The 43,542-nt window shown below is 61.6% G+C and carries 40 protein-coding genes, 4 tRNA genes and 2 pseudogenes; 27 read left to right on the top strand and 19 right to left on the bottom strand.

The window, feature by feature from the left end:
• From tsaA to rimO, 5 genes are all read right to left on the bottom strand, one after another.
• On the bottom strand, positions 1-682 hold a 682-nt coding region (tsaA, locus tag ACF8Q6_RS13660), incomplete at its 3' end, for a tRNA (N6-threonylcarbamoyladenosine(37)-N6)-methyltransferase TrmO (protein WP_392498947.1).
• A 6-nt stretch (positions 683-688) separates the two neighbouring features.
• Complete coding sequence (locus ACF8Q6_RS13655) at positions 689-1,150, bottom strand: DUF1456 family protein (protein WP_392491383.1); 462 nt, start codon at positions 1,148-1,150, stop codon at positions 689-691.
• A 49-nt stretch (positions 1,151-1,199) separates the two neighbouring features.
• A complete protein-coding gene (locus ACF8Q6_RS13650; RefSeq protein WP_010952344.1) occupies positions 1,200-1,910 on the bottom strand; it encodes an rRNA pseudouridine synthase in 711 nt (236 codons plus the stop codon).
• A 119-nt stretch (positions 1,911-2,029) separates the two neighbouring features.
• Positions 2,030-2,485, bottom strand: a complete 456-nt coding sequence (locus ACF8Q6_RS13645; RefSeq protein ID WP_014755577.1) for a GNAT family N-acetyltransferase — start codon at positions 2,483-2,485, stop codon at positions 2,030-2,032.
• Between the two features lie 153 nt (positions 2,486-2,638).
• Positions 2,639-3,970, bottom strand: coding sequence for a 30S ribosomal protein S12 methylthiotransferase RimO (rimO, locus tag ACF8Q6_RS13640; RefSeq protein WP_004576169.1), 1,332 nt, complete (start codon positions 3,968-3,970; stop codon positions 2,639-2,641).
• Positions 3,971-4,205: 235 nt separating this feature from the next.
• Here rimO and ACF8Q6_RS13635 point away from each other — a divergent pair, with 235 nt between their 5' ends.
• Entirely contained in the window at positions 4,206-6,116 is a 1,911-nt protein-coding gene (locus tag ACF8Q6_RS13635) for a potassium transporter Kup (RefSeq protein WP_392491382.1), read from the top strand.
• A gap of 48 nt (positions 6,117-6,164) precedes the next feature.
• Here the strand turns inward: ACF8Q6_RS13635 and ACF8Q6_RS13630 are convergent, their stop codons facing one another.
• The 5 genes from ACF8Q6_RS13630 to ACF8Q6_RS13610 all read right to left on the bottom strand — a co-directional run bounded on the left by ACF8Q6_RS13630 (position 6,165) and on the right by ACF8Q6_RS13610 (position 10,859).
• Positions 6,165-7,457: a virulence factor family protein gene (locus ACF8Q6_RS13630; RefSeq protein WP_392491381.1), complete on the bottom strand. Its 1,293-nt coding sequence runs from the start codon at positions 7,455-7,457 to the stop codon at positions 6,165-6,167.
• Positions 7,457-10,099: a bifunctional lysylphosphatidylglycerol flippase/synthetase MprF gene (gene mprF, locus ACF8Q6_RS13625; RefSeq protein ID WP_392491380.1), complete on the bottom strand. Its 2,643-nt coding sequence runs from the start codon at positions 10,097-10,099 to the stop codon at positions 7,457-7,459. Before mprF ends, ACF8Q6_RS13630 begins: the two co-directional genes overlap by 1 nt.
• Before the next feature lie 261 nt (positions 10,100-10,360).
• A tRNA-Met gene (locus tag ACF8Q6_RS13620) sits at positions 10,361-10,437 on the bottom strand.
• A 134-nt stretch (positions 10,438-10,571) separates the two neighbouring features.
• Positions 10,572-10,648, bottom strand: a tRNA-Met gene (locus ACF8Q6_RS13615).
• 134 nt (positions 10,649-10,782) lie between these two features.
• Positions 10,783-10,859: transfer RNA gene (locus ACF8Q6_RS13610), tRNA-Met, on the bottom strand.
• A gap of 221 nt (positions 10,860-11,080) precedes the next feature.
• Between ACF8Q6_RS13610 and dinB the strand changes: the two genes are divergently transcribed.
• Positions 11,081-12,139, top strand: a complete 1,059-nt coding sequence (gene dinB, locus ACF8Q6_RS13605; RefSeq protein WP_162490561.1) for a DNA polymerase IV — start codon at positions 11,081-11,083, stop codon at positions 12,137-12,139.
• 26 nt (positions 12,140-12,165) lie between these two features.
• On the opposite strand, the gene ACF8Q6_RS13600 is transcribed toward dinB, so the two are convergent.
• The 3 genes from ACF8Q6_RS13600 to ACF8Q6_RS13590 form a co-directional block, all read right to left on the bottom strand.
• The gene (locus ACF8Q6_RS13600) at positions 12,166-13,119 is read right to left on the bottom strand and encodes a hypothetical protein (protein ID WP_392491336.1); all 954 of its coding nucleotides are present in this window, start codon (positions 13,117-13,119) and stop codon (positions 12,166-12,168) included.
• 20 nt (positions 13,120-13,139) lie between these two features.
• Complete coding sequence (locus tag ACF8Q6_RS13595) at positions 13,140-14,855, bottom strand: proline--tRNA ligase (RefSeq protein ID WP_392491337.1); 1,716 nt, start codon at positions 14,853-14,855, stop codon at positions 13,140-13,142.
• A gap of 160 nt (positions 14,856-15,015) precedes the next feature.
• On the bottom strand, positions 15,016-16,281 hold the full coding sequence (locus tag ACF8Q6_RS13590; protein ID WP_012051471.1) for an OprD family porin: 1,266 nt from the start codon (positions 16,279-16,281) through the stop codon (positions 15,016-15,018).
• 691 nt (positions 16,282-16,972) lie between these two features.
• Between ACF8Q6_RS13590 and ACF8Q6_RS13585 the strand changes: the two genes are divergently transcribed.
• Positions 16,973-17,392 (top strand): HIT family protein, encoded by a 420-nt coding sequence (locus ACF8Q6_RS13585; protein ID WP_392491338.1) that lies wholly within the window; start codon positions 16,973-16,975, stop codon positions 17,390-17,392.
• Between the two features lies 1 nt (position 17,393).
• Positions 17,394-17,600 (top strand): SlyX family protein, encoded by a 207-nt coding sequence (locus ACF8Q6_RS13580; RefSeq protein ID WP_012051473.1) that lies wholly within the window; start codon positions 17,394-17,396, stop codon positions 17,598-17,600.
• Between the two features lie 121 nt (positions 17,601-17,721).
• Here ACF8Q6_RS13580 and ACF8Q6_RS13575 read toward each other — a convergent pair whose 3' ends face one another.
• Entirely contained in the window at positions 17,722-18,315 is a 594-nt protein-coding gene (locus tag ACF8Q6_RS13575; RefSeq protein WP_392491339.1) for a cold shock domain-containing protein membrane protein, read from the bottom strand.
• A 280-nt stretch (positions 18,316-18,595) separates the two neighbouring features.
• On the opposite strand from ACF8Q6_RS13575, the gene ACF8Q6_RS13570 reads away from it, so the two are divergent.
• The 19 genes and pseudogenes from ACF8Q6_RS13570 to ACF8Q6_RS13480 all read left to right on the top strand — a co-directional run bounded on the left by ACF8Q6_RS13570 (position 18,596) and on the right by ACF8Q6_RS13480 (position 32,484).
• Entirely contained in the window at positions 18,596-19,069 is a 474-nt protein-coding gene (locus ACF8Q6_RS13570) for a Dps family protein (protein ID WP_012051474.1), read from the top strand.
• A 49-nt stretch (positions 19,070-19,118) separates the two neighbouring features.
• A pseudogene (locus ACF8Q6_RS13565) lies at positions 19,119-19,223 on the top strand (dihydroorotase); the annotation flags it as partial.
• Between the two features lie 234 nt (positions 19,224-19,457).
• Complete coding sequence (locus tag ACF8Q6_RS13560) at positions 19,458-19,787, top strand: ribbon-helix-helix domain-containing protein (RefSeq protein WP_003254778.1); 330 nt, start codon at positions 19,458-19,460, stop codon at positions 19,785-19,787.
• Positions 19,788-19,881: 94 nt separating this feature from the next.
• Complete coding sequence (locus ACF8Q6_RS13555) at positions 19,882-20,103, top strand: FmdB family zinc ribbon protein (RefSeq protein WP_003254776.1); 222 nt, start codon at positions 19,882-19,884, stop codon at positions 20,101-20,103.
• A gap of 93 nt (positions 20,104-20,196) precedes the next feature.
• On the top strand, positions 20,197-21,972 hold the full coding sequence (gene aspS / locus ACF8Q6_RS13550; RefSeq protein WP_392492728.1) for an aspartate--tRNA ligase: 1,776 nt from the start codon (positions 20,197-20,199) through the stop codon (positions 21,970-21,972).
• 114 nt (positions 21,973-22,086) lie between these two features.
• Entirely contained in the window at positions 22,087-22,833 is a 747-nt protein-coding gene (locus tag ACF8Q6_RS13545; protein WP_003254770.1) for a YebC/PmpR family DNA-binding transcriptional regulator, read from the top strand.
• 185 nt (positions 22,834-23,018) lie between these two features.
• Positions 23,019-23,543 carry a crossover junction endodeoxyribonuclease RuvC gene (ruvC, locus tag ACF8Q6_RS13540; protein WP_003254769.1) on the top strand — a complete coding sequence of 175 codons (525 nt, stop codon included), beginning with the start codon at positions 23,019-23,021 and terminating at the stop codon, positions 23,541-23,543.
• Between the two features lie 109 nt (positions 23,544-23,652).
• Positions 23,653-24,270: a Holliday junction branch migration protein RuvA gene (gene ruvA, locus ACF8Q6_RS13535; RefSeq protein ID WP_003254768.1), complete on the top strand. Its 618-nt coding sequence runs from the start codon at positions 23,653-23,655 to the stop codon at positions 24,268-24,270.
• The gene (gene ruvB / locus ACF8Q6_RS13530) at positions 24,267-25,313 is read left to right on the top strand and encodes a Holliday junction branch migration DNA helicase RuvB (RefSeq protein WP_003254766.1); all 1,047 of its coding nucleotides are present in this window, start codon (positions 24,267-24,269) and stop codon (positions 25,311-25,313) included. The genes ruvA and ruvB overlap by 4 nt, the downstream gene beginning before the upstream one ends.
• A gap of 125 nt (positions 25,314-25,438) precedes the next feature.
• A complete protein-coding gene (gene ybgC, locus ACF8Q6_RS13525; protein ID WP_003254764.1) occupies positions 25,439-25,891 on the top strand; it encodes a tol-pal system-associated acyl-CoA thioesterase in 453 nt (150 codons plus the stop codon).
• 2 nt (positions 25,892-25,893) lie between these two features.
• Positions 25,894-26,589, top strand: a complete 696-nt coding sequence (gene tolQ, locus ACF8Q6_RS13520) for a protein TolQ (protein ID WP_010952367.1) — start codon at positions 25,894-25,896, stop codon at positions 26,587-26,589.
• Between the two features lie 14 nt (positions 26,590-26,603).
• Complete coding sequence (gene tolR / locus ACF8Q6_RS13515; protein ID WP_003254760.1) at positions 26,604-27,056, top strand: protein TolR; 453 nt, start codon at positions 26,604-26,606, stop codon at positions 27,054-27,056.
• Entirely contained in the window at positions 27,056-28,174 is a 1,119-nt protein-coding gene (tolA, locus tag ACF8Q6_RS13510; protein WP_392489691.1) for a cell envelope integrity protein TolA, read from the top strand. Before tolR ends, tolA begins: the two co-directional genes overlap by 1 nt.
• A gap of 26 nt (positions 28,175-28,200) precedes the next feature.
• Positions 28,201-29,472, top strand: coding sequence for a Tol-Pal system beta propeller repeat protein TolB (gene tolB, locus ACF8Q6_RS13505; RefSeq protein ID WP_012051477.1), 1,272 nt, complete (start codon positions 28,201-28,203; stop codon positions 29,470-29,472).
• 54 nt (positions 29,473-29,526) lie between these two features.
• Positions 29,527-30,027: a peptidoglycan-associated lipoprotein Pal gene (gene pal / locus ACF8Q6_RS13500; protein ID WP_003254755.1), complete on the top strand. Its 501-nt coding sequence runs from the start codon at positions 29,527-29,529 to the stop codon at positions 30,025-30,027.
• A gap of 6 nt (positions 30,028-30,033) precedes the next feature.
• Positions 30,034-30,840, top strand: coding sequence for a tol-pal system protein YbgF (ybgF, locus tag ACF8Q6_RS13495; protein ID WP_003254754.1), 807 nt, complete (start codon positions 30,034-30,036; stop codon positions 30,838-30,840).
• Between the two features lie 168 nt (positions 30,841-31,008).
• Positions 31,009-31,656, top strand: a complete 648-nt coding sequence (gene queE / locus ACF8Q6_RS13490) for a 7-carboxy-7-deazaguanine synthase QueE (protein WP_003254753.1) — start codon at positions 31,009-31,011, stop codon at positions 31,654-31,656.
• Positions 31,656-32,348, top strand: coding sequence for a 7-cyano-7-deazaguanine synthase QueC (gene queC / locus ACF8Q6_RS13485; protein ID WP_076403786.1), 693 nt, complete (start codon positions 31,656-31,658; stop codon positions 32,346-32,348). The genes queE and queC overlap by 1 nt, the downstream gene beginning before the upstream one ends.
• A gap of 60 nt (positions 32,349-32,408) precedes the next feature.
• Positions 32,409-32,484, top strand: a tRNA-Lys gene (locus tag ACF8Q6_RS13480).
• Between the two features lie 93 nt (positions 32,485-32,577).
• Here ACF8Q6_RS13480 and ACF8Q6_RS13475 read toward each other — a convergent pair.
• The 4 genes and pseudogenes from ACF8Q6_RS13475 to ACF8Q6_RS13460 all read right to left on the bottom strand — a co-directional run bounded on the left by ACF8Q6_RS13475 (position 32,578) and on the right by ACF8Q6_RS13460 (position 37,165).
• The gene (locus ACF8Q6_RS13475) at positions 32,578-33,537 is read right to left on the bottom strand and encodes a cation diffusion facilitator family transporter (protein ID WP_014589999.1); all 960 of its coding nucleotides are present in this window, start codon (positions 33,535-33,537) and stop codon (positions 32,578-32,580) included.
• 142 nt (positions 33,538-33,679) lie between these two features.
• Positions 33,680-34,435 carry a methyl-accepting chemotaxis protein gene (locus tag ACF8Q6_RS13470; RefSeq protein ID WP_370688784.1) on the bottom strand — a complete coding sequence of 252 codons (756 nt, stop codon included), beginning with the start codon at positions 34,433-34,435 and terminating at the stop codon, positions 33,680-33,682.
• A gap of 102 nt (positions 34,436-34,537) precedes the next feature.
• Positions 34,538-35,527, bottom strand: a pseudogene (gene mcpU, locus ACF8Q6_RS13465) (methyl-accepting chemotaxis protein McpU); the annotation flags it as partial.
• Between the two features lie 285 nt (positions 35,528-35,812).
• Positions 35,813-37,165 carry an APC family permease gene (locus tag ACF8Q6_RS13460; protein ID WP_010952372.1) on the bottom strand — a complete coding sequence of 451 codons (1,353 nt, stop codon included), beginning with the start codon at positions 37,163-37,165 and terminating at the stop codon, positions 35,813-35,815.
• A 445-nt stretch (positions 37,166-37,610) separates the two neighbouring features.
• On the opposite strand from ACF8Q6_RS13460, the gene ACF8Q6_RS13455 reads away from it, so the two are divergent.
• Positions 37,611-39,119, top strand: coding sequence for a YdgA family protein (locus tag ACF8Q6_RS13455; protein WP_392491640.1), 1,509 nt, complete (start codon positions 37,611-37,613; stop codon positions 39,117-39,119).
• A gap of 274 nt (positions 39,120-39,393) precedes the next feature.
• On the top strand, positions 39,394-40,452 hold the full coding sequence (gene nadA / locus ACF8Q6_RS13450; RefSeq protein ID WP_003254747.1) for a quinolinate synthase NadA: 1,059 nt from the start codon (positions 39,394-39,396) through the stop codon (positions 40,450-40,452).
• Positions 40,453-40,623: 171 nt separating this feature from the next.
• On the opposite strand, the gene ACF8Q6_RS13445 is transcribed toward nadA, so the two are convergent.
• A complete protein-coding gene (locus ACF8Q6_RS13445) occupies positions 40,624-42,060 on the bottom strand; it encodes a M48 family metalloprotease (RefSeq protein ID WP_014590004.1) in 1,437 nt (478 codons plus the stop codon).
• 122 nt (positions 42,061-42,182) lie between these two features.
• Between ACF8Q6_RS13445 and ACF8Q6_RS13440 the strand changes: the two genes are divergently transcribed.
• Together ACF8Q6_RS13440 and ACF8Q6_RS13435 are read left to right on the top strand one after the other, a co-directional pair.
• On the top strand, positions 42,183-42,422 hold the full coding sequence (locus ACF8Q6_RS13440) for a sulfurtransferase TusA family protein (RefSeq protein WP_003254745.1): 240 nt from the start codon (positions 42,183-42,185) through the stop codon (positions 42,420-42,422).
• A gap of 20 nt (positions 42,423-42,442) precedes the next feature.
• Positions 42,443-43,513, top strand: coding sequence for an AI-2E family transporter (locus ACF8Q6_RS13435; protein ID WP_003254744.1), 1,071 nt, complete (start codon positions 42,443-42,445; stop codon positions 43,511-43,513).
• Positions 43,514-43,542 lie beyond the last annotated feature (29 nt).

Below are 43,542 nucleotides of genomic sequence, written 5' to 3'. Positions count from 1 at the left end.
CCACCTCCATCACCCGGATGACGTCCGGCTGTGGGTAATGCCACCTTACTTGCACATCCCAGAACTTCACCCCGTACACCCGCTCGGACGGTGGTATCTGGTAGGCCGGCCGTGGGTCCTGCGCCAGGCATTGCTCGATCAGCTCCACCAGCGGCTCGCTCAGACGCTGCGCATGCTCGCGGGCCTGGAGCAGAGCGTTGTCCGCCCACTGCACGGCAATTGCCACAGGCGCTGCATTGGCCATCTGGTTGCTGGCGCCAGCGACGCTGTCGGCATACGGCACATACGGCTTGATGTCCAGCACCGGCGTGCCGTCGAGCAGGTCGATCCCGGACAGCAGCAGACGCCCGGGCTCCACGCCCTCCAGGCGTACCACCGACTGGCCGATGCCGTTGGGCCGGTGGGTGGCGCGGGTGGCGAACACCCCCATGCTCTTGTTGCCGCCAAGACGCGGAGGCCGCACTTTCAGACGCGGCTTTTCTTCCAGGGCCTGGTGGAACAGGAACAGCAGCCAGACATGGCTGACCTGCTCCAGGCCCTCGACCGCGTCACCTTGATCGAACGGCGGCAACAGTTCGAGTACGCCACGGGCGGCAGGTGCCAGCTGTGGCTGGCGCGGAATGGCAAACTTTTCCTTGAAGCAGGAGTGGACGATGCCGACCGGGACAACCGTATGCTGCATGGCCACTCAGCCGCGCACGCGCAGGGTCAGGCCCTTGAGGAAGTTGCGCATCAACTGGTCGCCACACGGGCGGTAGTTGTCGTGGCCAGCCTTGCGGAACAGCGCGCTGAGCTCAGGTTTGCTGACCGGGAAGTTGACCGACTTGAGAATCGCGTGCAGGTCGTCTTCCTTGAGCTCAAAGGCCACCCGCAGCTTCTTGAGGATCAGGTTGTTGGTTACCGGCAGCTCGATCGGCTGCTGCGGGCGGCTATCGTCTTTGCCTCGGCGGTAGATCACCAGGCCGTCAAGGAAGTTCGCCATCACCCGTTCCGGGCAGCGCACGAAGCCTTCCTCTTCTTCTTTTTTCAGGTAGGTGGCCAGCACCAGAGGATGCACTTCGAGGCCAGAGAGCCCGATGATTTCGGCCATCTTGGCGTCGTTCACCTTGAGCATGTAGCGCAGGCTGCGCAGGACGTCGTTGTGGTTCATTGCAGCAGAATCCTGTTCAGGTGCCGCGCGTTCCAGCGCGGCGTATTGCTTAGAAACGTTCGGAGGTAGCCAGGTAGCGCCATTGGCCCAAGGGCAGCTTGCCCATCGACACACCACCCAGGCGAATGCGTCGCATGCCTAAAAGCTCCAGGCGCAGGTAGGCGCATAGCTCGGAAATCTGCCCTGGTTGTGGGTTTTTCAACACCATGCGCAGGTGTGTCTCGTTCTGCCAGCTGGCCTTGGCCTTGGGCAACTCGCGGTCATTGCGCATGGCCCCACGCGCCAGGCGTTCCAGCGCCTGTGGGGTGGTTTCGCCGCGCACTTCAATGATGAACTCCTGCTCCAGGCGACGCAGGTCGGCCTCGATCTTGCGGGATACCCGCCAGTCCTGGGTAAACACCTGCAGGCCGCTGGCGCCACGCTCCAGCGGTGCCACGCAGGCCTGCCGGGCAAAATGCCCGTGCAGGGCGCGCACGCCTTCGCGGTGGGCCTCGCTAAGGCTGCCCATGTTCATGCTGGCGCGGGCGTCTTCACTGTCCATGCCGGCTGGCTGGTTCAGCAGCAGGGTCACCGGCTCCAGGGTTTCGGCACGGGCGCCCGGCAGCAGCTCGACGCGCTGCTGCTCAACCTTGAACTGCGGCTGCTCGACCACCACGCCATCGACCGTTACCCAGCCTCCTTCAATGTACTGCTCGGCCTCGCGGCGGGAGCAGCCGAGCTGCTCGATGAGGCGTTTGGACAGGCGGACGGGTTCGGACATGGGGCAATTCGCAAGGCAGGGAAAGACCTCCATTGTACCTGCCTGCAAGCAGTAGATGATGGGAATCTGTGTCAGATGCGTCGTTTTGGACACACAGCGCGGCACATTCAGGCGCCGCCTCAAGGCACTGTGCGCATCAGCCTCATGTGCAGCAGAGGATAGGGCTGGCCCAGGCCGTCGGTTTCCGAACGGCCGATGACCTCGAAACCTTCATGCAGGTAGAAGCCCAGCGCTTTCGGGTTCTGTTCGTTGACGTCAAGGTACTCGGCATTCAGCTCACTGATGGCATAGCGCAGCAGGCGCTTGCCTACCCCTTGGCCACGGTAGCCAGGTGCGACGAACAGCATGTCCACCCGCCCATTGGCGACACCGGCGAAACCACAGATGCGCTGGCGGTCCTTGCAGCAGATCAGCATCACTGCGTCGAGGTAGCGGCGCAGCACATGTTCGCGCAGTAGCAGGATATAGCCCTCTGGCAGAAAGTCGTGGGTGGCGCGTACCGAATCCTCCCACACCTGTACCAGCTCGCTGTAGTCGCACAAGCGCGGGGTTTGCAGCGTCAGTAGCGCAGCCATGCCGGTGTTCCTCTGGGGCGATAGGGAAAACATAGCAGGCCACTCGTCGAGGGGCGTCCTGATGCTGTTTCAAGGGTTCTGACAAAAAAGCCCCTGCGCCGGTCATTCCCTATGGAGAACGCCGGGGCAGGGGCTTTGCAGGCCTCAGCCGTTTTAGATGGGTTCAGCCCACATGTCGTACTCGTCGGCATCCACCACACGGCAACGCACTTTGTCGCCTGGCTTGAAACCATGGTCGCCATCGATGAACACGCTGCCATCGATTTCCGGTGCATCGAAGAAGCTGCGGCCAACCGAACCTTGTTCCTCGACTTCGTCGATCAGCACGTCGATTTCCTTGCCGATGCGCAATTGCAGGCGGGCAGCACTGATGGCCTGCTGGTGGGCCATGAAGCGGTCCCAGCGCTCTTGCTTGACGTCGTCCGGTACTTCGGCCAGGCCCAGGTCGTTGGCCGGGGCGCCTTCCACCGGCGAGTACTGGAAGCAGCCCACGCGGTCGAGCTGGGCTTCGGTCAGCCAGTCCAGCAGGTACTGGAAGTCTTCCTCGGTCTCGCCCGGGAAGCCGACGATGAAGGTGGAGCGGATCACCAGCTCAGGGCACTGCTCGCGCCAGTTCTTGATGCGCGCCAGGGTGCGGTCTTCGAAGGCCGGGCGCTTCATCGACTTGAGCACTTTCGGGCTGGCGTGCTGGAACGGGATGTCCAGGTACGGCAGGATCTTGCCGGCAGCCATCAGCGGGATCACGTCGTCAACGTTCGGGTAAGGGTACACATAGTGCAGGCGTACCCAGGCGCCCAGGCTGCTCAGTGCTTCGCACAGCTCGAGCATGCGGGTCTTCACCGGGCGGCCGTTCCAGAAGTCGGTCTTGTACTTGACGTCGACGCCGTAGGCGCTGGTGTCCTGGGAAATCACCAGGATTTCCTTCACCCCGGCCTTGACCAGGCGCTCGGCCTCGCTCAGCACTTCACCCACCGGGCGGCTGACCAGCTTGCCGCGCATCGACGGGATGATGCAGAAGCTGCAGCTGTGGTTGCAGCCTTCGGAGATCTTCAGGTAGGCATAGTGGCGCGGGGTCAGCTTGACGCCCTGTGGCGGCACCAGGTCGATCAGCGGGTTGTGGTCCTGACGCGGCGGCACCACTTCGTGAACGGCGTTGACTACCTGCTCGTACTGCTGCGGGCCAGTGACCGACAGCACGCTTGGGTGCACGTCACGGATGCTGCCTTCTTCGACGCCCATGCAGCCGGTGACGATCACCTTGCCGTTTTCCTTGATCGCTTCGCCGATCACTTCCAGCGATTCGGCCTTGGCGCTGTCGATGAAGCCGCAGGTGTTGACCACCACCACGTCGGCGTCCTCGTAGGTGGGTACGACTTCATAGCCTTCCATGCGCAGCTGGGTCAGGATGCGCTCGGAGTCGACCAGGGCTTTTGGGCAACCCAGGCTTACGAAACCTACCTTGGGGGTGGCGGGCGTGGTGGACATGACTAACCTCGGTATTGAATACAGGTCGCCCGGCCGGAATCGGGGGCGAACTTGACGGGCGCTTTTGGCGCCTCTGATCAAAAAGTGCGCAATTCTAGCGAGCGCAAGGGCGCTTGACCAGCAGAAATACGACGAACGCTGCGCTATGCTTCGCGCCGTTGCGCCGGGGTACCTTCCAGGGCCTGGTGGCAGATTGATTACCAAGGGTCGTGATGGCCGTTTGCGGGAGTGGTCGATGGTTCAGGCAAGCAGTCACGCTGAGGGCGGGCACGAGGGGAAGCAGGGTGCGTCACGGTCGGTGGGCCTGCTCGTGGCGGCGGTAGGGGTGGTTTATGGCGATATCGGCACCAGCCCGTTGTATACCCTCAAGGAAGTCTTTACCGGCGGCTACGGGGTGTCGGTCAACCATGATGGCGTGCTGGGGATCCTGTCGCTGATCCTTTGGTCGTTGTTGTGGGTGGTCTCGTTCAAGTACGTGATGTTCATCTTGCGCGCCGATAACCAGGGGGAGGGCGGCACGATGGCGTTGACCGCACTGGCGCGGCGGGCCACGGCGGCGTACCCGCGGCTGCGCACACTGATGGTGATCTGTGGCTTGATCGGCGCTTCGCTGTTTTATGGCGACAGCATGATCACCCCGGCGGTGTCGGTGCTGTCGGCGGTGGAGGGCATGGGCCTGGCCTTCGATGGCATCGACCACTGGGTGGTGCCAATTTCGCTGGTGGTGCTGGTGGCGCTGTTCCTGGTGCAGCAACATGGCACTGAGAAGATCGGCAGGCTGTTTGGTCCGATCATGGTGACCTGGTTCGTGGCGCTGGGCGCGCTGGGTGTACATGGCATCTCGCAGAGCCCGGAAGTACTCAAGGCGTTCAACCCGGGCTGGGCAGTCAACTTCTTCGTGGTGCACCCCGGTATTGGCGTGGCCATTCTGGGTGCGGTAGTGCTGGCGCTGACCGGTGCCGAGGCGCTGTACGCCGACATGGGGCACTTTGGCCGCAAGCCGATTGCCCGGGCCTGGTTCATCCTGGTGCTCCCGGCGCTGGTGCTCAATTATTTTGGCCAGGGTGCACTGCTGCTGCAAAACCCGGAGGCCGCGCGCAACCCGTTCTACCTGCTGGCGCCGGGCTGGGCGCTGCTGCCCTTGGTCGGGCTGGCCACCATGGCCACGGTTATCGCTTCGCAGGCGGTGATTTCCGGGGCCTTCTCTCTGACCCGTCAGGCCATCCAGCTGGGCTACATCCCACGCATGCAGATTCAGCACACCTCAAGCGACGAGCAGGGGCAGATCTACATTGGTGCAGTGAACTGGACGCTGATGGTGGGTGTGGTGCTGCTGGTCATCGGCTTCGGGTCCTCGGGCGCTCTGGCGGCAGCCTACGGGGTTGCGGTCACCGGTACCATGCTGATGACCACCATCCTGGTGTCCGCGGTGATGCTGCTGCTGTGGAAGTGGCCGCCGCTGCTTGCAGTGCCGATTCTGGTCGGCTTCCTGTTTGTCGACGGGCTGTTCTTCGCCGCCAATGTGCCGAAAATCGTCCAGGGTGGTGCCTTCCCCGTGTTGGCCGGTGGTGTGCTCTACCTGCTGATGAGCACCTGGAAGCGCGGCAAGCAGATTCTGGTCGAGCGCATCGATGAAGGTGCCCTGCCATTGCCATTGTTCATCAGCAGCATCCGCATTCAGCCACCGCACCGGGTCGAGGGGACTGCAGTGTTTCTGACGGCACGCTCCGATGCCGTGCCGCATGCGCTGTTGCACAACATGTTGCACAACCAGGTGTTGCACAGCCAGGTGGTGCTGCTGACTGTGGTCAGCGAAGACCGGCCGCGGGTGCCCGAACATGAGCGTTTCGAGGTGGAAGCCTATGGCGACGGATTCTTCCGTGTGCTGCTGCACTTTGGGTTCATGGATGAGCCGGACGTGCCTGCCGCGTTGAAGCTGTGTCATCTGGATGACCTGGACTTCACGCCAATGCGCACCACCTACTTCCTCAGCCGCGAGACGGTGATCGCGTCACGGCTGGAGGGGATGTCGCGCTGGCGGGGCAACCTGTTTGCGTTCTTGCTGAAGAATGCCAACGGCAATCTGCGCTTCTTCAACCTGCCGTTGAACCGGGTGATCGAGCTGGGGACGCAGGTCGAGATCTGAATGGGTTTATACAGCCGGGTCGGGGCCGCAGAGCGGCCCTGACCGTTGTCAGTTCTGCTCAGCTACGCTGGACTTGCCTTGGCGCGTCTCGATCTCGCCAATCAACCGCTTGGCAAGTGCCGGGTAGTTCTCGTCGAAGTGGTGACCACCAGGCAGTTTCAGGCGCTCACCCACTGCCGTCTTTTCCGTGCAACCGCTCTCGTCGGTTTCCTCGACGCCATATACGCACACGACCTTGGACGCTGGCAGCTTGGCCATTTCCGGCCCGGTTGGCGCTTCCTGGCCTTCCTTGCCCAGCCAACCCTCGACCTCGATCTCGAAGCTGCCACTGCGCGCAAAGGCTAGCAGCATCACCGCGTCGATACGCTGTTGGTCCTCGACGGGCAGGCGGTTGTAGATCGCCGGCAGCACGTCGGCGCCGAACGAGTAGCCGGTCAATACGAAGCGCTTGGTACCCCACTTCTGCCGGTAGTGATGCATCAGCTCGGAAAGGTCGGCGGCGCTTTGTTCCGGGGTCTTGTGCTGCCAGTAGTAGCGCAGCGTGTCGATGCCCACCACCGGGTAACCCAGCTTGGCCATTTCCCCGGCCACGTCGCGGTCCAGGTCGCGCCAGCCGCCATCACCAGAGAGGAACAAGGTAACCGTGTCTGTGGTTTGCCCGGCCGGCACTTCGACCACCGGGATGGCCAGTGCGTTACCGTCGCGGCCGACCAGGGCTTGGGTCAGTTGCGCCTTGAGCACTTGTGGCAAGTGGATGTCGTAGTCGCTGATGCTGGTTTCGGCGTTGGCCTGGTCGCGCACGAAGGCGGCACTGGTGTCATCCGGGTTGTCGTTCCAGGCGACGTTCCAGTGGCCATGGGCAGCCGATTTGGGCAGCGGAGCCTGGCAGTCAGGCTGTTCGAGGGTGAAGCCCACGGAAATGGCCCGCGCCTTGTCATCGTTCTGGCTGGCCAGCCAGCGCCAGGCCTGGGCGGCACCGGGACCGATACCGGCGACCAAGGTCGGTTTTTCCTGCAGTTGGGTCAGCGCCTGCTCCATGGCCTGCTGCTGCTTGCTGCAGTCGCCAGGCGGCAGAATCACCTGCACCAGCTGGGCTTCGCCGGCCTGGCTCAGGTCGAGCAGTTGCTTGCCCGTCAGTGCCTGGTCTTGTGGCACGCCGATGGCCACCCGGGCCTTGGGGAGCACGCCAGGGGTAACACGGGTGATGCTGGTGTCATTGATGCTCATTTGCTCCAGGCGCGCCTCGGGGGCCGGGCGCGTCCACAACCAGAAGGCCAGCGCACCACCCAGGGCGGCCAGCAGCAGGGGAACCAGCAGGTACAGCCAAAAGCGTCGGGTCATCAGCGTTTCACCAATCCAGTCAGGCCGCCTGCAATCAGAGCGGCGGTGTCGGCCAGTGCCACCAGCGGGTCGAGCCCGGCTGGCACGGCCATGTAGCGGGGTTCCCAGTCCGGCTGGAACTTGTCCTTGAAGCGTCGAAGCCCCTGGAAGTTGTAAAGCTGTTCACCACGGCGGAACACCAGCGAACCCAAGCGCTGGGTCAAGGGGGCGCCACGCCTGGGTTGCAGGCCGGACAGCGGTACCATGCCCAGGCTGAAACGCCCGTAGTCATGGCTTTTGTAGTGCAGGATCAAGCCGATCATCATGAACTCCATGGTCAGCTTTGGCGCTTCGGGGTGCGCACGCATCAGGTCGAGACTGGCCAGCTCGTTCCCATGGGTCTCCAGCAAGTTGGCGAAGGCTACCGGGCGGCCCTGGAAGCGAATCAGGGCTATGCGGAAGTGCTGCAGGTAGTCTGGGCTGAAGCGCCCCAGCGAAAAGCCTTTCTCGCGCACGTTCTTGCCGCCGAGCCAGGCGTCGGAGATTTCCTTCAGCTCAGCCAGCGGGGCGTGGCCGGGCTCATGGATCTCCAGGCTCAGGCCATCGCGTCCGCCGCGGTTCCAGGTGTAGCGCAGGTCTTTCATCTCCTTGCCTTTGGCTTCAAGGTCAAAGCGGCGCAAGTCGACCCGGGCTTCTTCTCCGAGCTTCAAGGCGGTCAGGCCGATGTCCATGTAGAACGGCAGGTTCTCCGCACGTACCTGGTAGAACACGGGGCGTGCGTGGTGCAGGTCGCACAGGTCGCGGAACTGCCAGATCATCTCGGCGCGTTCCTGGGCCGGGCCTATCGGGTCGTACAGCGCCACCAGGCTGCGGCCGCGACGGGCGTACATGAGGAACGCGTTACCACGCGGGTGAAACAGCAACGCCTTGTCGCCAGTCAGCGCCAGGCCACCGTCGGGCTGGTCGGAGGCCTGCAGGATGCGGTTGGCGCGTTGCAGCTCTTCTTCATCGGGCAGGTGGATCACGGGTGGCGCTGTGCGCAGCAGCCACGTCAGTGCCACGGCAGCCAGCAGCAAGGCACTGCCCATGGCGGCGCGCAGGCCGCGTGGCGCGTCGGCATCGAGGGTGAACTGCCACCACAGCTGATGGCTGTAAGGCACATCCTGGTAAGCGAACAGCAGAAGCCACACTGATGCGCCCACCGTACAGGCGCTGGCCACCAGAAACACCGGCGAGAAGGGCAGCTCCAGCAGTCGGCTGGGGCGATAGAACGAGCGGCGGAACAGCGCGAGCAGGGCGGCGGTAAAGGTCAGCAGGCAAGCCTCTTCCCAGTCAAAGCCCTTCAACAGCGACAGCAGGGCGCCGACCAGCAACAGCACGGTGGTCAGTAGCCAGGCGGCGGACAGGCGCCGGCGCAGGCCTTGGGCCAGCAGCAGGCATAGCACACCGATCAGGCTGGCGCCGAAATGAGAGGCATCGATCAGCCGGTGTGGCACCAGGAAGCCCATATGCTCCAGACGTGTATCTATCTCGGGCGTGGCACCGGAAAACAGCAGCACCACGCCGGACAGGAACACCAGAATCGACAGGATCGGTGCGGCCAGACCTGAAGCGGCCTTGATGGCCTGTTGCGCAAACAGCAGGCGTCGGGCTTCATTGGCCAGCAGCAACACGCAGGCCAGCAGCAGTGGCAGTACCACATAGATCAGCCGGTACAGCAGCAAGGCAGCCGCCAGCGGTGCGGCACCGAGCTGGTCGGCAAAGGCCGCCAGCAGGATCGCTTCGAACACCCCGACGCCGCCCGGTACGTGGCTGAGCACGCCCGCAGCCAAGGCCAGCAGGTACACCAGCACGAACGCGCCGAAAGGAGGGGCTTCGGGCAGCAACAGGTAAAGCACGGTAGCCGCCGCCGCCACATCCAGCGCGGTAATCAGCAATTGCAGGGCCGCCAGGCGTGCATCCGGCAGGCGAAGTGTGCGCCGCCCCAGTTGAACGAGCAGGTTATTGGCCGCCGGTTGCTCGGCCAGGCGTCGGCGGTACAAGCCAATTACCAGTAAGGCAGACACCACCAGCACGGCGCTGGCAACAGCTGCCAGCAGGCCGGGCGCCAACCCGAGCGCTGTCGAGGCCGCCGGCAGGTTGCTCAATGTCGCCAAGGCGGCCAGGGGCGGCAGCGCGCAGCCCAGTGACAGGCTGGCAAACACGGTCATGCGTGCGACTTCGCCAGCACCAAGCCCTTGCCGTGCGTACAGGCGATAGCGAACCGAGCCGCCAGAGAGCATCGACAGGCCGATGGCGTTGCCGATGGCAAAGGCGCTGAAGCCGCCCAGTGCCAAGCTGCGTGCTGGCAGTTTCACGCCCGCATAGCGGCTGGCCGACCACTCGTAGCCCAGCAGGATCACAAAGCCGATCACCGTTGCCAGCAAGGCGCCCAGCAATGACTGGGTGGGCACGCTGAGCATGGCATCGTGCAAGGCATAGATGTCCAGCTCGCTCAGCAGGTGGCGGCAGGCAATCAAGGCCATCGTGAACAGTAACAGGGTCACTATCAGGCCTATGGGCTGGCGGTAGCGACTCAGGCGTTCGAGTAGGGGCAGGCGCTGCACAGCACCGGGTAGCGCCGTAGCGAGTGGCACCGGAGGTTCGGGATTGTGCGAAGTCATGAGTTGCCCCGGGCATGCAGCGCGAGGTGAAGGAAAGGTGCGGCCAAGTGAAAGTCCCTTAGGAAAACGTATCCAATGTTACTCCGGCCTCAGGCGTTTGCAGCGGCTTGGCAGGGTTAAAGATAGTTCATCCTGGGCACGACATCTCAAGCCTGCGGGTGGGCATGAGGGGAGGGAGAATCGAGGCGACGAAAGTCAGGGAGGTACAAAGCAACAAACCCCGCGCTGCTTTTACACAGGCGGGGTTTGTTCTGACGAATATGGTTGCGGGAGCCGGATTTGAACCGACGACCTTCGGGTTATGAGCCCGACGAGCTACCAGGCTGCTCCATCCCGCGTCAGTGGGGCGGATTCTACAGTGTGTGGTTTGTATGTCAAGCGCTAGGCTTTGATTTTTCGACGTTTTTTCGCAAATGCTTATCAGCAGGCAAAGAAAAAGGCCACTGTGTTAACAGTGGCCTTTTCTTGAATCTGGTTGCGGGAGCCGGATTTGAACCGACGACCTTCGGGTTATGAGCCCGACGAGCTACCAGGCTGCTCCATCCCGCGTCAGTGGGGCGGATTCTACAGCGTGTAGTTTATATGTCAAGCGCTAGGCTTTGATTTTTCGAGGCTTTTTCGGAAAAGCTTTTTAACTGGCAAAGAAAAAGGCCGCTGCTTTAACAGTGGCCTTTTCTCGAATCTGGTTGCGGGAGCCGGATTTGAACCGACGACCTTCGGGTTATGAGCCCGACGAGCTACCAGGCTGCTCCATCCCGCGCCTGTGAGATCGAATTCTACGGATTTACGCTTCAATGTCAAGCAATTGTTTTGGAAAAACCTTTTTTGTTCAAACCCTTAGCGCTTCATATCCGTGTACAGCTCAGTCACGGCGGGGCTTTCAGGCCGATTATCGTGTAGCAAAGCAGGTGAGCTGTTTCCGAGGAGGGCGCATGCGATACTATCTGTATGAATTTACAGTGCTGACGGTCGTCCATGTCCTTGCGCAAGATCATCCACGTCGACTGCGATTGTTTCTACGCTGCGATCGAGATGCGTGATGACCCGCGCCTGGCCGGTCGCCCCATGGCGGTGGGGGGCTCGCCCGACCATCGCGGGGTAATCGCCACCTGCAACTATGAAGCGCGTGCCTATGGCGTGCGCTCGGCCATGTCATCGCGGCATGCGCTGAAGCTCTGCCCCGATCTGTTGATCGTCAAGCCGCGCTTCGAGGCCTATCGTGAGGCCTCGCGGGAAATCCACACGATCTTTCGCGACTACACAGAGCTCATCGAGCCTTTGTCCCTGGACGAAGCCTATCTGGATGTCAGCGACAGCCAGTGGTATTCGGGCAGCGCCACACGCATTGCCGAGGATATACGCCGCCGTGTTGCCCGCACCCTGCATATCACCGTGTCGGCTGGCGTGGCGCCTAACAAGTTTCTGGCCAAGATCGCCAGTGACTGGCGCAAACCCAACGGGCTGTTTGTGATTACCCCAAATGAAGTGGAAACGTTCGTTGCAGCCTTGCCGGTGGCCAGGTTGCATGGGGTGGGTAAGGTGACGGCCGACAAACTGACGCGGCTGGGCATCGAAACCTGCCTGCATTTGCGTGAGTGGTCACGGCTGGCATTGGTGCGCGAGTTCGGCAGTTTTGGCGAGCGGTTGTGGGGGCTGGCGCGGGGGATCGATGAGCGTGCGGTGCATAACGACAGCCGGCGCCAGTCGGTGAGTGTGGAAAACACCTACGACACCGACCTGCCAGACCTGGCCAGTTGCCTGGCGCGGCTGCCAGAGCTGCTGGATAGCCTGAACGAACGCATCGCCCGAATGGACAGCAGTTACCGGCCAGACAAACCGTTCGTCAAGGTCAAGTTCCATGACTTCAGCCAGACCACCATGGAGCAGGCCGGAGCCGGCCGGGACCTGGAGAGTTATCGGCAATTGCTGGGGCAGGCGTTCGCCCGTGGCGGCAAGCCGGTACGCTTGCTAGGGGTAGGGGTGAGGTTGCGTGACTTGCGGGGCGCGCATGAACAGCTGGAGCTGTTCCCGCCTAAATGAAAGGGGCTGCAATGCAGCCCCTTCTATTAATGCACGCCTGGATCCGCCACCAACCGGCCAGTGGCCTTGGTCAGCGACTGCAAGAACTCCTGTTGCAGCTCCGGATCGTTGCGGGTCAGCTCGATCAGGCTCTGTTCCATTTCACTGGCTTCCTCTTCAAGGCCCAGTTCGGACAGGCGCTTGACCCGGTGCACCCACTGGCCGACATCATCATCTTCGAGGTCATCGAAGATCAGCTCATGGGCTTCGAGCAGCTTATTGCGCAGGGTAGCGCTGACCAACAGGCTGGCATCGCCTCGTACCGCATTGTCCTCGTCAAGTACTTGCAGGTGCAGGGTGCCGACGTGGTTGAGGTTCTGCTCGGAGAACGGGCTGTCGAGCAGGTTCAGGCGCAGCACGCCGTTGCGGTCGGTGGTCAGCTCGTGGGTCATCTTGCCGGCCTTGACCTCGACCAGGCGCTCGCTCCAGGGCAGGCTGATGGATTCCTCGCGCTTGCCTTTCTGCACTTCGCTGATCCCGGCCAGGTTCTGCTGGGCGCGGCCGTTGGATGGCACGTTCATGAACGGGTTGAGCCCATCCACGCCATAACTGAGCCAGTCGTGGGTGACACTTTGCGGCAGGTTACCCAGGGCGAAGACGTTGACCACATTGGCGCCGACACCCGCCACCACGGCCACTGCACCCAACGGGATCTCGTAGATCTCCCGCCAGGGTTGGTAAGGCGTGTAGCGGTCATAGCGACGGGTCACTTCGAATTCGGTGACTTCGAAGCGCTTTTGCTCATGCACGCGCACACGTCGCTGCGGAAGCTCCATCACCTTCGGCTCGCCGACATCGATCTGCAGGGTATGCTCGAGCAGTTTGCGCTCGACGCGCTCCTCATGGTCGCTGCGCTGGGACATCTGGTTGGCGCAGCCGCTGACGAGCAGGGCGCCGCACAGTGCGGCGCCCCCAAGGGTAAAGGTACTTCGCTTGTACATGATCACTCGTGCATTGGTTATCAGCGGCGAACGCGGGCCTGCAGGAAGGTCAGCACTTCATTGAGCGGCAACGCCTGGGCGTCCTGCTCGGTGCGGTGCTTGTACTCCAGGTTGCCTTCGGCCAGGCCGCGATCGCTGACGACGATGCGGTGCGGGATACCGATCAGCTCCATGTCGGCAAACTTGATGCCTGGGCTGGTCTTCTTGTCGCGGTCGTCCAGCAGCACTTCGAAGCCGGCAGCAGTCAATTCGGCGTACAGCTTGTCGGTTGCCTCACGGACCACCTCGGTTTCATAGCGCAGCGGTACCAGAGCGATCTGGAACGGGGCCAGGGCGTCGTTCCAGATGATGCCCTTGTCGTCATAGCTCTGCTCGATGGCCGCGGCGACCACGCGGGAAACACCGATGCCGTAGCAGCCCATCGACAGAACCACCGGCTTACCGTTCTCGCCCAGTACCTGGCATTTCAATGCCTCGCTGTACTTGGTACCCAGCTGGAAGATGTGGCCCACTTCGATGCCGCGCTTGATCACCAGGGTGCCCTGGCCGTCCGGGCTTGGGTCGCCTTCGACCACGTTACGCAGGTCGGCAACCTGTGGCACCGGCAGGTCGCGTTCCCAGTTGACGCCGAAGTAGTGCTTGTCGTCGATGTTGGCGCCAATGCCGAAGTCGCTCATCAGGGCAACCGAGCGGTCGATGATGACCTCCAGTGGCAGGTTGAGCGGGCCGAGCGAGCCGGCGCCGGCGCCAATGGCGTCGCGCAGTTCTGCTTCGGTGGCCATGACCAGCGGGTCGGCAACCTGTTCCAGCTTGGTGGCCTTGATTTCGTTCAGTTCGTGGTCGCCACGGACGATCAGGGCAATCAGCTTGCCCTCATCGGCACCGCGCACGATCAGGGTCTTGACGGTCTTTTCGATCGGCAGGCCGTGGTTTTCCACCAACTGGGCGATGGTCTTGGCATTCGGGGTGTCGACCAGGCGCAGCTCCTCGGTAGGGGCAGGGCGCACGGTTTCACGCGGGATGGCTTCGGCCTTCTCGATGTTGGCGGCGTAGTCGGAGCTGTCGCTGAAGATCACGTCGTCTTCGCCGGACTCGGCCAGTACGTGGAACTCGTGCGAGTAGCTGCCACCGATCGAGCCGGTATCGGCCTGCACTGGGCGGAAGTCCAGGCCCAGGCGGGTGAACACATTGGTGTACGCCTGGTGCATGCGGTCGTAGGTTTCCTGCAGGGAAGCCTGGTCGGCATGGAACGAGTAGGCGTCCTTCATGATGAACTCGCGGCCACGCATCAGGCCGAAGCGCGGGCGGATTTCGTCACGGAACTTGGTTTGGATCTGGTACAGGTTGAGCGGCAGCTGTTTATAGCTGGACAGCTCGTTACGGGCCAGGTCGGTGATCACTTCTTCGTGGGTAGGGCCAACGCAGAAGTCGCGCTGGTGGCGGTCTTTCAGGCGCAGCAGCTCAGGGCCGTATTGCTCCCAGCGACCGGATTCCTGCCACAGCTCGGCGGGCTGGATGCTCGGCATCAGCACCTCCAGGGCGCCGGCGGCGTTCATTTCCTCGCGCACCACGGCTTCGACCTTGCGCATTACCCGCAAGCCCATTGGCAGCCAGGTGTACAGGCCGGAGGCCAGTTTGCGGATCATGCCGGCACGCAGCATGAGCTGATGGCTGATGACCACTGCGTCGGCAGGGGTTTCTTTCTGGGTGGCGAGCAAATATTGACTGGTGCGCATGGTTAGCCGTGTCGATTGCCTAAGACGTTGAAATAGCCCCGCATTGTACGGGGGGGAAACGAAGGCGTACAGGATGCCCCAGGGCGTGACACTTGTCAGCCAAGAAAAAGCCCGGCGTGATTGCCGGGCTTTTTCAGGTGCGGGGCACTGCAAGCCAGGCTTACAGGATGCTCAGCGGGTACTCCACGATCAGGCGCAGTTCGTCGATCGATGGGGAATCGTAGTAGACACCATCGGAAGAACGGTAGGTGGCCTGACGCACACGGAAGCTCAGGTCTTTCGCCGGGCCTTCCTGCAGCACGTACTTGATGTCGACGTCGCGTTCCCATTCTTTGCCGTTGGTGGTGCCGGCGACGTTGGCGTCGGAACCGCGTACATAACGGGTCATGAAGGTCAGGCCTGGAATGCCGTATTCGGCAAAGTTCAGGTCGTAGCGAGCCTGCCAGGATTTCTCGTCTTCGGCGTTGAAGTCGGAGCGGGCCACGGAGTTGGCCAGGAAGATGGTGCCGCCACCGTCGATACCATAACCATAGTCGCCGTCGCCGGTGACTTTCTGGTAGGCCAGGGTGAAGGTGTGAGCGCCGATGTTGTAGGCGCCCGACAGGCTGAACGCGCGGTTGTCCAGCTTCTCGCCATCGAATGCGCGGTACTCGGCAGAGCCTTCGCTCTTGGTGTCATAGATGTTGAAGTCGAACACCAGGCCTTGATTGTCGGAGATTGGCAGCGCCCAGTTGACGTTGGCGTAGTATTTGCGCCAGTAGTCTTCAACCTTCGAGTAGTACAGGCTGGTGCTGAGGTTATCGGTGAAGGCGTAGGTGCCGCCGACCACGTTGGCTTCCTTCAGGCCGAAGCTGTCGCGGTTGGTTTGTTCCTGGGCAGTCAGGCTGGTGAAGTGACCAGCGTGCAGGGTCAGCCCTTCGATCTCGTTGCTGGTGATCAGGGTGCCCTGGGCGATTTCTGGCAGCAGGCGGCTGTCATCGGTGGCGAAGACCGGCAGCGCGGTGAACTGGTCACCCACTTTCAGTACGGTGTCGGAGATGCGGAATTTGACCGCGCCGCCGCCCTTGGAGTAGTCATCCTGCGAACGGCCGTCGGAACCGGTCGGGAACAGGCCGGTACCGGCACGGCCCTTGCCGCTGTCCAGTTTCAGGCCGAGCATGCCGATGGCGTCGACACCTACACCCACGGTGCCTTGGGTGAAGCCGGACTCGAAGGTGCCGACGAAGCCCAGGCCGGTTTCTTCGCGACGGCTCTGACCGCCTTCGTTGTTGCGGAAGTCACGGCTGAAATACAGCATGCGGGTCTTGACGCTCAGCTTGCTGTCTTCGATGAAACCTTTGGACTCGTCCTGTGCCGAGGCCATTGCCAACTGCGAGGTCCCTGCCGAAACGGCCAGGGCGATCATGCTCCACTTCATCACGCGCATCGTGATTTGCTCCTTTGGTTTTTAGGAAGAGTACCGCTGCGTCCAAGTCTTTTAGTTATATGGGGCAGCTCTTTCTTTTTATGTCGGCGAAAATGTATAGCACGCAGACTGTTGTTGGCGATATGGCTATAAGCACTCTTTGCGGAACTTTTTCACCGTGTCGCTTTTAAGTATTTCCATGTCGCAAATCACGCCCCGGTGCAGGGGCCGTATAACCTCAGCGCTGTTCCTGTCACCGTAATGAATCGGTAACTGCCGATTCCGGTTGAGGAAACTCCCTGGTCACCCATGTCGCTGTTGTTATTTGTCGCGTACACCTGCCACTGCAGATGTCGTGCCGACTTGGCGTGAAGGGAATGCAACAAGCGTGCTCAAAATTCGCAACAGTTCATGAAATTTTCACAAAACCTGTTACCGAGGGTCGGAAAGTGCCGTAAATGCGGGACGAAGGCTGCGTGAGTGATTTTTGGGATCGAGAATCATTAAAATTTAAAAACCTGCCATTAAAGTCAATGTGTTACCGCAACTTGTTCATGCCGCGTCGTTTGTGGGGTGATCAGTGGGGGAGGGGCGGGCAGGTGGCCTCATTTTGGTGCGAAAAGTAGCGCTGTGTTACCGGCAGTGTGCAAGGTATCCTTGCTGGCCTGTTTTCCGCCTGAAGCGGGATGGTATTGCCTGAAGGAGATATGCCGTGTTCGTCCTCGATTCGCGTTTGCAGCAGGATTCGCTGGTGTTGGGAGAGTTTTCGCTGTGCCAGTTGCTGCTGAGCAAGGATGCCAATTACCCATGGTTCATTCTGGTGCCCAAGCGCGCTGGTGTCAGTGAGCTGTTCGAGCTGGATGCGGCAGAGCAACAGCAGTTGTGGCAGGAAACCACCTTGTTGGCAGAAGCGCTGAAGGTCAGCTATGGGGCCGACAAGATGAACGTGGCTACCTTGGGCAACGTGGTCAGCCAGTTGCACATGCATGTGATTGTGCGCCAGCGCGACGACGCCGCGTGGCCGGCACCGGTATGGGGCAAGTGTGCGCCTGTGGACTACACCGATGATCAACTGCAAGCCGTTCGCCAGCGCCTGCGCGGGCTACAACTTGCTGGTTACCAAGAGGCCTGAGATGACACTGGAAATGCGGATGGTCGAACTGGAAACCCGTCAGGCGTTTCAGGATGACGCTATCCAGGCGCTGAATGACGTGGTGGTGGAGCAAGCGCGTGTGATCGAGCGGCTGCAATTGCAGATGGCCGAGCTGATCAAGCGTCATGAAGAGATGGTTGGCCAGTATGGCAGCGAAGGGGAAGAGGCCCCGCCTCCTCATTATTGAGTTGTTCCAGGCTGCTATCGCCGGCAAGCCAGCCGCCACAGGTATGATGCTGCCTTCAGGTGCAGCACGGCCCTTGTGCAGGCGGGCTTGCCGTTGATAGCGTCGGCCGGTCAGCCGTTGGTCAGCGGCGGGTTACTGCAACCACGTCTTCGGCCTGCAGGCCCTTGTCGCGGTGCATCACCGAAAACTCCACGCGCTGGCCTTCGACCAGAATGCGGTGGCCCTCGCCGCGGATGGCCCGAAAGTGCACGAAAATGTCATCACCCGAGTCTCGGGAGATGAAACCAAAGCCTTTCGATGTGTTGAACCATTTGACGGTGCCGGTATCACGGTTGCCGGCATCTTGTGCCACGTGTTGACTGCCGCATGCCTTGCGCGGGCTGCGGGCAAAGCCCACGGCCAGATGCAGGGCCACGGCCAGCGCCGCACACACTAGGGCTGCCAGGTTGCCCATTTCCGGGCGGGCCAGTAGCGTCAGGGTCTGCAGCACGACGGCGACCACCAGCAGGGCGCAGGCCAGGTGCTGCAGTTGTTGTCGCGCGCCGCGATGATACAGTGGCACGACCGGGGCCAGCACCAGGTTGAGCAGGCCGAGCAGGGCCAGGTAGACCGCGTCGGGTTGTTGCAGGAAGGGTGTCGCATCGGTTTTCAGGCTGGGTATGAGCGATAGCAGCAAAGCTGCCACGCCCGTCACCAGATGGACGATCTTGAACATGGGGTTGGCTCACTGTTGATAAGGCCGATCACAGGAAGAGCTGGCAGCACGGTGCGCATGAGATATAGAGCGCGAACACGTGGCAGGCCAGCCTATGCACCCGGCAATGACAGTCCGCACGGGTGGCACAGTGCCTATTTAACAGTAAAGCCGCAGCCTACTCAAACCGCGGGCCGCCCAGTGGCGATGTATTGCGCCATGTCACATGCGGGATGCGACAAGTGTTGCTACAGTGGTCGGCGCCCGCTTGAGTCTCAAGCCTTATGGAAAGGGGAGCTTCATGGCAATCGATATCGGTATCAGTGAAGAAGATCGCAAGTCCATCGTCGATGGGCTGTCCCGCCTGTTGTCGGATACCTACGTGCTGTATCTGAAAACCCATAACTTTCACTGGAACGTCACCGGCCCGTCGTTCCGTACCCTGCACCTGATGTTCGAAGAGCAGTACAACGAACTGGCGCTGGCAGTCGACTCGATCGCCGAGCGCATCCGTGCCTTGGGCTTCCCGGCACCGGGTTCGTATGCATTTTATGCACGGCACTCGTCGATCAAGGAGGAGGAAGGCGTCCCCCCGGCAGACGAGATGATCCGCCAGTTGGTTCAGGGGCAGGAGGCCGTGGTACGCACTGCGCGCAGCATTTTCCCTGTGGTGGACAAGGTCAGTGACGAGCCGACCGCCGACCTGCTGACACAGCGCATGCAGGTGCACGAGAAAACCGCCTGGATGCTGCGGGTACTGCTCGACGGCGAGTAACCGTTGCTCAAGGCGGAAAGCTTGCGCAACCCCTGTGGGTGCGGGCACGCCCGCGAACAACGGCGCAGCCGGTGCCCAACCATTCATCGGCAGCCGCCTGCCAGGTGCAGTGCGTTATACCTTGGTCGACGGGCACATCTGCCACGAGGCCTGAGTAACCCCTGTGGGAGCGGCCTTGTGTCGCGATAGGGCCGCAAAGCGGCCCCAGCAATCTATGCATGCTGCCGAGATCCTGGGGCCGCTGCGCGGCCCTATCGCGACGCAAGGCCGCTCCCACAGGCTCCGCCTGGCAATCCGGTATTTGCGAAGGAACATTTTGCCGCTGCTTTAAGCTCGCCCGTCAGCGCTTCATAGGCCACCTGGTACCTGTGACGAGGAAGTGTGGCGCATGATGCAAGCGAGCAAACGTATGGCTGGACAGGGCAGCTGGCCAGGAAAACAGTGCATCGACCCGTTCAAGGCGGACTTCGACATGTTGCAGACGCAGCCGGTGTCACGTTCCGTGCGGCTTAACGGCTTTTCTACCTGTCTGCGCCTGGAGGCTGTCTACTGGGGTATCCTTGAGCGCATTGCTGCTGCCAACCGTTGTTCGGTCAGTGCGGTGTTGTCCTACGTGGACCGTGAAGTGCACCTGCGCCAGGGCGGAGTGCGCAATTTCAGCGGGCTGATCCGGGTAATCTGCGTGGCGTGGCTGCAGGACCCGCCAAGTGTGCGCTGATCGCCAGGCGGGCTGCGCAGTGCTTGCTAACCATATATAATCCCGCTTTTTGCTGCCCCCCGGCAGCCAGCGTTATGGTTGACGAGAGACACCCATGCCACTTTATGACTATCAATGTGCGTCCTGCGAGCACCGCATGGAAGTGCTGCAGAAGATCAGCGCCGCGCCGCTGACCGATTGCCCGGCCTGTCAGGCGCCGGCACTGAAAAAGCTGCTGTCGGTGCCAGGCTTTCGCCTGAGCGGTAACGGTTGGTACGAAACCGACTTCAAGACCGGGGCGAAAAAGAATCTGGCAGGCGGCGACAAGGCCGACTGAGTTGAATGCTGTGACCGGGTCTTGCAGTATTAGCCCTCCGGGCGGCCAAGGCCTCCACCGAATACACGAATCACGAGAAGCGAAACCACCATCATGATGCGCAGCCATTATTGCGGCCAACTGAACGAGAGCCTGGACGGCCAGGAAGTCACCCTTTGCGGCTGGGTCCATCGTCGCCGCGACCACGGCGGGGTGATCTTCCTCGACATCCGTGACCGCGAAGGCATGGCCCAGGTCGTGTTCGACCCGGATCGCGCCGAAACCTTCGCTGCTGCCGACCGTGTGCGCAGCGAATACGTCGTGCAGATCACCGGCAAGGTCCGCAAGCGTCCTGAAGGTGCAGTGAATGCCAACATGGCATCCGGTGCCATCGAGATCCTCGGCTACCAGCTGAACGTGCTCAACGAAGCGGAAACCCCGCCGTTCCCCCTGAACGAATACTCCGACGTCGGCGAGGAAACTCGCCTGCGTTATCGCTTCATCGATCTGCGTCGCCCGGAAATGGCCGACAAGCTGCGCCTGCGCTCGCGCATCACCAGCAGCATCCGTCGCTTCCTCGACGAAAACGGCTTCCTCGACGTCGAAACCCCGATCCTCACCCGAGCCACGCCGGAAGGCGCGCGCGACTACCTGGTGCCAAGCCGTACCCACGCCGGTAGCTTCTTCGCCCTGCCGCAATCGCCACAGCTGTTCAAGCAGCTGCTGATGGTCGCTGGCTTCGACCGTTACTACCAGATCGCCAAGTGCTTCCGTGACGAAGACCTGCGTGCCGACCGTCAGCCGGAATTCACCCAGATCGACATCGAGACCAGTTTCCTCGATGAAAGCGAGATCATGGGCCTGACCGAAAGCATGATCCGCAAGCTGTTCAAGGAAGTGCTCGACCTGGAATTCGGCGAATTCCCGCACATGACCTTCGAAGAGGCCATGCGCCGCTACGGCTCCGACAAGCCAGACCTGCGTATTCCGCTGGAGCTGGTCGACGTTGCCGACCAGCTGAAGGATGTCGACTTCAAGGTGTTCGCCGGCCCGGCCAACGATCCGAAGTGCCGCGTTACCGCCCTGCGTCTGCCAGGTGGTGCCAGCATGCCGCGCAGCAAAATCGACGAGTACACCAAGTTCGTCGGTATCTACGGTGCCAAGGGGCTGGCCTACATCAAGGTCAACGAGCGCGCCAAGGGCGTCGAAGGCCTGCAGTCGCCGATCGTCAAGAACATCCCTGAGGCCAACCTCAACAACATCCTCGATCGCGTTGGCGCCGTAGACGGTGACATCGTGTTCTTCGGTGCCGACAAGTTCAAGGTGGTCAGCGAAGCCCTGGGTGCGCTGCGTATTCGTCTGGGTCACGACTTCGAGCTGCTGACCTGCGAGTGGGCGCCGATGTGGGTCGTCGACTTCCCAATGTTCGAAGAGAACGAAGACGGCAGCTTCACTGCATTGCACCACCCGTTCACCGCGCCGAAGTGCACGCCGGAAGAGCTCGAGGCCAACCCGGCCACTGCCCTGTCCCGTGCCTACGACATGGTGCTGAACGGTACCGAGCTGGGTGGCGGTTCGATCCGTATCCACCGTAAAGAGATGCAACAGGCGGTATTCCGTCTGTTGGGTATCGAAGCAGAAGAACAGGAAGAGAAGTTTGGCTTCCTGCTCGACGCTCTGAAGTTCGGGGCACCGCCTCACGGTGGCCTGGCGTTCGGTCTGGACCGTCTGGTCATGCTGATGACCGGCGCCCAGTCGATCCGTGAAGTGATCGCGTTCCCGAAAACCCAGAGCGCCGCATGCGTCATGACCCGGGCCCCTGGCATGGTCGACGCCAAGGCCCTGCGCGAGCTGCACATCCGACTGCGCGAACAGACCAAGGTCGAGTAAGCAGTCCCCGGGCGCATCCACATGGATGCGCCTTTGCGTTTCGACGCAGGTATTTTCCCGTCCCGCCCCGTCATGGGGCGGGGCTGTTTGTGATTCAAAGGATTCGGAGTCGTTATGGCTGGTCATTCCAAGTGGGCGAACATCAAGCACCGCAAAGAGCGCCAGGATGCCAAGAGGGGCAAGGTCTTCACCAAGTGGATCCGCGAACTGACGGTCGCTGCCAAGCAGGGTGGCCCTGATCCGGCATCCAACCCGCGCCTTCGCCTGGCGCTGGACAAGGCGTTGGGCGCCAACATGAGCCGCGACATCATCGATCGTGCGGTGGCCCGTGGTGCTGGCACCAATGAAAGCGACAATGTCGAAGAGCTTAGCTACGAAGGTTACGGCCCGGGTGGCGTGGCGATCATGGTCGAAGCCATGACCGACAACCGCAACCGTACCGCCGCGGCCGTGCGCCATGCCTTCACCAAGTGTGGCGGCAACCTGGGTACTGACGGTTCTGTGGCCTACCTGTTCGAGCGCAAAGGCCAGATCAGCTTTGCTCCGGGCGTGGAAGAGGACGCGTTGATGGAAGCGGCAATGGAAGCCGATGCCGATGACGTGGTCGCCAACGACGACGGCTCCTTCGACGTGTTCACCTCGTTCAACAGCTTCTATGCCGTGCGTAATGCCTTGGAAGAGGCTGGCTTCAAGGCCGCTGACGCGGAAATCGTCATGCAGCCGACCACCAGCGCCGAACTCGACCAGGACGGTGCCGAAAAGGTGCTCAAGCTGATCGACATGCTCGAAGACCTGGATGACGTGCAGAACGTTTACTCCAACGCCCAGATTTCCGATGAGATCATGGAAAACCTCGGCTAAGGTGATTTGGCATTTTGTGCCAACTCTGAGCGTTTGATAGCGCCTGTGCCGGCCCTTTCGCGGGTAAACCCGCTCCTACAGGTATTACGCCCATTTCAAATGTGGTGCAGTACCTGTAGGAGCGGGTTTACCCGCGAAAGGGCCGGCGCAGTTTGTAGAGATGCATCATTTTTTCGACGGGCTTTATGACTCTGATTCTAGGTATCGACCCCGGCTCGCGCATCACCGGCTATGGCGTGGTACGCCAGACCGCCCGTGGTTGCGAGTACGTGGCGTCGGGCTGCATCCGCACCGGCAGCGGTGAGCTGCACGAGCGGCTGCAGATTGTTTTTCGTGGTGTCAGTGAAATCATTGCTCAGCACGGCCCGGTGACCATGGGCATCGAACGGGTGTTCATGGCCCGCAACGCCGATTCGGCGCTCAAGCTTGGCCAGGCACGTGGCGCGGCTATCGTCGCCGCCGCCGAGGCTGGCCTGGAGATCGCCGAGTACAGCGCCACCCAGGTCAAGCAGGCCGTGGCCGGCACGGGTGGTGCCAACAAGGAGCAGGTGATGATGATGGTCATGCACCTGCTGAAATTGACGCAAAAACCGCAGATCGACGCTTCCGATGCCCTGGCCATCGCCCTGTGCCACGCCCACACCCGCTCCAGCCTGGTGCCGCATGGCTTGAGCACAGCGCGGCGACGCGGCGGGCGCTTGCGTCTGTAAGCGCTTCATGCGCTGATACACATTTTGTTCGGGTGATGCATTCACCCGCTGCATTTGCTGATAGGGTTGAGCGGTCTTTGACCGGCTCCCCGAGAGGAAGGATCGGAACGTGATTGGACGTTTGCGCGGCACCCTGGCGGAAAAACAACCGCCTCACCTGATTATCGACGTCAACGGCGTGGGTTACGAACTGGAAGTACCCATGACCACGCTGTACCGTCTGCCCAAAGTGGGTGAAACCGTCACGGTGCATACCCACCTGGTCGTGCGCGAAGATGCCCACTTGCTCTATGGCTTTGCCGAAAAACGTGAGCGCGAGTTGTTCCGCGAGCTGATCCGCCTGAACGGCGTAGGGCCTAAGCTGGCCCTGGCGCTGATGTCCGGCCTGGAAGTGGACGAACTGGTGCGCTGCGTGCAGGCCCAGGACACCTCAGCCCTGGTGCGCGTGCCGGGCGTCGGCAAGAAAACCGCCGAGCGCTTGCTGGTCGAGCTCAAGGACCGTTTCAAGGCCTGGGAAACCTCGCCGGCCATGTTCACCCTGGTGTCCGATGGGCCTTTGCCGGTTGCCAGCGAGTCCAGTGCCGAGGCCGATGCAGTCAGTGCCTTGGTCTCGCTGGGCTACAAGCCGCAGGAAGCCAGCAAGGCAATTGCCGCGATCAAGGACAAGGCCGGCCTGAGCAGTGAAGAGCTGATCCGCCGCAGCCTGAAAGGGATGATTTCCAAGTGATCGAAGCCGACCGCCTGATCGCCGCCAGTGGCCGCGACCGCGAAGAAGTCCAGGACCGTGCGATCCGCCCGCTGAGCCTGGACGAGTACATTGGCCAGCCGGTGGTGCGCGAGCAGATGGCGCTGTTCATCCAGGCCGCCCGCGGCCGCGGCGAGTCGCTTGACCACACGCTGATCTTCGGCCCGCCCGGCCTGGGCAAGACCACCCTGGCCAACATCATCGCCCATGAAATGGGCGTGTCGGTGAAGAGCACTTCTGGGCCGATTCTCGAGCGCCCCGGCGACCTGGCAGCCATGCTGACCAACCTTGAGCCGCACGACGTGCTGTTCATTGACGAAATCCACCGGCTGTCGCCTGTGGTCGAAGAAGTGCTTTATCCGGCCATGGAGGACTTCCAGCTCGACATCATGATCGGCGAAGGCCCGGCAGCCCGTTCTATCAAGCTCGATCTGCCACCCTTCACCCTGGTGGGGGCTACTACCCGTGCCGGCATGCTGACCAACCCGCTGCGTGACCGCTTCGGTATCGTCCAGCGCCTGGAGTTCTACAACGACAAGGATCTGAGCACCATTGTCAGCCGTTCGGCCAACATCCTTGGCCTGGCCATCGAAGACCAGGGGGCCTACGAGATCGCCCGTCGTGCCCGTGGCACGCCGCGCATCGCCAACCGCCTGCTGCGCCGCGTGCGTGACTACGCCGAGGTGCGCGGCAAGGGCCAGATCACCAAGGCTGTGGCTGACATGGCGCTGAACCTGCTGGATGTCGACGAGCGTGGTTTCGACCATTCCGACCGTCGCCTGCTGCTGACCATGATCGAGAAGTTCGATGGCGGCCCGGTGGGCGTGGACAACCTGGCTGCAGCCATCAGCGAAGAGCGTCATACCATCGAAGATGTGCTTGAGCCGTACCTGATTCAGCAGGGCTACATCATGCGCACGCCACGCGGCCGCGTGGTCACCCGGCATGCCTACCTGCACTTCGGGCTGAATATTCCCGGGCGCTTGGGGGAGGGGGGCGATTTTTCCGAGCCAGGCGATGAATGACAGATCGAAAGCGACTTTTCGTGGTCCTACCGCTGGCATGCCCTGGGTGCGCTGGCAATAAGACATTAATGAAGAAAAAACAGTTGCCACAGCGGATTGGCAAGCTGAGGAGTAAGCACTAGAGTATGCGCGCGCAAAATCAGCTCGAACCGTTCGCACACCGGTGTCGCGTCTATTACGAAGATACCGATGCGGGCGGCGTGGTGTATTACGTCAACTACCTGAAATTCATGGAGCGCGCGCGCACCGAACGCCTGCGGCACCTGGGCTTTTCCCAGTCGCAACTGGCTGAAGACAACCTGCTGTTCGTGGTCCATTCCAGCGAAGCGCGCTATCACGCGCCGGCGCGGCTGGATGACGAATTGCGGGTGACCGCGCAAGTACTTGAACTCAATCGCGCCAGCTTGCGTTTCGTACAGCAGGTCTGGCGGGAAAAGGATGAAACGCTGCTTTGCGAAGGGCAGTTCCTGGTGGCTGCCGTGCGCGCCGACACTTTCAAACCCCGAGCCCTACCCCCCCAGCTGCGCGACGCCTTTGCGGCGGACGGCTCGGGTAATCAATCGAATGCAGGAGAATAAGCGTGGAAGCTAACGTCGTCGACCATACCTCCATGTGGAGTCTGGTCAGCAATGCCAGCGTGGTGGTACAGCTGGTAATGCTGACCCTGGTGGCCGCCTCGGTCACCTCATGGATCATGATCTTCCAGCGCAGCACCATGCTGCGCGCCGGTCGTCGTGCGCTGGATGCCTTCGAAGAGCGCTTTTGGTCAGGCATCGACCTGTCCAAGCTGTACCGCCAGGCAGGCAGCAACCCAGACCCGGACTCCGGCGTGGAGCAGGTGTTCCGTGCCGGTTTCAAGGAGTTCTCGCGCCTGCGCCAGCAGCCGGGTGTTGACCCGGACGCCGTCATGGAAGGTGTTGGCCGTGCCATGCGTGTGGCCATCTCGCGCGAGGAAGAAAAACTCGAGCAGAGCTTGCCGTTCCTGGCCACCGTTGGTTCGACCAGCCCGTACATCGGCCTGTTCGGCACCGTGTGGGGCATCATGAACTCCTTCCGCGGCCTGGCCAGCGCCCAGCAGGCCACCCTGGCTACCGTTGCTCCGGGCATCGCCGAAGCACTGATCGCTACCGCCATCGGCCTGTTCGCGGCAATCCCGGCTGTTATTGCCTACAACCGTTTCGCCGCGCGCAGTGAAGTACTGATCGGCCGTTACTACACCTTCGCCGACGAGTTCCAGGCGATCCTGCACCGCAAAGTGCACACCAGCGAAGAGTAATCAGGTAGAAGCCCATGGCCCGAGTTCGCCACAAACGCAAGCCCGTCGCCGAGATGAACGTGGTGCCCTACATCGACGTGATGCTGGTGCTGCTGGTCATCTTCATGGTGACGGCGCCCATGCTCAACCAGGGCGTGAAGGTCGACCTGCCCAAGGTTTCCAGCGAAGCCTTGCCGCAGGACAACAACGTCCAGATCCTCACCATCTCCATCAAGGCCGATAAAACCTATTACTGGAACCTCGGCAGCGAAGTCGATACCGACAAGCAGATGGACAAAGCCATGACCTTGCCGGCCATGACCGACGCCGTGACCAAGATCATTGCTGCCGGCCGTGACCAGGGCAAGCAGACCCAGGTGTTCATTCGTGGCGACAAGGCTGTCGACTATGGCGCGGTCATGGGTGCCATGGGCGGGTTGCAGAAGGCCGGTGTCGGTAACGTTGGCCTGATTACCGAGGCGCCCTGATGCAACAGCGAGAGCCATCCGCCTCGGAAAGCTACTTCTGGCCCAGTGTCTGGGCCATCGGCCTGCATGTGCTGGTGTTCGCCCTGCTGTTCGTCAGTTTTGCCATGACGCCGGAGCTGCCGCCTTCCAAGCCGATCGTTCAGGCGACCCTGTACCAGCTCAAGTCCAAGAGCCAGGCAACCACCCAGACCAATCAGAAGATTGCCGGGGAGGCGAAGAAAACCGCTTCGCGCCAGACCGAAGTCGAGCAGCTGGAACAGAAGAAGGTCGAGCAGGAGGCCGTGAAGGCCGCGGAACAAAAGAAAGCTGACGCCGCTCAAAAGGCCGAAGAGGCCCGCGAAGCCGCCGAGGCGAAAAAAGCCGAGGATGCTGCCAAGGCCGCTGAAGCCGCCAAGGCTGCCGAGGCCAAGAAAGCTGCCGAAGCCAAGAAGGCCGACGAGGCGAAGAAAGCTGCCGAGAAACAGCAGGCCGACATCGCCAAGAAGAAGGCCGAGGACGAAGCCAAGAAAAAAGCCGAAGAAGAGGCCAAGAAAGCGGCCGCTGAAGAGGCGAAGAAGAAAGCCGCCGAGGACGCCAAGAAAAAGGCAGCCGAAGAGGCCAAGAGGAAAGCAGCCGAGGACGCCAAGAAGAAAGCGGCGGCCGAGGACGCGAAGAAGAAGGCAGCTGAAGAGGCCAAGAAAAAGGCCGCTGCAGATGCCCAGAAGAAGAAGGCACAGGAAGCGGCCCGCAAGGCGGCAGAAGACAAGAAAGCCCAGGCACTGGCCGAGCTGTTGTCCGATACCACCGAGCGGCAGCAAGCGCTGGCCGACGAGCAGGGTGACCAGGTGGCCGGCGACTTCGACGACCTGATCCGTATGCGCGCGGCCGAGGGCTGGGCACGTCCGCCTTCCGCGCGCAAGGGCATGACGGTGGTCCTGCAGATCAACATGTTGCCGGACGGTACCATCACCAGTGTCAGCGTGGCCCGTTCCAGTGGTGACGGCCCGTATGACAGTTCGGCGGTGGCTGCGGTGAAGAACATTGGTCGTTTGACCGAGATGCAGGGTATGAAGCCGAGCGATTTCAACCAATATCGTTCGTTCAAGATGACATTTACACCTGAGGATCTAGCGTTGTGATTAAACGTCTGAGAGGACTGCTGGTCATGCTCTGCTGCGTGGCAGGCATGGCGGTGGCAGAAGAAAAGAACATCCTGGTTACCAGCGGCAGCGACCGGGCCACGCCCATCGCGGTAGTACCGTTCGGTCTGCAGGGCGGCAGCGTGCTGCCCGAAGACATCGCCGACATCATTGGCAATGACCTGCGCAACTCTGGCTACTACTCGCCAATTCCGCGGCAGAACATGATCAGCCAGCCGTCGCAGGCCAGCGAAGTGATCTTCCGTGACTGGAAAGCGCTGGGTGCACAGTACGTGATGGTCGGCAGCATCGTGCCGTCGGGCGGTCGCCTGCAGGTGCAGTACGCGCTGTTCAACGTCGCCACCGAGCAGCAAGTGCTGACCGGCAGCGTGGCGGGCAGCACCGACCAGCTGCGCGACATGGCGCACTACATTGCCGACCAGTCGTTCGAGAAGCTGACCGGCATCAAGGGCGCGTTCTCTACGCGCATGCTGTACGTGACGGCCGAGCGTTTCTCCACCAACAACACCCGCTACACCCTCCAGCGTTCGGACTACGACGGTGCGCGTGCGGTGACCCTGCTGCAATCGCGTGAGCCGATCCTGTCGCCGCGCTTTGCGCCAGATGGCAAACGGATCGCCTATGTTTCGTTCGAGCAGAAGCGCCCACGTATCTTCGTGCAGAACATCGATACTGGCCGCCGCGAGCAGGTGACCAACTTCGAAGGCCTGAACGGTGCGCCAGCCTGGTCGCCTGACGGTTCGCGCCTGGCGTTCGTGCTGTCCAAGGACGGCAACCCGGACATCTACGTGATGAATGTGGCCTCGCGCCAGATCAGCCGTGTTACTGCAGGCCCGGGTATCAATACCGAGCCGTTCTGGGGCAAAGATGGCAACACCCTTTACTTCACTTCCGACCGTGGCGGCAAACCGCAGATCTATAAACAGTCGGTCAGTGGTGGTGGTGCCGAGCGCGTAACGTTCGTAGGTAACTACAACGCCAACCCGAAACTTTCGGCGGACGAAAAGACCCTGGTAATGATTCATCGCCAACAGGGCTTTACCAACTTCAAAGTGGCGGCACAGGACTTGCAGCGCGGAAGTGTAAAGATTCTGTCTGAAACAAGTCTTGATGAGTCTCCCACTGTTGCGCCAAACGGCACCATGCTAATCTACGCCACCCGCCAGCAGGGCCGGGGAGTCTTGATGCTCGTGTCGCTTAATGGCCGCGTGAGGCTCCCACTTCCTACCGCTCAAGGCGAAGTCAGAGAACCGTCCTGGTCCCCTTACCTGAACTGATTGCGGCGTAATACATTTTGCTTAACACACTGGGGTTTCATTAGGAGTTTCACGATGGAAATGCTGAAGTTTGGTAAATTTGCTGCGCTGGCTCTGGCCATGGCCGTAGCTGTAGGTTGCTCCTCGAAGGGCGGTGATAACGCAGGCGAAGGCGCTGCTGTAGACCCTAACGCTGGCTACGGTGCCAACACTGGCGCTGTTGACGGCTCCCTGAGCGAAGAAGCCGCCCTGCGCGCAATCACCACCTTCTACTTCGAATACGACAGCTCGGACCTGAAGCCAGAAGCCATGCGCGCTCTGGACGTTCACGCCAAGGACCTGAAAGCCAACGGCAACCGTGTTGTTCTGGAAGGTAACACCGACGAGCGCGGCACCCGCGAGTACAACATGGCTCTGGGTGAGCGTCGTGCGAAAGCCGTTCAGCGCTACCTGGTTCTGCAGGGCGTTTCCCCTGCTCAGCTGGAACTGGTTTCCTACGGCGAAGAGCGTCCAGTTGCTACCGGCAACGACGAGCAGTCCTGGGCTCAGAACCGTCGCGTAGAACTGCGTAAGTAAGTTCTTATGCGTATGTGCCGCCGTGTAGTAACCGTCCTCGCACTCAGCCTGCCGCTTGCGGCCTGGGCTGAGGTCCCTGTAGTAGATGACAACGCAGGCAGCTATCCGCCTGCGGGTTATGGCACGAGCGGCGCCTATGCCGGGTCAGGGGCTTCGGCCCCTGCCTCTGCACAGGGCCAGCTGTTCATGCAGCTGCAACAGATGCAGGATCAGCTTTCCCGCCAGCAAGGCATCATCGAAGAGCTGCAAAACGATGTGTCGCGCATGAAGCAGGAAAACCTGGAGCGTTACCAGGACCTGGACCGTCGCATCAACAGTGGCGCTGCGCCTGCCGCAACCCCTGACAATTCCTCCGGTGGTGGTGCGTCCAATGCCGCCCCCGATGCCGCAGCAGGTGCTGCTGCGCAACAACCGGCCGGCAGTAGCCAGCCCGGTGATCCGGCGAAAGAGAAGCTCTATTACGACGCAGCTTTCGACCTGATCAAACAGAAAGACTTCGACAAGGCCAGCCAGGCGTTCAACGCCTTCCTGCGCAAGTACCCCAACAGCCAGTACGCCGGTAATGCCCAGTACTGGTTGGGTGAAGTGAACCTGGCCAAGGGTGACCTGCAAGGCGCCAGCCAGGCTTTTGCCCAGGTCAGCCAAAAGTACCCGAAGCACAGCAAGGTGCCAGATTCGCTGTACAAACTGGCTGATGTCGAGCGCCGTATGGGCCATACCGACAAGGTAAAAGGCATCCTCCAGCAGGTCGTCACCCAGTACCCCGGCACCTCTGCCGCTCAACTGGCTCAGCGTGACCTGCAGAAGCTCTAGGCATTGTCGCTGTACCGCTCGAAAGAAACCCGCGCCAGTCGCGGGTTTTTTCGTTAGAATCACTGCCCTTTTTTCGTAAACACGCTGCTGCGGATAACGCGATGTCGAGTCCGCGACAGTGCCTGACGGAGGCGGACAGCCTGTTTAGCTGTCACGCCCGTGGCGAGCATGCAAGACACATTACGCATCACCGAAGTCTTTTACTCTTTGCAGGGTGAGACGCGAACGGCCGGGCTGCCTACGGTATTTGTGCGCCTCACCGGTTGCCCCCTGCGTTGCCAGTACTGCGACAGTGCCTATGCCTTCAGTGGCGGTACCGTTCGCACCCTTGATTCGATCCTTGAGCAGGTCGCCGGCTTCAAGCCGCGCTACGTCTGTGTCACCGGTGGCGAACCGCTGGCCCAGCCCAACGCCTTGCCGTTGCTGCAGCGGCTGTGTGACGCTGGTTACGAGGTGTCGCTGGAAACCAGCGGTGCGCTGGATATTGCCGGCACCGACACCCGCGTCAGCCGTGTGGTCGACCTGAAAACCCCAGGCTCCGAAGAGTCGCACCGTAACCGCTACGAGAACATCGAGCAGCTGACGCGTAACGACCAGGTCAAGTTCGTCATCTGTTCCCGCGAGGATTATGACTGGGCGGTATCCAAGCTGATCCAGTACAACCTGGCAGAGCGTGCTGGTGAGGTGTTGTTCTCACCTAGCCATCATCAGGTGAACGCCAGTGACCTGGCTGACTGGATCGTTGCTGACAACCTGCCCGTACGCTTCCAACTGCAGCTGCACAAGCTGCTGTGGAACGACGAGCCCGGACGTTGATTGAGGAGCACGTACACATGACAGAAAAACGCGCAGTAATCCTGTTGTCCGGCGGCCTGGACTCGGCCACCGTGGTTGCCATGGCCAAGGCCGAAGGCTACAGCTGCTACACCATGAGCTTTGACTACGGCCAGCGTCATCGCGCCGAGCTGAACGCCGCTGCCCGCGTGGCCCGCGACTTGGGTGTGGTCGAGCACAAGGTGATTGGGCTGAACCTCGACGGCATCGGCGGTTCGGCATTGACCGACAGCAGCATCGACGTGCCGGAAGCACCGGGCGAAGGCATTCCGGTCACTTATGTGCCGGCGCGCAACACCGTGTTCCTTTCGCTGGCGCTGGGTTGGGCCGAAGTGCTGGAAGCGCGCGACATCTTCATTGGCGTCAATGCCGTGGATTACTCCGGCTACCCGGATTGCCGTCCCGAGTTCGTCGAGGCCTTCGAGCGCATGGCCAACCTGGCGACCAAGGCTGGCGTAGAAGGGCAGGGCTTCCGCATCCAGGCGCCGCTGCAGAACATGAGCAAGGCGCAGATCGTGCAGGCCGGTATGGCCCGTGGTGTGGACTACAGCCTGACCGTTTCCTGCTACCAGGCCGACGATGACGGCCGCGCCTGTGGCAAATGCGACAGCTGCCGCCTGCGCGCCGATGGTTTCAAGGCCGCCGGAATCGAAGACCCGACTCGGTATTTTTGAAAAAATCGTGATGGGGTGTTGAATTCTCGTTAGAAATCAGTATTATACGCGCCATCAAATGGGTCGTTAGCTCAGTTGGTAGAGCAGTTGGCTTTTAACCAATTGGTCGTAGGTTCGAATCCTACACGACCCACCATACGCAGTACGTGAAAGCCCGCTACCAGAAATGGTCGCGGGCTTTTTCGTTTGCGCTACGGGTTTCGGAAAAAGGGCGCAGAGCGCCCACCAATTACTCGGCCCATTCCGGGTCGCCAGTGAACACCACGGTCAGCCAGCGGTCCGGCCCTTCTCCGCCTACCGCGTCGCCAATCTCGTTGCGCCAGGCATCCCATTCATCGATGGTTTTCGCCGCCATGGTTTTGGGCACGATGAAATACAGTTCGATCTCCCGCGAACGCCCGACCTTGGCGACATAGGCGCGGTAAGACTGCAGGCCGTGGCGAGCGACGAAGGCCTTGGCCACCTCATCTACGTGCAGCTTGAGGTCGCCAGGGGTGACCAGGAAGATTTCAGACAGCGCCTGGCGCACCACCGACATCGGCAACGGCACGATCACCAGGCACACCAGCGCCAGCACCGCCGGGTCAATATAGGGTGATACCCATTCCAGCGAAGTGCCTTGCACGGCATAGCCAAAGCAGAAGGCGATCAGCAGTGCGGCCGTGATGCTGGCCGACATCACCCAGCCCTTGACGTCCATGCGCACGAAGTCTGACTTCAGTTTGCGGTTGGCGCGGGCCTCGATGACGGCGATGGTCACGCAGGTGATCACCGTCAACGCCGCGTAGACCATGGCAATGCCGAACTCCAGGTGGCGCCCGCCTTGCAGCAGGCTGCTGACGGCGTTGATCAGCGCGTAGATGGCCACGCCGCCGAGCAGAATGCCGTTGAGTGCCAGTACCATGGGCTCCAGGTGCCAGAAACCCATGGTGAAGCGCTCGCGCAGCTTGCGCGACATCTGCACGCTGGTGGTGTGCGAAGTGATCAGCTTGACCACTACCAGCGAGAGCCCGCTCATGCTGGCGTCGACCAGCGAGTACACACCGTCGAAGACGATGGAGAACGAGCCGGAGGCAAGGCCGAAGGCGATGCCGATGGTGGCGATGAACAGGGTGGCGGCGATCGAGGTGCGTAATAGCCCTTGTTCGCTGGTGATGTCGAAGAAAGTGGATCGGGTTGGATTAGGCATAAGTTGTGCTCAAGAATAACAATGGTGCGGTGCCTGTCAGGGCCTCTTCGCGGGCACGCCCGCTCCTACAGGTTCGGCGTAACCCTAAGGGGCTGTGCAGTCCCTGTGGGGGCGGGCGTGCCCGCAAAGAGGCCCTGACAGGCTAAACGCGAAACTGCTCCATCAGCGCCTGCTGCTGGTTGGCCAGCCGGTTCAGGGCCTGACTGATGCGTGCCGATTCATCGGCCTGCCCGGCCAGTGATTCTGTCACGTCTCGAATGCCGGCCACGTTACGGTTCACTTCCTCGGCCACCGCGCTCTGCTCTTCCGCCGCCGAGGCAATCTGCAGGTTCATGTCGCTGATCACCGCCACGGCCTCGCCAATACGCTGCAGTGCCGGTAATGCCTGCTCCATGCGTGCGGCGCTGTCCTGGGCCTGGCGTTGGCCTGCATGCATGGCCCCCACCACGTCCTGGGTGCCTTGCTGAAGGCCTTCGATGACCTGGCGAATTTCCTCTACCGAAACCTGCGTGCGCTGGGCCAGGCCGCGCACCTCATCGGCAACCACGGCGAAGCCACGCCCGGCTTCGCCTGCGCGGGCCGCTTCGATGGCGGCATTCAGTGCCAGCAGGTTGGTTTGCTCGGCAATGGTGCGGATCACTTCAAGCACCGAGCCGATTTGCCCGCTGCGGTCTTCCAGTGCTCGAGCCTCGTCCATGGCAGTGTTCATGCCTGCGGCCAGGCGGTCGATGCCCTGGCGCGTGCTGTCCACCAGTTGCAAGCCTTCCTGGCTGGCCTGATCCGCAGCGCGTGCAGCCTGGGCCGCCTGCGAGGCGTTGTGGGCGACATCCAGTGCGGTGGCGCTCATTTCATTGGCCGCTGTGGCCACCTGTTCGATTTCGCGATGCTGTTGCTGCATGCCGTTGCTGGTCTGGCTGGCGATGGCAGCCGATTGGTCGGCGGTGTCGCGGGCCTCCTGCAGCGACCCTTTGACCTGGGCAATGACCGGTTGCAACTTGTCGAGGAAGCGGTTGAACCAGCCGGTGAGCAGGCCCAGTTCATCCTGGCGGGCGTAGTCCAGGCGACGGGTAAGGTCGCCTTCGCCACTGGCAATGTCTTCCAGGCGTGCCGCCACGGCCAGGATGGGCCGGCTAACGCCGCGAGCGGTCAGCCACACCAGCAGCAAACCGGCGATAGCCGTGCCAAGGCCTATCAGCAGGCTGGTGAGGTTGGCGTTCTGGTTATGGGCATCAAGGCGCTGGTTGAGGGCTACGGCAGGGGCCTGCAGCACGCTTTCCGGCAGTTCCAGCACTACCTGCCACGGGGCGGTGTCAGGGATTGGCGTGAAGGGGTGGGCCACGCGCAGCAGGCCGTCGGCTACCGCCTTGTCCATGGGCTTGCCGAGCACGCTGTCGTCGCGACTGTTGCCGGCCAGCAGGCCGGCGGCGGTGGCGATGCTCACCTGGCCCTGGCCGTCGAACAGATCGCGGCGGCCGTCCACGCTCAGTTGCTGCAGGTTGGCCAGGCCGATGTCCAGGCCGACCACGCCGACTACCTTGCCGTGTTCCAGCAATGGCAGAGCGATGCTGGTCATCAGCACCTGACGGCCGTTGACCTCGTCGAGGTACGGTTCGAGCATGCAGGTCCTGGCGGTGTCCTGCGGGCAGGTCAGCCAGCGGTTCTTCGCCGCGCCGTTGCTGCCGATGCTGGTGTCGCCGAGCATCGTTTCCGGCATGGCTTCAAGTTCCAGGGTGCCGGGGCTTGGTTGGGACCAGTACAGCGAGAAACGCCCGCTCTCATTGCTGCCCAGGGCGTCCTGCCCGAGGTAGTGGCTGTCCTGCTGGTCCAGGGCATTGGGTTGGAACACCAGGTACAGGCCAATCACATCCGGGTTGCCGGCCAGGCTGGCACGCGCCTGGCGGGTCAGTTCGGCGCGCAGGTCGCTACCACCACGGTCCTTCAGCACCTGTACCAGGCGGGCAAAGCCATTGCCGTACTGGTAGGCGTCCATGAAGTAGCGCTGGATACGCAAGGCCTGGGTTTCGGCGTGGGCCTGCAGGCGCTGGCGGGCGCTGTCTTCGAGCATGGCAGTGTTGGCCTGGTTGACCAGGGCGGCGCTGCGATGGGCCTGGGTCAGCGAGGTGGCTACCAGCAAGGCGACAATGGCCAGCAGGCACAGGCCGGCGAGGAGTGTGATCTTCCACTGGATGGAGAGGCGACGCAGCGGCATGAGGGCTTTCCTTTTCGAACAAATGCAACGCCCGCGATCAGGCGCGGGCGTTGTTGGCAGCGTGGGTCATTCGGCGACGTAGTTGGGCGGTGCCGCGCGGAAGGCTTTGGTCAGCCAGCCCAGGTAGACCAGCCCGAGCGCAGCCCAGATGCCGCCAAACATCAGCGAATGTGCGTTGAGGTCCAGCCACAGCGAGACGATGATGCAGAAGCCGATGGTCGGCAGTACCAGGTACTTCAGCTGGTTGGCCAGGCCTTTACGGTTGCCTTCGCGCAGGTAGCAGTGGTTGATCACCGACAGGTTGACGAAGCTGAACGCGACCAGGGCGCCGAAGTTGATGATGGAAGTGGCGGTGACCAGGTCGAAGAAGATTGCCGACAGTGAAATCAGCCCTACCACGGCAATGTTCAGCACTGGCGTCTTGTAGCGCGAATGCAGGCGGGCGAAGACGCTGGCCGGGATCACGTTGTCGCGGCCCATTACATACAGCAGGCGTGACACGCTGGTTTGCGAGGCCAGGCCCGAGGCGATGGTGTTGATCACGGTGCAGGCGATGAAGATCGACTGGAAGAGCTTGCCGCCAACGTACAGGGCAATTTCCGGCAGGGCTGCTTCCTGGTCGTGGAAGCGGGCCATGGTCGGGAAGTAGGCCTGAATGAAGTACGACACGGTGATGAACACCACACCGCCAATCAGTGCGGTGAGGAAGATCGCCCGGGGAATGGTCTTGGCCGGATCGCGGGTTTCCTCGGACAGGCAGGTGACCGCGTCAAAGCCCAGGAACGAGAAGCACAGGATGGTTGCACCGGCGGCCAGGGCGCTGAACTGGGTCTGGCTGTCGGCGAACGGTATCAGGCTCCAGGTGGTACCCAGCCCTTCACCCTGGTCCAGGCCGCGCACACACAGGTAGATGAACACGGCGATGATCGCCACCTGTACACCCACGAACAGCAGGTTGAAGTGGGCCACCAGGTTCACGCTGCGCATGTTGATCAGGCTGATCAGGGTGACGAAGCCGGCCACCCACATCCACTCAGGCACTTCCGGGAACATGGCCGAAAGGTACAGCTTGGCCAGTAGTGCGTTGACCATCGGCAGCAGCAGGTAGTCCAGTAACGAAGACCAGCCCACCAGGAAGCCCACGTGCGGGTTGATCGCGCGCTGGGTGTAGGTGTAGGCCGAGCCCGACTGCGGGAAGCGTTTTACCAGGGTGCCATAGCTCACCGCGGTGAACAGGATGCCGGCCAATGCCAGGATGTAGGCACTGGGTACATGGCCGGCAGTAATCCCGCTGACGATGCCGAAGGTGTCGAACACGGTCATCGGGGTCAGGTAGGCCAGGCCGATGATGATCACGTGCCAGAGACGCAGGGTTTTGCGAAGTTGGCCGTTGCCGGAAGCGCTGTGGTCAGGCTGCATGCTGGCATGGCTCCTGCTGCTGGGCGTAAACGACGGGCACAGTGTATTGCGCATGCGGCAAGGGCGAGCGGGTGGGCTCCATATTGTTCACCTTTATGTTGGAGCGGCGGAAGGCGCGGTGGGGCGCGCAAAGTGGTGAAAATAAAAAACGATGGGTAGGTGGGTGTCAAGTTAAACATGACAAGATGTTGCAAAATTGAAATATTTATCGATTAAATACGGGATTTGTTCGGTTGTTGTGCGTTTTTTTGCGATTCTGATCAATTTGAGTGTTCGTAAAAATTAACGAGTCCTTTGCTTGTTTCACCTGGCTGTCGGATGTGTCCGAAAAATGGCATTTCTCGAGCTGGGCCAGCACTCGGCCCAATCGGGGGTGGTACTCTTCGATTTCTGCGTGGCCTCTGGCCGCCTTCGAAGCCCTTACGGACAGCAATCGGTTCTATTCATGAAGAAATCAGTTGGCATCCTTTCCGGCCTGGCTATCGCCATTGCCGTCGCAACCACCGCAGGCGCCTGGTACACCGGCAAGCAGCTGCCGGCAGAGCTGGACAACGCCCTTGCACGCAGCAACGCCGAACTCAAAAAGGCCCTGGTCAGTACCGGTGGTAGCATGAGCATCGAGCGTGTGTCGCTGGAGCAGCATCTCTTCAGCAGCACTGCCCAGTACCGGCTCAAGGCTCGCGACATCAACGTGGGGCAGGGCGAGGTGATCAATTTTGACGTGGGCGTGACCGACCAGATCGAGCACGGCCCGTTTCCCTGGTCGAGGGTCAGGGCACTGAAGCTGATGCCGGTAATGGCGGTCAGCAACAGCACGCTGCAGAAGGATGAAGCCGTCGCGCCATGGTTCGCCGCTGCGGGTGAAAAGGCCCCGATCAGCGCACAGACCAGCCTGGGTTACGGCGGCAGTGTGGTCAGCCAGGTTCAGCTGGCGCCGCTCAAGTTTGACGAAGCGGATGGCAACACCTTCGACTTCTCGGGTATGCAGTTCGAAGTCAGTGGGGACAAGGAGGGCAAGGCCTCCAAGTTCCGCGGCCAGGCCGACAGGCTGGTGATGAAGCGTGTGCATGACGACCAGCCGCCGGCCACGTTCGAGCTAAAAGGGCTGACGTTTGGCGGTAACCTCGCAGCCACCGCGCACGATGCCATCTATGTCGGTAACGTCGATCTGGCGTTGGCTGAAGCCAAGGTCACACTTGGGCCGAAACAGCAGGTGCTGTTGATCAAGGGCCTGGAACAGAACGCCTTGCAAACCCTCGACGGCACGGACACCGTAGGTGGCCGCGCGGCGTACAAGGTCGGCGACATCAGCTGGGATGGCCGCGCGGTAGGCAAGGCGCAGATGGCGGTGAGCGTGACTTCGGTAAACGCCCCGGCGCTGCAGGCCTTGTCGAAGTGGTACCAGTCGCACTTGCCGGAGTTCGAGGCCGCCAGTGCGGCTGGCCAGCCGGTGCCGCAGATCCAGATGGACGACGCCGAAAAGGCCCGCTTCCAGGGTGACTTGCAGAAATTGCTGGCCGCCAAGCCCAAGCTGGCGGTGGAAAACCTGTCGTTCAAGACCGCCAATGGCGAGAGCCGCTTCAACCTGTCGATGGACCTCGCCGCGCCGGCCAGCTTCGACCTGCCGCCGGATCAGCTGAGCAAGCAGATCATCACGGAGGTGAAAGGCAAGCTGTCACTGTCCAAGCCGATGATCGGTGACCTGGCGACCTTGCAGGCCTTGCTGGATGGCCAGACCGATGCGCAAGCGATTGCCATGCAGTCGAGCCAGGCGGGGGAGATGGTCGGTATGATGGCGCTGCAGAGCGGCATGGCCACCGTGCAGGGCGATGATGTGGTCAGCAGCCTGCACTATGCCGATGGCATGGTCGATTTCAATGGCCGAAAAATGACCGTGGAAGAATTTGCCATGTTCATGGCGACGCATCTGGGGGCCCTGTCGCCGCAGGGGTGATGGTTTCTCCTGTTGCGGCCTCTTCGCGGGTGAACCCGCTCCTACCAGGATTTCACAGTGTAGGAGCGGGTTCACCCGCGAAGGGGCCCGCACAAGCACTACAAAAACCCCTTTAGTAATCGCTGGATTGTCTGTAGCCTTCGGCCTCCGATAATAATCCGCGCCCGCAGAGGGCCGTGGCGGTCAGCATGCCGTCCGGCACCCTTAGCCGATCTGCCAGGGCCGGGTGATACACTCGATTTGACGCGCAAGCGCGCCTGCAGGTCCAGCGATCATGACCCAGATTTCCGAACGCCTTTTGGTTCAGGCCCACCTCGACGCCAAGCAGCCCAACCCGCTGACAGCCGAGCAGGAGGCCGAATACCGTGCGGCCATCGCTGCCGAGCTCAAAGCCCAGAATGCCGTGCTGGTTGCCCATTACTACTGCGACCCGGTCATCCAGGCGCTGGCTGAAGAAACCGGCGGCTGCGTGTCCGACTCGTTGGAAATGGCCCGTTTCGGCAAGAACCACCCGGCCGAAACGGTCATCGTGGCCGGTGTGCGCTTCATGGGCGAGACGGCAAAAATCCTCACCCCGGAAAAGCGCGTGCTAATGCCGACACTGGAGGCCACTTGCTCGCTCGACCTGGGCTGCCCGGTAGAAGAGTTCTCGGCCTTCTGCGACCAGCACCCTGAGCGCACCGTGGTGGTCTACGCCAACACGTCCGCAGCGGTGAAGGCGCGCGCCGATTGGGTGGTGACTTCGAGCTGCGCGCTGGAAATTGTCGAAAGCCTGATGGACAACGGCGAAACCATCATCTGGGGCCCGGACCAGCACCTGGGCCGTTACATCCAGAAGCAGACCGGTGCCGACATGCTGCTGTGGGACGGTGCCTGCATCGTTCACGAAGAGTTCAAGTCGCGCCAGTTGGCTGACATGAAGGCGCTGTACCCGGATGCTGCGATCCTGGTGCACCCCGAGTCGCCGGAAGCGGTGATCGAGTTGGCCGACGCGGTGGGTTCCACCAGTCAGCTGATCAAGGCTGCCCAGACCCTGCCGAACAAAACCTTCATCGTCGCCACCGACCGCGGCATCTTCTACAAGATGCAGCAGCTGTGCCCGGACAAGGAATTCGTCGAAGCCCCCACCGCCGGCAACGGCGCGGCATGCCGCAGCTGTGCGCACTGCCCGTGGATGGCGATGAACACCCTGGAGCGGGTGCTGGATTGCCTGCGTAATGGCACCAACGAGATTTTCGTTGACCCGGCGCTGGTGCCCAAGGCGATCAAGCCGCTTAATCGCATGCTGGACTTTACCCAGGCGGCGCGGCTGAAACTTTCCGGTAACGCTTGAGGTTGCCGGGGCCGCTTTGCGGCCCAATCGCGACACAAGGCCGCTCCCACAATGATCGGCGTATGCAGGGTCATGTGGGAGTAACTGTCTTGCTCAATTTCTAAAAGCTGGCGCGATCCCTGTGGGAGCGGCCTTGTGTCGCGATTGGGGCGCAAAGCGCCCCCAAAATCCTCAGCGCCCCATCATTTCCTGAACCATGCGCCGTTGCTCCATGATCTCGCGCTGGCGCTGGTCAATCTGTGAGGCCAGCGGGAAATTCCCACCCGCCCGGCGCTTGGCGTAATCCAGCTGCTGGATTGCCTGATCAAAGTCGCCGACCAGCGTGAAGTACTCGGCACGCGCCCGGTGCAAGCCAATGGTATTGCCCGACAAGCCACGCACCTCGGCCATGTCGTACCACACATCCGGGTCATCCGGCCGACTCTTCACCAGCTCGTTCAACACCTTCTCGGCCTCAGCCGGCTTGTTCTGTTTCACCAGCAGGTCGGCACGCACCTGTTTCAACGGGTAGTTGCCCGGGTACAGCCCCTGCATCCGTTCGGCGCGCTGTTGGGCGTCGGCAAGACGGTTGTTGGTGATGTCCAGGTCGATCTGCGCCAGGTTGTAGGTGATGTCGTTGGGCGCCTTGGCCAGCAGCGGCTTGAGCATTTCACGGGCCTCGTTCAATTGCCCGCCCTTGATCTGTGCCAAGGCCAGGCCATAACGTGCGGCATCCAGTTTTGGGTCTTCGTCCAGCTGGGCGCGGAAGCGCTTGGCGGCAAGCCCCGGCGTGCCTTCGTAGGTCAGTGCCACCCGGGCGCGGATCAGCTGGTAGCGCATGCTGTCTTCGATACCACCCTTGGGCGCCTGGTCGGCGCGGTTACGGGTGTCGGCAATACGTGATTCGGTCACCGGGTGGGTCAGCAGGAACTCCGGCGGTTTGGCGTCATAGCGATACTGGCGTGCCAGGCGCTCGAACATGGTCGGCATGTTGCGCGGATCGTAGCCGGCCTTTTCCAGGTTCTGGATACCGATGCGGTCGGCTTCCTGTTCATTCTGGCGCGAGAAGCGCCGTTGCTCCTGAATGGCCGCCGCCTGGGTGCCGGCAATCATGCCGATGCCCGCATCGCCGGCGCCACCTGCGGCCAGCACGATGCCGGCCAGCAGCGCTGCCATCATCGGCAACTGCATACGCTGCTGGGCCTCGACACCCCGTGCGAAGTGGCGTTGCGACAAGTGCGCCAGTTCGTGGGCCAGTACCGAGGCATATTCACCCTCGGTCTGGGCGTTGAGGAACAGCCCGCCGTTGACCCCGACAATGCCACCCGGGGCGGCAAAGGCGTTCAGCTCGCGGCTGTCGATCAGGATGAACTCCAGGCGCCGGTCCTGCAGCTGGCTGGTTTCGGCCAGCTTGTACACGCTGGTTTCGACGTAGTCCTTGAGCTGTGGGTCGTTGAGCTGATTGACCTGGCCGCGCAGCAGGCTGAGCCAGGCACGGCCCAGTTGGTGCTCCTGTTGCGGCGAGACGATCGCAGAACTGGCATCACCCAGTGATGGCAGGTCGTCAGCATGGCCGGGAAGGGCCATCAGGCAGGCCAGCGTCAGCAGGGTAGGGCGCAGTAGATTCATGCATGAAGCTCGCGTCGGATCAAAGATACCTACTGTAGCGGGCTCACACGTTGGCGACCAGTGGCGCTATCCTAGCCAGCCATGCCAAGAAGCACCCTGGCGATGCCTTTGGAGACCCTGCGATGAGTAACACCCTGACCTGCGACGCCGAACTGGACGCCAGCGGGCTGAATTGCCCTTTGCCACTGCTCAAGGCCAAGATGGAGCTCAATCGCCTGGCCAGTGGCGCGGTGCTCAAGGTTATCGCCACGGACGCAGGCTCCCAGCGCGACTTCCGCACTTTCGCCCAGTTGGCCGGTCATACCCTGCTGCAAGAAACGGCCGAGGCCGGTACCTATACTTACTGGCTGCGCAAGGCCTGAGTCTTTTCCAAGGATCGTCAATGTTCAAAGTGCTTCGCGACTGGGTGCAGCGCTACTTCTCCGATGAGGAAGCGGTGGTGCTGGCGGTCCTGTTGTTCCTGGCTTTTACCGCCGTGCTCACCCTGGGTGGCATGCTCGCGCCGGTGCTGGCGGGCATGGTGCTGGCGTTTCTGATGCAGGGGCTGGTCAACGCCCTGGAGCGCGTGCGCGTACCTACACGGCTGGCGGTGATGCTGGTGTTCGCCTTGTTCATGGGCGCACTGGCGGTGTTCATGCTGGTGCTGGTACCGCTGCTGTGGCACCAGCTGATCACGCTGTTCAACGAGCTGCCGGGCATGCTCGGCAAGTGGCAGTCGTTGTTGTTGCTGCTGCCGGAGCGTTATCCGCACCTGGTGTCGGACGAGCAGGTATTGCACGCCATCGAATCGGTGCGCGGTGAAATTGGCAAGTTTGGTCAATGGGCGCTGACCTTCTCGTTGTCCAGCCTGCCACTGCTGGTCAATGCCATGATCTATCTGGTGCTGGTGCCGATTCTGGTGTTCTTCTTCCTGAAGGATCGCGAACTCATTGGCCGCTGGGTCAGCGGCTACCTGCCGCGCCAGCGCACCTTGCTGAACCGGGTGGGCAGCGAGATGAACCGGCAGATCGCCAACTACATCCGCGGCAAGGGTATCGAGATTCTGATCTGCGGCATTGCCACTTACATTGCCTTCATCAGCCTGGGGCTCAATTACGCAGCGCTATTGGCGTTGCTGGTGGGGCTGTCGGTGGTGGTGCCTTACGTGGGCGCGGTGGTCGTGACCGTGCCGGTGACCCTGATTGCGCTGTTCCAGTGGGGCTGGGGCGACCAGTTCATCTACCTGATGACGGTGTACGCGATCATCCAGGCGCTGGATGGCAACGTGCTGGTACCGCTGCTGTTCTCCGAGGCGGTGAGCCTGCACCCGGTGGCGATTATCTGCGCGGTGCTGCTGTTTGGCGGGCTATGGGGGTTCTGGGGGATATTCTTCGCCATCCCGCTGGCGACGCTGATCAAGGCCGTGCTGGATGCGTGGCCCAAGCAGGAGCCTAGCGTTTCACCGATGCTTTGAATGTCATTGGGGCCGCTCTGCGGCCCTTC

The organism is Pseudomonas sp. GLN_2, assembly GCF_043106005.1.
Classification (GTDB): Bacteria; Pseudomonadota; Gammaproteobacteria; order Pseudomonadales; family Pseudomonadaceae; genus Aquipseudomonas; species Aquipseudomonas alloputida.
This window is presented reverse-complemented; position numbering and strand designations above follow the sequence as displayed.

Bases quoted from the DNA above. Each gene is read 5' to 3' on its own strand.
- ACF8Q6_RS13440 (WP_003254745.1), top strand. From the start codon at position 42,183: ATGAGTAACACCCTGACCTGCGACGCCGAACTGGACGCCAGCGGGCTG.
- ACF8Q6_RS13645 (WP_014755577.1), bottom strand. From the start codon at position 2,485: ATGGCTGCGCTACTGACGCTGCAAACCCCGCGCTTGTGCGACTACAGC.
- ACF8Q6_RS13575 (WP_392491339.1), bottom strand. From the start codon at position 18,315: ATGTTCAAGATCGTCCATCTGGTGACGGGCGTGGCAGCTTTGCTGCTA.
- ACF8Q6_RS13635 (WP_392491382.1), top strand. From the start codon at position 4,206: ATGGTTCAGGCAAGCAGTCACGCTGAGGGCGGGCACGAGGGGAAGCAG.
- ACF8Q6_RS13475 (WP_014589999.1), bottom strand. From the start codon at position 33,537: ATGCCTAATCCAACCCGATCCACTTTCTTCGACATCACCAGCGAACAA.
- aspS (WP_392492728.1), top strand. From the start codon at position 20,197: ATGATGCGCAGCCATTATTGCGGCCAACTGAACGAGAGCCTGGACGGC.
- ACF8Q6_RS13650 (WP_010952344.1), bottom strand. From the start codon at position 1,910: ATGTCCGAACCCGTCCGCCTGTCCAAACGCCTCATCGAGCAGCTCGGC.
- rimO (WP_004576169.1), bottom strand. From the start codon at position 3,970: ATGTCCACCACGCCCGCCACCCCCAAGGTAGGTTTCGTAAGCCTGGGT.
- queE (WP_003254753.1), top strand. From the start codon at position 31,009: ATGCAAGACACATTACGCATCACCGAAGTCTTTTACTCTTTGCAGGGT.
- ACF8Q6_RS13460 (WP_010952372.1), bottom strand. From the start codon at position 37,165: ATGCAGCCTGACCACAGCGCTTCCGGCAACGGCCAACTTCGCAAAACC.
- ACF8Q6_RS13435 (WP_003254744.1), top strand. From the start codon at position 42,443: ATGTTCAAAGTGCTTCGCGACTGGGTGCAGCGCTACTTCTCCGATGAG.
- pal (WP_003254755.1), top strand. From the start codon at position 29,527: ATGGAAATGCTGAAGTTTGGTAAATTTGCTGCGCTGGCTCTGGCCATG.
- ACF8Q6_RS13600 (WP_392491336.1), bottom strand. From the start codon at position 13,119: ATGTACAAGCGAAGTACCTTTACCCTTGGGGGCGCCGCACTGTGCGGC.
- ACF8Q6_RS13455 (WP_392491640.1), top strand. From the start codon at position 37,611: ATGAAGAAATCAGTTGGCATCCTTTCCGGCCTGGCTATCGCCATTGCC.
- ACF8Q6_RS13560 (WP_003254778.1), top strand. From the start codon at position 19,458: ATGATGCAAGCGAGCAAACGTATGGCTGGACAGGGCAGCTGGCCAGGA.
- tolR (WP_003254760.1), top strand. From the start codon at position 26,604: ATGGCCCGAGTTCGCCACAAACGCAAGCCCGTCGCCGAGATGAACGTG.
- tolB (WP_012051477.1), top strand. From the start codon at position 28,201: ATGCTCTGCTGCGTGGCAGGCATGGCGGTGGCAGAAGAAAAGAACATC.
- nadA (WP_003254747.1), top strand. From the start codon at position 39,394: ATGACCCAGATTTCCGAACGCCTTTTGGTTCAGGCCCACCTCGACGCC.
- mprF (WP_392491380.1), bottom strand. From the start codon at position 10,099: ATGACTTCGCACAATCCCGAACCTCCGGTGCCACTCGCTACGGCGCTA.
- ACF8Q6_RS13595 (WP_392491337.1), bottom strand. From the start codon at position 14,855: ATGCGCACCAGTCAATATTTGCTCGCCACCCAGAAAGAAACCCCTGCC.
- ACF8Q6_RS13655 (WP_392491383.1), bottom strand. From the start codon at position 1,150: ATGAACCACAACGACGTCCTGCGCAGCCTGCGCTACATGCTCAAGGTG.
- ACF8Q6_RS13470 (WP_370688784.1), bottom strand. From the start codon at position 34,435: ATGCAGCAACAGCATCGCGAAATCGAACAGGTGGCCACAGCGGCCAAT.
- ACF8Q6_RS13555 (WP_003254776.1), top strand. From the start codon at position 19,882: ATGCCACTTTATGACTATCAATGTGCGTCCTGCGAGCACCGCATGGAA.
- ybgF (WP_003254754.1), top strand. From the start codon at position 30,034: ATGCGTATGTGCCGCCGTGTAGTAACCGTCCTCGCACTCAGCCTGCCG.
- ACF8Q6_RS13570 (WP_012051474.1), top strand. From the start codon at position 18,596: ATGGCAATCGATATCGGTATCAGTGAAGAAGATCGCAAGTCCATCGTC.
- ACF8Q6_RS13445 (WP_014590004.1), bottom strand. From the start codon at position 42,060: ATGAATCTACTGCGCCCTACCCTGCTGACGCTGGCCTGCCTGATGGCC.
- ACF8Q6_RS13590 (WP_012051471.1), bottom strand. From the start codon at position 16,281: ATGCGCGTGATGAAGTGGAGCATGATCGCCCTGGCCGTTTCGGCAGGG.
- ACF8Q6_RS13580 (WP_012051473.1), top strand. From the start codon at position 17,394: ATGACACTGGAAATGCGGATGGTCGAACTGGAAACCCGTCAGGCGTTT.
- ACF8Q6_RS13630 (WP_392491381.1), bottom strand. From the start codon at position 7,457: ATGACCCGACGCTTTTGGCTGTACCTGCTGGTTCCCCTGCTGCTGGCC.
- ACF8Q6_RS13545 (WP_003254770.1), top strand. From the start codon at position 22,087: ATGGCTGGTCATTCCAAGTGGGCGAACATCAAGCACCGCAAAGAGCGC.
- ruvC (WP_003254769.1), top strand. From the start codon at position 23,019: ATGACTCTGATTCTAGGTATCGACCCCGGCTCGCGCATCACCGGCTAT.
- tolA (WP_392489691.1), top strand. From the start codon at position 27,056: ATGCAACAGCGAGAGCCATCCGCCTCGGAAAGCTACTTCTGGCCCAGT.
- ybgC (WP_003254764.1), top strand. From the start codon at position 25,439: ATGCGCGCGCAAAATCAGCTCGAACCGTTCGCACACCGGTGTCGCGTC.